Raw genomic sequence first — 55,907 nt, 5'->3', positions numbered from 1 at the left:
GGTCGAGCTCGACGTCAGGGCCTCGAAGGACGGCGAATACGTGGTCATGCATGATGACGGCCTCGATCGCACCACGTCGTGCCGAGGCGAGGTCAAGCAACGCACGCTTGCCGAACTCAAGACCTGCCGGCTGGTGATCGAAGGCACCGGCCAGGCGACCGGCGAGGTCGTGCCGACGCTGGCCGAGATGCTGGCGCTGACCAGGGGCGATGTGCTCGTCAACATCGACAACAAGCTCGGCCCCGACCACATCGCCGGCATGATCGCGGTGGCGCGCGGCCTGGGCATGGCCGACGAGGTGATCGTCAAGGAGAACGTCTGGAGCGCCGAACGGCTCGCGGCGATCAGGGCGGCGGTCGGTGCTGCCGGGCCGGATACCCGCTTCATGCCGATCATCGCCGACGACGCGGTGGAGGATCCGCGCTTCATCGAGACCGCGACCGCGGCCTTCGCCGCCGACATCGTCGAAATGGTTGCCTGGCGCGGCGAGCGGCGCCAGCTGTCGGAGAATGCCGGCCCGCTGTTCGGCGCCCGAGCCCGCGCGGTCGCGGTGCGCGGCGACTGGCACTTGTGGGTCAACACCTATCCGATCGTCAATCTACCGAGCGGCTTCGTCGCCCGCGGCCGCGGTGACGAGCTGGCCGTGCAGGCCGGGTTTCCCGAGGAGGTCTACGGCTACTGGGCCGAGCGCGGCGCCACTGTCATCCAGACCGACGAGCCCAAAGCAGCGATCGAGTGGCTGGAGAGCAACGGCTACCGCATTCCCTATGGCCTGACCAACTGAAGGGCGGGGCAGGGTTTTCGTTGCCGATCGCCGCATGCCCGCCGGCTCGCCGCAAATAGTGCTCGTAACCACGATGCGAAATTGCCGAGGGGCATGCCCGCATGCGTGCCCTGCATGGCCCGAGCCTTGCTTGTCGTCTCGATGCCGGGCGGCGCGCACCGGCCCTTGTGCAGGTATGGCACGGCGGAAGCAGGGTCTTGAATGTCCATTTGAAGGCATGGCCGCGCGATGCGGTCGCGACCTCGCCGGCCGGTGCGGGAGCGGTCCGCTTCGAGGCGCTCGACAGCTGGCGGGGTATCGCCGCCCTGCTGGTCGTGCTGTTCCACGGGCAGATCGTCAGCCATATCCGCGACTTTCCGCTGGTGCGGTCGGGCGAGGCGATGGTCGATTTCTTCTTCGTGCTGTCCGGCTTCGTCATCGCCCACGCCTATTGCGGCCGCATCCGCGACGGCGGCGATTTCGGCAAGTTCGTCTTTCTTCGCCTCGGCCGCCTCTATCCTCTGCATCTGTTCATGTTCGGCCTGTTTCTCGCCTTCGAGGGGATGAAGGCTTTCGTTCCCGGCCTGGGCAATCCGGTCGATCCCGCCTTTTCGGAAGGCAACGCGCCGTCGACCATCCCCGCCAACCTGCTGCTCCTGCACGCCCTCAGGCCGGACGGCCTGCTCACCTGGAACACGCCGTCCTGGAGCATCTCGGCGGAGTTCATCGCCTATATCGCCTTCGGCACCGGCGTTCTGCTGCTGCGCCGGCGCGCCGGCTGGATATTCGCGGCGTTGCTCGTCGCCGCCCCGCTGCTGCTTGCCGCCTTCTCCGATCTCGGCATGGGGACGACGGCGCGGATGGGCGCGGTCCGGGCGCTCTACGGCTTTTCGGCCGGGGCAGTGCTCTACGTGCTGGCAGGGCAACGGATCCTCGCCTTGCGGGCTTCCGCCGGCGGCGCCTCGCATCCGGACCCGCGCTGGACCTTTGTCGAGCTGGCACTCGCCGTGGCCGCCCTGTGGATCGCGGTGACGGTGTGGACCACCCCGTTCGCCTACGCCATGCCCGCCGTCTATTGCGGCATCGTCGCCGTCTTCGCCGTCGAGCGCGGCCTCGTCAGCCGACTGCTGAGAATCCGGCCGCTGCTCTTCCTCGGCCTGATCTCCTATTCGCTCTACATGACGCACATGTTCGTGCAGTTGCGCTTCACCAACCTTGCCCGGCTGCTCGACATCGCGGCCGGCACGCATCTGATCACGCAGGTCGGCAAAACCGCGCGCTACGGTGCCGGCATAGACGCCGGCAATCCTTACCTCGGCGACCTGCTGATGCTGGCGATGGTCGCCGCGGTGATCGGCATGAGCTGGATGACCTACCGGCTGATCGAGATGCCGGGGCAAAGGCTGTTCCGCCACTACGCCCGCAAGCGGCGATCCGGGACGGCAGCCGCCTGAGCCGGTTCAAGGCGCGGCGGTTGCGCAGCGAACGGGATCACCCGTTCGGCCAGCGACGCCTGACGGCCTATAAGCATGGAAAAAAATCGGCGTCGATGTCACACTGCCGCTTCCCGTCTCGTCATGGTGTCGTAACCACGAAAGGAACCCACCATGACTGCCAAACTCGATCCTTTTGCCGTAGCCCCTTCGCTGATGAAGAGCTGGATGGGCACCTCGCTCGGCGTCGCCTCCAGCCTGGAGACGAGCCTCGTCCACCTGGTGGAAATCCGTGCCTCGCAGATCAACGGCTGCGCCAACTGCCTCAACATGCACACGGCCGCCGCGCGCGAGAAGGGCGAGACCGAGCAGCGCATCTACCTGCTGTCGGCCTGGCGCGACGCGCCCTGCTACACCGATCGCGAGCGCGCCGCGCTCGGCTGGACCGAGGCACTGACGCGGCTGTCGGAAGGCCACACGCATGAAGCCGCCTACGAAGCGCTGAAGGCGCAGTTTTCGGAGGAGGAGCAGGTGAAGCTGACGCTGATGATCAACATCATCAACGGCTGGAACCGGCTCGCCATCGGCTTTGGCCTGTTCGTCGACCCGAAGGCGGTCAAGGCAATCCAGGCCAGGGTGGCCGCCTGATGGCGGAGATTGGGCACGCGGACGCGGCGGCGAGCTTCGACCCGCTGCGTCCGAAGCTCATACGCGTCGCCTACCGCATGCTCGGCTCGGTGGCCGACGCCGAGGACGTCGTGCAGGAGGCCTTCATCCGCTGGATGGGGGCCGAGCGCGGCGCGGTGCGCGAGCCGGAGGCGTTCCTGCGCCGCACGGTCACGCGGCTCTGCCTCGACCAGCTCAAGTCGGCGCGCCGCAAGCGCGAGACCTATGTCGGCCCCTGGCTTCCCGATCCCGTCGTCGAGGAGGAGGAAGAGGAGGACGTCACCTTGCCGTTGATGTTGGCGCTGGAACGCCTGTCTCCGCTCGAGCGGGCGGCCTTCCTGCTGCACGATGTCTTCGGCCTGGAGTTCGAGGAGGTCGCCAAGACCATCCGGCGCGACCCGGCCGCCTGCCGGCAACTCGCGACCCGCGCCCGCACCCATGTGCGCCAGGCGCGGCCGCGCTACCAGGTGGACCGGCAGCACGGGATCGAGCTTGCCGAGGCCTTCTTCGCCGCCTCCCGCAGCGGCGACATGAAGGCGCTCGGCGCCATGCTGACGGCCGACGTCAGCGTCCATGCCGACGGCGGCGGCAAGCGCGCGGCGGCCACGGCGCCGATCTTCGGCTTCGACGCGGTGATGAAGGTGCACGAAGGCCTGGCGGCTCTGTTCCGCGACAACGGCTCGAAGCTCGTTCGTGCGGGCTTCATCAACGGTCTGCCCGGTTTCGTCACGCTGGAAGCCGATGGCGAGCTCCAGACGACGGCGCTCGAAATCGAGGACGGAAAGGTCGCCGCCATCTATGTGGTGCGCAACCCTGACAAGCTGAGGCACCTGCATTAGGCACTGCCAGCGGGAGTGTGCAGCGGCTTGCATCCAGACCGTCTCGGGCCCACAACGGGCGCGACGCAGCCGAAAAGCTTTCAGTCGCCCGCGGCTTAGCCCCGCCATTCCATCTCCAGATAGGTCACGGTCGTGTCGATCACCGCGAAGCCGAGCCGGAAATAGAGCCGCATGGACGGGTCGTTGTCGGAGGCGACCTTGAGGCGCACCGGAATGTCGTTGCGCCGGGCCTCCTCCATCAGCGCCGTCATGATGCCGGTGCCGATGCCGCGGCTGCGCAGTTCCGGCACGATCGCCTGGTCGACGATATGGATGACGTCGCCGGGCCGGTTGACGACGATGCGGCCGACCGGCGCCCTGTCGAGCTCGACGATGTCGAAGCGCGCGTTCGGAAACTGGGCGCGGTAGCTAACCGTCTGCGCGTGGAACTGATGGCGCATGATCTGCTGGAACAGGTTTGGATCGAGTGCGACCAGCCGCCATTCCGGCAGTCGCGAGTTGCAGAACAGGTCGAAGCGGAAGGCCTGATCGTCCTCCCGCTCGGGCCGCAATTGCAGTCTGCCCAGCGGGGAGGCGACATCGACGACGTCATGCATCGGAAAATTCCTCAACGAAACCGGCCGCGGGCAGGCGGTCGTTTACAAGCGATCACACCTCCGATCATACTGCCCCCAAGCCGGGAGGAGGAGAGAAACGCGTCATGACAGAGCCGCTATCGCCCGCGGACATCACCGCCGACCACTTCCGGCCGCATATCGACAAGGATTTCCGCATTCCGGGCTGGCCTCACCCGATGACGCTGACCGCCGTCGAAGCCCGCCGGCTTGAGGAATGGGAGCGCAACATCGGACTGCGCGAGCCGTTCAGCCTGGTGTTCCGGGGACCGCCGGGCACCGTCATCGGTGAGGGTTTCTACACGATCGGGCTGGAGGGCGGACCGTCGTTCAACCTTCATTTGATGCCGGTCCATACCGTCCAGTCCGGTCAGCAGAACTATCAGGCGGCTTTCAATTGACGGACGCAGCCAGCTGCCGACAGCCGCGCCAAGACGGCCCGCAAGCAATTCCGGTCCGCCCGTTCGATCTTCGTAGAGCCGCATCCGCACCGCATGTCGAAGACACCGGTCGTGCCGCTCCTCCTTCCGGCCCGGACGGTCTTGCCCGGCAAACTCAGTTGCGTGATGGAAAGATGCCCTGCAGCGCGATGACGAAGTTGAGCACGAGGTAGGGCATCATGTTGGTGTGCGCCTGGCTGCCGCCGGCATTGCTGACGGCTTGCGGCGCCATCGCATTGAGCGAGGCAGGCGGCCCATAGAGGCTGACTGCGGCGGTCTGGCCGCTCTGCAGCGAGGCGTTCCCCTGGGCCAGCACCTTCGTGCCGCCCGGCGTGGCGTTGGCCGTCGTGGCGGCAGGCAGCTCGTTGCGGCCCATGAACGCGTGCGTGTGCGCCGGCATTTGCTGCGGCGTCACCGTGACGCTCGTCGAGCCCGCCGCCTCGCCGAGCGTGTGTCCGTCGCCCATGTGGATCGGCGACCGGCCCCTGAGATTCGGCAAGGCGAAAGTGACGCGTCCGTCGCCCCCATAGGTGGTGCCGAGCAGGGAGAACAGGGCCTGGTTCTGGTTGATCGGCAAGAGCTGACCGTTGCAGAACGCCCATCCCTTCGGCGGGAAGTTGAAGGAGACGATCTTGATCTCGGAGAGGAAGGGCTCGGCCATGACGCCTGGTTCCTTGGGTTGCGAGGCGGCGCGGCGCCTCGGTGCGATGTCACTAGGGCATTTCCGTTTTTCCTCGAATCAACGGATTTGCTCTATCTCCTTGTTTTTCCGCAATTCCGGACGCAAAACCGCTGCACGCTTTTGCTGGAATTGCCTTAGGGCCGCTGCGGGAAGATGCCTTGCAGGGCGATGCAGTAGTTCAGCGTCAGATAGGGCTGCATGTTCGGGTGCGGCAGGTTGCCCCCCGCGATGCTGAGCGCCTGGAACGCGAAGGTCGTATCCGGCGGATTGGTCGTGTAGGTCGCGATCCGTCCGCTTTCGCTGCCCGAATCCCAGGCGCCCTTGGCGAATTGCTGGCCGGCCGGAGTGCCCGACGCGGCGTCGTTGTTGCTCGTCATGAAATTATGCGAATGCGCCGGCATCTCCGACGACAGCAGGGTGATCGACTGGGTCCCGCCCTCTTCTCCCAGGAAGCGTTCGCTCAGGCCTGATCCCTGGCCCGGCTGCATCGCCGCGCAACCTTCCAGGTTCGGAAGCGCGAAAGTCGACTTGCCGTCGCCGCCATAGGTGGTGCCCAGCAGCGCGAACAGCGCCGTATTCTGCGAGATGGGCATCAGCTGCCCGTTGCAAAAGGCCCAGCCTTTCGGCGGAAAATTGAACGGAAAGATGCGGATTTCGGCGACGAACTGGTCTGACATTGCGGTCTCCGGAGAGAACAGGGATCGGATACGCAGGCCGCGCCGGCCCGCTATGTCTGGCTCGGAAACACCCCGTACATCGAGATGATGTAGTTGATGCACAGGTACGGTTGCATGTTCTCGTGCGGCTGGCTGCCTCCCGTCGGGGCGATGCTCGCCGGGCTCAGCGGCACCTGCGGGGGGTCGGTGCCGAACAGCAGCGGATTGACCACGCTCGGTGGAGCGGCCGGCAGCGCGATGACCTGGCCGGCGGGCGAGGGCGAGGTGGCGCTGCTCGTGCTGGCGACGGGCGGATGGGAATGGATCGGGATCTGCTGGGTTGTCAGGGTGACGCTTTCCACGCCGTCCATCTCGCCGAGTTGATAGGTGGTGCCGTCGGGACCTGTCCCCATGTGGATGGGCACCCGGCTCGCTAGGTTGGGCAGGTCGAAGGTTTCCTGGCCGTCGCCACCATAGGTCGTGCCGATCAGCTGGAACAGCGCCTCGTATTCGCTGATCGACACGGTCTGGCCCTGGCAGAACAGCCATCCGGCTGGCGCGAAGTTGCCCGCGAAAATGCGGATTTCACCAACGTATGGTGCCATGACATCCCCCCACAGGCGTTGCCGGCCGCACAAGCGAAGCTGTCGTCAACGTATAACAAGGCTCTTGCAGTGGTCAATCCACTCATTTCAGCGAAAGAAACATGCCGATAGATATAACTGAGGAGACAGGCCGAAACTTATCGGGATAAACTCTCGGTTTAGCTCGGTTGTTGATTGTCATTCGCAGGACGGTTTATCAAGCCATGGAAATCTCTGCCGATCTTGTGCCGCGTAAAGACTCGAATGGATCAATCCAAAAAAAAGAACGGCCCCGAGTAGATCGAACGCGATGCAAAATTACTCGAGCGAAAGCATTTCAGTGGATGTTTTACTTAATTGGATGTAGGCGCCGCGGAGCTGGGGCGACAACTTTTCCTTGTACACTCCTCCGGATGTGAATAGGATCGCTGTCGAATTGGCCGCCGGCGTCGCGCCGACATTGCATCATGGCCGAGACGACGCGGCAGGGGTAAGGGCGCCGCGCGCTCCCGCCGGCCTTTCAGGGGGGATACTCAGATGCCTGCTGGCGATATCGCCGTCATTGCCTATAACACCGGGCAGAGCGACGGCACGGGAAACCCGCCGACGGCCGACGCGTTGCGCTTCGTCGCGATGACCGACCTGGCGGCCGGCACCGTCATCCACTTCTCCGACCGCGCCTGGAACGGCTCTGCCTTCGTCGCCGGCGGCGGCGACGGCGTCGCCACCTACACCGTGCCCGCCGGCGGACTGGCCGCCGGCACGACGGTCAATCTGACCGGCGCGGCGCTCGGCTCGCTCAATCCCGAGGAGGCCGGCGACACGATCTATGCCTATCAGGGCACCGCCGACGCGCCGACCAGCTTCCTCTTCGCCATCGAGATCGGCGACGGCAACACCACCTTCAACGGCAACCTGACCGGCACCGGCCTGACGACTGGCCTCAACGCCGTGGCGGTCGGCCTCGACAGCGCCTCCTATCACGGCCCGACCACCGAGCCCTTCGCGCATTTCTTCAACGGCAAGTCGCTGATCCAGAACGTCGCCGATTTCAGCAATTGGGAGGGCGACAACCGGGGCGGCCAGAACCCGCTCGACCAGGTCGACAACACGGGGCCCTATTTCAAGGCGTCCGATCTCAGCATCTGGGGCACGGCCACGGGCGGCGGCGACGCGATCTGGAGCGTCCAGGGGGACTCGACCGTCAATTCGGGCACGACCGGCTTCAATCTCAACTTCCTGATGACGCTCGACAACGAGGACCTTGCCGACACCGTGGTCGCGCCGAGGGACATCCAGTTCGACACCGCCCGCGGCCTGTTCTTCATCATCGATTCCAACGTCAGCGGCACCAACCGCATCCTCCAGGGTAATATTTCCGACCTGCTCGGCAATCCCGGCACCGCGCCGGCGATGACCACGCTCTACACCAGCAACCAGGCGCCCGGGACCGAAGCGTTCATACGCGACATGGAGATCGACCCCGACAGCGGCATCATCTATTTCACCCACGGCCAGCGCTTCGAAAAGATCGTCTACAACACCGCCGGCCAGACCTCGACCGTCCTGGCGCAGCTCGGCGGCACCGGCAGCGGCAATCCCAACGGCACGGCCAACAGCGGCTTCGTCGACGACTTCGCCATCAACTTCGCCACCGGCGACGTCTACATGACCGTGCACCGGGTGGTGGCCGCCCAGGACGGCGACTCCGTCACGCGCAACTTCATCTACAAGATCAGCGGGCTCGATCCGTCCGACGGCACCAAGGCTTTTTCGTGGGGCGGGGGCAATATCACCACCCTGAACTTCAGCCCGGATGACGACGACGTCGTTCATCCGACGGACATTTTCGGCGAGGCGTTTCCGCAGGAGAAGGGCACGGTGGAGGGCGTGGCGCTCAGCGCCGACGGCAACACGCTCTACTTCGCCACCGCCAGCATTCTGTGGGACCATGACGGCGACGGCGGCTTCGCCGGCGACGGCGATCCCGGCACCACCGATCCGCTGCTGCAGATGGGCGGCATCTACAGCTATGCGCTGACCGGCAACCCCACGGGTACCTATACCCTCATCTACCAGCAGGTCGCCGGCAGTGGCCCGCAGGGCCTGCTCGACGACCTGGAGGTCGATTCCGTCACCGGCCATCTCTACTTCACCGACTTCACCGGCAAGCAGATGGGCGCCACCAACCCGCCGGGCGACGAGGGCATCTGGCGGATCGCCACCAATGGAACGGGCCTGACCTTCTTCCAGGGCGTCAATAACGTGAATTCACTGGCGCCGGGCAATATCGTCCTCAACCGCGCGCCGATCGTCCTCAGTTCGAGCGAAGCGACGCCGACGGCGACCGAGGCCGCCGGCGCCGGCTCGGGGCTGTCCGCCACCGTGCAGCCCTTCCTCTCGCTCAACGTCAGCGACTTCGAGACCGCCGACCAGACCAACCAGCTGAACGGCGCGGTGATCCGCGTCTCCGGCAATTTCCTGGCAGGCGACCGGCTGTCGATCAACGGCTTGACCAGCGGCACGCTGGATTTCGGCGCCCAGGACATCACCTACAGCTACAACGCCGCGACCGGCGCCATGGTGCTTAGCGGCGCCAGCACCTTCGACAACTACGAAGCCGCGATCGCGCTCGTCCGCTATCAGGCCAGCGGCGACAACCCCACCGATTACGGCACCAAGGGATCGCGCACCATCGCCTGGTCGGTTAGCGACGGCCTCAACCAGAGCGAGGAGGTCGACACCACCGTCACCGTGGTAGGCGTCAACGACGCCCCGGTGAACACGCTGCCGGGCGTGGTCCCCGCGGCCGACGAGGACACAGGACTGTCTATCACCGGCATTTCGGTGGCGGATGTCGACGCCGATCCGGCCAGCCACAACGTCACCGTGACGCTCGACGTCGACAACGGCACGCTCGACATTCTGACCGACGTGGTCGGCGGCGTGACGGCCGGCCAGGTCAGCGGCGACAACAGTTCGACCATCACCATCACTGCCACCCAGAACCAGATCAACACCACGCTCGCCGCCCTCAATGGACTGGTTTACAAGGGCAACCTCAATTTCAACGGCGCCGACACGCTGACCGTCACCACCAACGACAACGGCAGCAGCGGCACCGATCCCGGCCTCACCGGGACCGGAACGTCGGAGCAGGACGGCGACCAGCGCGGCATCACCGTCAACGCCGTGAACGATGCGCCCGCGCTGACCGGGCTCGGCGGCACCGTCGCCACGGACGAGCAGACCGCCATGTCGCTCGACACGGACGCGCTCATTGCCGACGTCGATCTCGACCCGCTCAACGGCGGCAATGGCAGCTATGCCGGGGCAAGCCTGGTGCTGGCGCGCCAGGGCGGCGCCAGCGGCGAGGACGATTTCGGCTTCGACACCGGCGGCGCGCTGTTCACCGTCAGCGGCAGCGACCTGCAGGCCGGCGGTCAGACCTTCGCCACCTTCGCCGTCAGCGGCGGCACGCTGACCGTCACCTTCACCGGTTCCGGCACCGCCGCCACCGGCGCGCTGGTGGACGACGTGCTGCGCCATATCACCTACACCAACACCAGCGACACGCCGCCGGCCAGCGTGGTGATCGACTACACCTTCAACGACGGCAGCCCGGGCAACGGCCAGGGCAGCGGCGCCACGGCGACCGCCACCGGCAGCACCACTGTCGACATCACGGCGGTCGACGACATCGGCGTCGCCCAGGACGACAGCTTCGCGACCGACGAAGCGACAGCGATCACCACCGGCAACGTGTTTTCCAGCAACGGCTCCGGCGCCGACACCGATCCGGATTCGACACTTGCGGTGGCCAAGGTGAACGGCGTCGCCCTCGATGTCGGCACGCAGATCACGCTGGCGTCCGGCGCGCTGCTGACGCTGAACGCCGACGGCACCTTCATCTACAATCCCAACGGCGCCTTCGACGACCTGCCGGCTTCCGGCTCGGGCGCCTCCAACCTCCTGCGCGACGACAGTTTCACCTATGAGCTGGCCGACGGCGACACCGCGACCGTCACCGTCACCGTCAGCGGGCTCGACAGTTCCGACACGCTGCTCGGCACGGCCGGCGCCGACAGTCTGTCCGGCGGCATTCTCGACGACATCCTCGACGGCGGGACGGGAGACGACGTGATGGACGGCGGCACCGGCGACGACCTGTTCAAGGTCGACAGCGCCGCCGACCAGGTGATCGAGCTTTCGGGCGGCGGCACCGACACCGTGCAGAGCACGGTCAGCTACGCGCTGGCCGCCGGCGGCGAGGTCGAGTTGCTGCAGACAGCCGACGCCGCCGGCATAACCGCCATCAACCTGCGCGGCAACGCACTGCAGCAAACCATCATCGGCAACGACGGCGCCAACATCCTGCATGACGGCGGCACCGGGCCGCTCCCCAACGACGGCGTGCCCGACACGCTGATCGGCAATGGCGGCAACGACACCTACATCGTCTATGCCGCCGCCGCCCTCATCGTCGAGATCGCCGGCGAGGGCCACGACCGCCTCGCCGCCGGCGTCGATTTCGTGCTGGCCGTCGGCGTCAGCGTCGAATACCTCACCACCACCTCGCTCACAGCCACCTCCGCCATCGACTTGACCGGCAACGAAATCCGCCAGTGGGTGCGCGGCAACAATGGCGACAACGTGCTCGACGGCGGCGGCGGCATCGACACGCTGTTCGGCATGGGCGGCGCCGACGCCTTCCGCTTCTCCACCGCGCTGGGAGCCGGCAATGTCGACCGCATAGCCGACTTCAGCGTTGCCGACGATTCCATCCATCTCGACGACGCCATCTTCACGGCGCTGACCACGCCGGGTACGCTCGACGCCTCGGCCTTCAAGGACATCGCGCTCGCAGCCCGGGACGCCGACGACCGAATCCTCTACAACTCGACCACCGGCTCGCTGTTCTACGACGCCGATGGCTCGGCCAGCGCCTTCGCCCCCGTGAAGTTCGCCGCGCTGTCGCCCGGTCTTGCGCTCTCGGCGGCCGACTTCGTGGTGGTCTGACGCGCATACCCCCATGGATCGATCCGCCTCGACGGATCGACGGCGGCTGGTCGATGGAGAGATAAACGTAAGTGCCGGTTCTGGTGAAGATTTCGGCTGATCAGGTTAGCCCACCCGTTCCGACCGCTCGGCGCGCGCCAGCCCGTGAGCGACCAGCCGGTCGATGACCTCGCAATAGCCAATGCCGCTCGCCGCCATCGCCTTGGCATACATGCTGATGTCGGTGAAGCCGGGGATGGTGTTGAGTTCGTTGATGAGGAAGCGCATGTCGGGCGTCAGGAAGAAGTCGACGCGTGCCATGCCGTCGCAGCCGACCGCCCGGAATGCCTGTGCAGCGGTGGCGCGGATCTCGCTTTCGACGTCTTCCGGCAGTTCGGCCGGCACCTTGAGGGCCGCGCCGTTCTCGTCGATATATTTGGCGTCGTAGCTGTAGAAGCCGTGGCTTTCCGCCGGCACGATCTCGCCGGGACGCGAGACGAACAGGCCGCCTTGCGGATCCTCCAGCACGCTGCATTCGATCTCGCGGCCGCGGATGAACTCTTCGGCCAGAAGCTTGCGGTCGTGCCGAAAACCCTCGGCAAGTGCTGCCTCGTACTCCGCTTCGGTCGAGACCTTGCTGACGCCGACGGAAGAGCCCTGCCGCGCCGGCTTCACGAACAGCGGCAGCCCGAGCGCGCGCTCCAGCTCCGCGAAGGCCGGCGCGGCGCCCCGGCCGATGGTGACCGACCGTGCGGAGGGCAGGCCGGCCTCGTTCAGCAGCCGCTTGGCGATGTCCTTGTCGAGCGCTGTCGCCGAGCCGAGTATGCCGCAGCCGGCCAGGGGCACCATCGCCACCTCGGCCAGGCCCTGCACGGCGCCGTCCTCGCCATGCAGGCCGTGCAACACGGGGAACAGGATGTCGATCTCGGGCAATTCGTAAGGCGCTCCGTCGGCCGGGATCGCCAGCGCACGTCCGCGGCCGCCCGGCACCAGGCAGATATCGGTTCCGGTCGAAGGTTGCGCAAGCGAGCCGTCCTCGAGGCTGCTCAGCAGCCATCGCCCGTCGCGAGTGACGAAGATCGGCACCGGATCGTATTTTCCGGGATCCAGTGCGCCCATGACATTGGTTGCCGAAAGCACCGAGACGTCATGCTCGGCGGAACGGCCGCCGAACAGCACGGCGATGCGCAGTCTGGTCGCAGAAGTGGTCATCGGAGCTCCGTGAATCGGCGGCGAAAGCGGGAAATTGCCTTCCATTTACAGCAAATGTCGCCGTAATCGTGTCTTCCAGCACGCGTTTCCAACAAAAAGCCCCGGCGAACCGGGGCTTTTTGCGCAGCCGAAACGGCGTGCGTTTGTACGAAAAAATCAGCGCTTCGAGAACTGGAAGCTGCGGCGGGCCTTCGCCTTGCCGTACTTCTTGCGCTCGACCACGCGGCTGTCGCGGGTGAGGAAGCCGCCCTTCTTGAGCACGGGGCGCAGGCCCGGCTCGTAATAGGTCAGCGCCTTGGAGATGCCGTGGCGCACCGCGCCCGCCTGGCCCGACAGGCCGCCGCCGGAAACGGTGGCGATGACATCGAACTGGCCGGCACGATTGGTGGCGACGATCGGCTGCTGCAGGATCATCTGCAGCACGGGCCGCGCGAAATAGGCGCCGAATTCCTTGTCGTTGACGGTGATCTTGCCGGAGCCGGGCTTCACCCAGACGCGGGCGATCGCGTCCTTGCGCTTGCCGGTGGCATAGGCGCGGCCCTGCTTGTCCAGCTTCTGGACGTGCACCGGAGCGGCGGGCTGCGGCGTTGCTGCCACCGTGCCGAGGTCTGCGAGCGAGTTGAGCTCAGCCATGATCAGGAAACCTTCTTGTTCTTGCTGTTCAGCGCGCCGACGTCGAGCGTCTCGGGCTGCTGGGCTGCGTGCGGATGCTCGGCGCCACCATAGACGCGGAGGTTCTTCATCTGGCGACGGCCGAGCGGGCCGCGCGGGATCATGCGCTCGACGGCCTTTTCCAGCACGCGCTCGGGGAAGCGGCCTTCCAGGAGCTGGCGCGCGGTGCGCTCCTTGACGCCGCCGGGATGGCCGGTGTGCCAGTAATAGACCTTGTCGGTGTATTTCTTGCCGGTGAGCGCGACCTTGTCGGCATTGATGATGATGACGTTGTCGCCGTCATCGACATGCGGGGTGAAGGTCGGCTTGTGCTTGCCGCGCAGGCGGTTGGCGACGATGGAGGCGAGACGGCCGACGACGAGACCCTCGGCGTCGATCAGCACCCACTTCTTCACCACTTCCGCGGGCTTCTGCGAAAAGGTTTTCATTGTGTCTGCTTTCGTTGGGACCTTCCGGAGAAGGCGTTTCTTGTTGCTTGCTTTGGCGGCTTGCCGCCAAAAATGAAACGGCGGCCGCAAGGCCGCTGCTTTCGCCGTGGTCTATAGGCGAGGGACATCGCGCCGTCAAGCGATGCGATGCCGGCAATGGCGGGAAATAGCCAAGGAAATCAGAGCGATGGGCATATGGTATTATTTTACCGCGCCGCCTTCGGGTAAGCGGTTGCCGCTGGAAGCGCCGCCGCCAGGCTCGACCGCCTCGACGACATCCCTGGCGGCTTGCTCGCCGCTTGCCTCGATGGCTGCGACCAGTTCGGCGCTCTCCATCGGCTTCGGGTCGCTGGAGACGAGCCATTCGGCGAAGGACAAAGGCGACCAGCCGCCTGCCAGGACGGGGGGTGTCAGCGGCCGTGGCGGCGCCACCGGCTTCGGCGGCCGCACCGGGCTGACGGCACGCACAACGTTGACGGGCCGGAGCGGACGGCCGAACCCGCGCAGCGGCTCGGCCGGGTTCCAGGCGACGGGCCTGCCGTCGACGTCGAAGACATGCGCCCCGATCACCGGGCCGATCCAGCGGCCGGAGCGCGCCGACCAGGCATGGCCGCCGGCGATGAAGGCGGCATAGCTCATCTCGGCATCGAACAGGAATTTCCGCGGCTGCATCCAGCCGACGAGATCGCAGCCGGGGGAGAAGAGGGGCGTGAGCATGTCGGGTTTTCGCGATAGCGTCGGCCTGTCGTCCGGAACGGACCTTACCAGAAAAGTCACCGCTTCGGCGGAATCGAGTACGTTCCCGTCGCATGAGCCACCGTCTGGCCGCCGGCGACGATGTCGATGTCGAACACCATAAGGCTTTTTCCCAGCTTCAGGATGCGGCAGTGGCCGTCGACCGGACCGGCCGGCGCCTTGCGCATGAAGTTGATATTGAGGCTGGTCGTCACCGACAGGGCGTCCGGTCCGGCATGCGACAGCACGCAGACATAGCCGCCTATGTCGGCCAGCGTGAACAGCGACGGTCCCGACACCGTGTTGCCCGGCCGCAGATGCCGCTCGTCGGCATTGAGTCGGACCGTGCAGCCGCCCGGAAAGACCTCGACCGCCTCGTAGAAGCGGTAGTCCCGGTTGAGCTGCGGATAGGCCGAGGCGAGAAGGGCGTTCACGTCCTCCGTCGTCATCACCGGCTTGAGATCGTCCTGGGCCGGCATTTTTCCTCCCTCGTCCGACGTTTCCGCATCTGCCGTTTGGCCGCGGCGCCGCCAGAAAACACCGTCCACCCCTGTCATTCAACCCGCCACATGCTATCTGATGGCTGAGGCAGGTTGTTCGCCGAGGAGTGGAAAGCGCATGGCCGAGATCGTCGCCATCCGGCAGACCGTGGCAGAAGGCCCGGTGGCCGTGCATCTGGAGCAGGGCATCCTGCGGCTGACGCTTTCCAACCCGCCGGCCAACGCCCTGTCGATCGCCCTGATGGCGGCGCTGCAGGCCGGGATCGACCGGGTCCGCGACGACGCTTCGGTCCGCGTGGTGGTGATCGCGGCGGGCGGAAAGGTGTTTTGCGCCGGCCACGACCTCAAGGAGATGACGGCGCACCGCACCGATCCGGACCGGGGCAGGGCGTTCTTCGAAAAAACCATGGCCGCCTGCGCGACGCTGATGCAGTCGATCGTGCGCTGCCCCAAGCCGGTGATCGCCGAGGTCGACGGCGTCGCCACCGCCGCCGGCTGCCAGCTCGTCGCTTCCTGCGACCTGGCGATCGCCACCGACCATGCGACCTTCGCCACGCCGGGCGTCAACATCGGCCTGTTCTGCTCCACCCCCATGGTGGCGCTGTCGCGCAACGTGTCGCGCAAGCAGGCGATGGAGATGCTTCTGACCGGCGAGACGATCGATGCGGCGACCGCAAGGGAGTTCGGCCTGGTCAACCGGGTGGTGCCGCGTGAATACCTGACTCAGGTTGTGACCAAATACGCGCAAACCATTGCTTCCAAATCGCCTTTGACGCTGAAAATCGGCAAGGAGGCGTTTTACCAGCAGGCCGAGATGGGCCTGGCCGAAGCCTATGACCACACGGCCCGCGTCATGGTGGAGAACATGATGGCGCGCGACGCCGAGGAGGGCATCGGCGCCTTCATCGGCAAGCGCGAGCCGAAATGGACGGGGGAGTAGGATGGAACCCCGCATCTCGATCATCACCATCGCCGTCGAGGATCTCGACCGCGAGGCCGCCTTCTACGAGGCGATGGGGCTGACGCGGCATCGCATCCAGGACGGCGTCGCGTTCTTCCAGATGGGTGGAGCGATCCTCGGGCTGTTCCCACGGACCAGTGCCGAAGATGACGCGGGCATCCACTTCGGCAGCGGCGTCCCAAAAGTCTATCTCGCCTACAACACGCGCTCCGACGCGGAGGTGGATGCGGTGCTTGCCGAGGCCGAGAAGGCCGGCGGCAAAATCGTCAAGCCGGCCGGCCGCGCCTTCTGGGGCGGCTGGTACGGCTACTTCGCCGATCCGGAGGGCAATCTGTGGGAAGTCGCGCACAATCCCGACTTCCCGATCGACGCCGATGGGCGCATCTCGCTGCCGCAATAACGGAGCGCGCCGGTCGCATGGCCTACCGCAAGCAACTGACGCGGCTGAAGGCACCTTACCTCAAACGCATCCTGCTGGAGCCGGAGCGGATCGGCGACAGGGAACGCTACCCGTTCGACCTGCCGATCTTCCGCGACGGCTTCGAACTGGAGTTCACCACCCCCATCACTATCATCGTCGGCGAGAACGGCACCGGGAAATCGACGCTGCTCGAGGCGATCGGCGCGCTCGCCGGCTATGACGAGGCGGGTGGCGGCAAGGGTTACATGCCCGTCGATCATTCGCACGCCATCGACCGCAGCGGCACGGCGCTGGCGGATGCGCTGCGCGCCCATTGGCTGCCGAAGGTGACGGCCGGCTGGTTTTTTCGCGCCGAATCCTTCTACGCGGTGGCGCGCTACCTCGACCGGGTTGCGCAGGAGCCGTTGGGCGGCCCGCCGCCCGACTATCTGTCATGGTCGCATGGCGAGGGTTTCATGCGCTTCTTCGAGGAACGCCTGTCGCGCCAGGGTCTCTACATCCTCGACGAGCCGGAGAGCGCGCTGTCGCCGTCGCGCCAGATCGAGCTCTTGAAGCTGCTGCGAAGGATGGATGGGACCGGCTTCGCCCAGGTCGTCATGGCGACGCATTCGCCGCTGCTGATGGCCTGCCCCGGCGCGCGCCTGCTCAGGATCAACCGCTTCGGTCTCGACGAGGCCGATTTCCGCCAGACCGATCACTTCCGTATGATGCGCGAATTCTGCGGTGACCCGGATGCGTTTCTGGCCGAGGCGCTGTATGAGGACGATCGATGAACCACGATTCCTATTCCAACGACTACATCGCCGGCATCTTGAACGCGGTGAAGACGATCGCCATCGTCGGCGCATCCGCCAACGACGTACGGCCGAGCTTCTTCGTCACCAAATACCTGATCGACAAGGGTTATGCCGTCTTTCCGATCAATCCGGGCCATGCCGGCAAGGAGATCTGCGGCCGCATGACCTATGCGAAGCTGGCCGACGTGCCGGAGCCGATCGACATGGTCGACATTTTCCGCGCCTCCGCCGCCGTGCCGCCGATCGTCGACGAGGCGCTGGCGCTGAACCCGCTGCCCAAGGTGATCTGGATGCAGCTTACCGTGCGCAACGACGAGGCGGCCGCCAAGGCCGAGGCCGCCGGCATCCAGGTGGTCATGAACCGCTGCCCGAAGATCGAATACGGCCGGCTCTCCGGCGAGATCGGCTGGAACGGCGTCAACAGCCGGGTGCTGTCGTCGAAGCGGCCGCTGATGCGGCAGGGGTTTCAGAGCTTTGGCGTCAGGGCGAAGTAGTGAATGGTGAATAGTGAATGGTGAATAGAAGGATTTTCTAAGGCGGCGGTCGGGTCGGCATGGAAGCCGCTTGCAAAGCCGGCGGGACTGTCCAACTCTGCCATTCACCATTCACCATTCACCATTCACCACACGCCACACGCCACACGCCACCACGATAGACCAATGACCCGAGGGAGGTCTCGATGAACCAGCGCGCACCGGGCTTCAATACGCTTGCCGTCCATGCCGGCGCCAAGCCCGATCCGGCGACCGGCGCCCGCGCCACGCCCATCTATCAGACCACCTCCTACGTTTTCGACGATGCCGACCACGCCGCATCGCTGTTCGGGCTGAAGGCGTTCGGCAACATCTACACCCGCATCATGAACCCGACCCAGGCGGTGCTGGAGGAGCGCGTCGCCGCGCTGGAGGGCGGCACGGCGGGGCTCGCGGTGGCCTCCGGCCATGCCGCGCAGATGCTGGTCTTCCACACCATCATGCGCCCGGGCGACAATTTCGTTGCGGCGCGCCGGCTCTATGGCGGCTCGATCAACCAGTTCGGCCATGCCTTCCGCAATTTCGGCTGGGAGGTGCGCTGGGCCGACACCCGCGAGGTGCCGAGCTTCGAGACCCAGATCGACGGCAGGACCCGCGCCATCTTCGTGGAAAGCCTCGCCAATCCCAACGGCGAGTTCGTCGATCTCGAGGCGATCTCGGCGATCGCGCGCAAGCACGGCCTGCCGCTCATCGTTGACAACACGCTGGCGACCCCCTACCTGGTGCGGCCGATCGAGCACGGCGCCGACATCGTCGTGCATTCGCTGACCAAGTTCATCGGCGGCCACGGCAATTCGATCGGCGGCATGCTGGTCGACGGCGGCACCTTCGACTGGTCGAAGTCGGGCAACTATCCGATGCTGTCGGAGCCGCGCCCCGAATATGGCGGCATCATTCTGCACGAGACCTTCGGCAATTTCGCCTTCGCCATCGCCGCGCGCGTGCTCGGCCTGCGCGACTTCGGCCCGGCGATCTCGCCCTTCAACGCCTTCCTGATCCTCACCGGCCTGGAGACGCTGCCGCTCAGGATGCAGCGCCATTGCGACAACGCCCAGGCGGTCGCCGAATGGCTGTCGAGGCATCCCAAGATCGGCTGGGTATCCTATCCCGGCCTGCCGGACGACCCCAATGGGGCGTTGGCCAAACAATACTCGCCGAAGGGAGCGGGAGCGGTTTTCACCTTCGGCCTCAAGGGTGGCTACGACGCCGGCGTGAAGTTCGTGGAAGGGCTGGAACTGTTCTCGCACCTCGCCAATATCGGCGACACCAAGTCGCTGGTGATCCACCCCGCCTCCACGACCCATCGCCAGCTTACCGACGAGCAGAAGACGGCGGCCGGCGCCGGGCCGGACACGGTGCGCCTGTCGATCGGCATCGAGGACGTCGCCGACATCATCGCCGATCTGGAGCAGTCGCTGGCGAAGGTGTAGCCTGGCCGGCAGGAGAGGTCGCCGCGCAGGCGGCGGGTTGGAGCTACGGGCGATGCCTTCCAGATATGTCGAAATCTCGGTGAAGGGCGTTGCGGCCGAGGACGGCGCGCCGGCGCCGGACCGCATCATCTCGGGCGACCCGAAGTTCCGCACCTGGAACGTCGACGAGCAGCCGAACGGGCTCTATTCCGGCATCTGGGAATCGACGCCGGGAAAGTGGCGGATATTCTACGACGAATGGGAGTTCTGCCACATCCTGTCGGGCGTCTCGGTGATAACAGAGGACGGCGGGGCGAAGCGCACCGTCTCCGCCGGCGACAGCTTTGTCCTGCAGCCCGGCTTCAGCGGCACCTGGGAAGTGGTCGAGACCACGCGCAAGGCCTATGTGATCAGGGTTTGAGGCATGGGATGCTGGCGACCGAAGTACGTGTGACCGAGCACGCCCTGCACGTGATCCTTCAGGACGGCCGCGAAATATCGGCGCCGCTGGCCTGGTATCCTCGGCTGCGGGATGGGGCGGCGGCCGAACGCAAGAACTGGCGCCTCATCGGGCATGGCGAGGGAATTCACTGGCCGGACGTGGACGAGGACATTTCCGTGATCGGCCTTTTGTCCGGCCGCTAGTTGTTACGTGGCCGTCTGCAACGGCCCGCGTTCCCCGCCTCGCAAAATCCGCTCGACATCCGCATCGGCAAAGCCGTAGCGGCCCATCATCTCATGATGCCATGAAGTGCCAAGGACTTCGCCGAGGCAGGCATCGATGTCCCGGCGCGAGGCGGCATCGGATTTGGCCAGCGCGAACGCGCCGAAGGCCGGCCCTTTCTCCGCAGGCGGGACCTCGACGACCGCAAGGGCGGCGCCGGGATGCCGGGCGATGTAGCCGCGATGGGCCATGGCTACGCTCGCATAGGCGTGGACAGCACCGGCGAGGGCGGCGTCCGCCGCTTCGGCCTGGGTCGCGAATATTCTGATACGGTCCGACGGGACGCCGTTCTCCAGCGCCGTTCGGTGCTGGATCTGGTCGGTGATGACGCCGAGCAGGGCGTTCGGGTCCGTAGCGACAGAGCGATAGCCGGTAAGGCCACGCGGGTTACCCACGGCGACCAGCAGCCCGTCGCTCAACGACCAGATCGGCCGCGTGAAATCAACCAGTTTTCGCCGCTCGTCCGACACGAACAGCCCGGTAGTCATGCTCCACCGCCCTTCGGCCAGTCCTGGCAGCAGATCGGCGAACTCCGTCTCGATAGGATCGAACGGCCGGCCGAGCCGGTCGCATACCACGCGCGCAAGCTCGACGTCGCAGCCCTCGACCGCGCCGGCAGCGTTGGTGAAGCAGAAAGGCGGCTCCTGGAGGAAGGCGAACTTCATCGGGTTACGCTCCCCGGCCCGAACGCCACGTCCAGTCGCCGAAGCCCGTGGAAATGGTAGATGTCGCTGTAGGCGGGCGTCTCCGCGAGCCGCAGGTCGGGCAGGCGGTCGAACAGCGTTTTCAGCGCGATCTGCAGCTCCAGCCGCGCCAGCGGCGCGCCGATGCAGAAATGGATGCCGGCGCCGAAGGACACGTTCTTCTGGTCGGGGCGGCCGGGGCGGAACGCGTCCGGTTCGGCAAAAACGAGGGGATCGCGGTTGGCCGCGCCGAGCAGCAGCCCGACCTGCTCGCCGGGCCTCAGCACGACGCCTTCGGCGATCTCCGCCTCCTGATAGACGTAACGCGTGAACATGTGCAGCGGCGCGTCGAAACGCAGGCATTCCTCGACCGTCGCGGCGGTCGCCTCCGGCGTCTCGAAGAAGCGGCCGGGATCGCCGCCCTGCGCAAGAATCGTGCGCACGGCATTGCCGGTCTGGTGCACCGTCGCCTCGTGGCCGGCGTTGAGCAGCAGGATCGCCGAGGAGACGAGCTCGTCCTCGGTGAGCTTCTGGCCGTCCTCGGCTGCAGCCGTCAGCAGGCTGAGCAGGTCGTCGCCGGGGCTTTTGCGCTTCTCGGCGGCGTGACGGCGGATGAAGTCGGCGAAGGCACGGGCCGAGGCATTGGCCTGATGTTCCTCGGCCGGGCCGGGCTTGTGCATGTACATGCGCACCATGTCGTTCGACCAGGCGACGAGCTGCAGCCCGCTTGCCGTCGGCAGGCCCATCATCTCGGCGATGACGGCGGCAGGCAGCGGCGTGGCGAAGTCGCGGATCGCCTCGGCCCGGCCGGAATTCCCGAAGCCGTCGATCAGCCGGTGGGCCAGCGCCTCGACTTTCGGCCTGAGCCGTTCCACCTGGCGCGAGACGAAGGCGCGGTTGACCAGCGTGCGCAGCCGCGTGTGTGCGGGCGGCTCCAGCTCCAGCAGCGACCCCGCCTCGACCGCGTCGAAATCGGCGAGATGACGACGCTCGCCGGTGGCCGCGACCGCCGCGCGATAGCCGCCGGGCCGCTCGCGTCCGAACCGCTTGTCACGGAACAGCCGGTTGACGTCGTCATAGCCAGCCAGGCACCACAGCCCGAAGTCCTCCCAGAAGACGCAGCGCGCCTTTGCCTGCATCCAGCGATAGGCGGGGTAGGGGTCCTGCACGAACGCGGGCTCGTGCGGATCGAGACGGAGCCGCCGGGTAGCGGCATCGAAGGCGAGGTAGGCGGGCGGCGCGTCCATCGTGAACCAATAGACCGGCTTGCCCGCCGCTTGCCAGTCCCCGGTGTGCGCTCCTCGCCGCACGTGACGTATTTTGTCGGGAGTGGCGCGTGAGCGGCCGCCCTGTTAGTCAGGGCGGTCCCGCCTGGCCGGGCCTGAGGTCAATAAGCCGCGAGGTGCTGCTTTCCCGCCCGTCAGCAGTGCCGCCGGATCTTCACGCGCCGCCAGCCGGCCTCGCCTTCGCTGACCAGCACCTGGCGCGCCACCGTCTGGTAGCTCGCCGGCACGACGACGACGCGCCGCTGCTCCGGCTGGATGACGACCTGCTCGACCTCGTAGCCGTATTCGGCCGGAATGACGACGCGTCGTTTGTATTCCGGCTGCACCACCACGGTTTCCGCGATCTGCCCGTAGCGCGGCTTGTGCTTGACCTTGCACAGCACCTTGCGACCGTTGATCCAGCGCCATTCCCAGGAATAGCCGCCGTCCGAAACCTGCACGGTGCGGTATTGCGTCCGCACGACGGCCGGGATGATCTCGTAGCTCACCCGTTCCGGCGCAACCAGGACGGGCCGCTTGCGCGTGCCGTAGATCGGCGGGACGTATTCCACCCGCTCCGTCGCCGGGTGCACCATCACGTTTTCGTAGACGGTGTCGTAGATCGGCGCGGTCTGGTACCGCTCGTAGCATTCGACCGGCTTGCCGCCGGCTGTCGTCGGTGAAGCCGCGGCGAGCAGGAACGAAGACGCCACCGCGGCGCAGACTATTGGCTTCACGGCCATCACTTACCCCCGATACGCTGGACCGCACCCGATGCTACCATAGCGGGTGCCGCGGCCGGGGAAAGCGGAATCGTTAAGCTTCGTTAACGCCGGTCCTTGCTCAGGCCGGCCTTGCGCAAGGCGAAGCCGGCATCCTATTTACAGAGGCAACGAAGCAACGCACGATTCCGCCGTCGCAGGCGCCGGATCCCCAACCAAGGGACTGTCGATGAAGAACCCCGTCGAAACCTACATGAATCTCGTGCCGATGGTGGTCGAGCAGACCAACCGCGGCGAGCGGGCCTACGACATCTTCTCGCGGCTCCTCAAGGAACGCATCATCTTCATCACCGGGCCGGTCGAGGACGGCATGGCGACGCTGGTCTGCGCGCAGCTTCTGTTCCTCGAAGCCGAGAACCCGAAGAAGGAGATCTCGCTCTACATCAATTCGCCCGGCGGCGTCGTCACGTCCGGCATGGCGATCTACGACACCATGCAGTTCATCAAGCCGGCGGTGTCGACGCTGTGCGTCGGCCAGGCGGCCTCCATGGGCTCGCTGCTCTTGTGCGCCGGCCACAAGGACATGCGCTTCGCCACGCCCAACGCGCGCATCATGGTCCACCAGCCGTCCGGCGGCTTCCAGGGCCAGGCCTCCGACATCGAGCGTCACGCCCAGGACATCATCAAGCTGAAGCGCCGCCTCAACGAGGTCTATGTCAAGCACACCGGCAAGAGCTACGACGAGATCGAGCGCACGCTCGACCGCGACCACTTCATGACGTCGGACGAGGCCAGGGAGTTCGGCCTGATCGACAAGGTCATCTCGAGCCGCGAGGCGATCGAGGCAGCCGCGCAGCAGGGATGATGGCGGAGAATCCGAAGCTTGCCTTTGTTGACGCGTTTTTGACGTGGTCTGCGGCATTTCGGACACAATTTGCTGTTTCCTCGGCCGACCGGGCGACCTACGTTAAGCCTATCTTGATTTTCGACGGCTTAGCTTCGCAAGGGATCATCGGGATTGCAGCCGCGCTTTCTGGTCGTGTTATTGCGTGCGGAAAACGTCGTTGTGCCAAATCGCTGGCATCGCAGCGTGTCCGCGGCTAAATAGTGGGTGCCGACGTCTCGTCGCCGTGCCGGTGAGGCGCACTAAAAGGACTTGGATACTATGAGCAAGGTCAGTTCCGGCGGCGGCGACTCCAAGAACACGCTGTACTGCTCGTTCTGCGGCAAGAGCCAGCATGAAGTACGCAAGCTGATCGCCGGCCCGACGGTCTTCATCTGCGACGAGTGCGTCGAACTGTGCATGGACATCATCCGCGAGGAGAACAAGACCTCGATGGTGAAGTCGCGCGAGGGCGTGCCGACACCGCAGGAGATCCTGAAGGTTCTCGACGACTACGTGATCGGCCAGCCCTACGCCAAGCGCGTGCTGTCGGTCGCCGTCCACAACCACTACAAGCGGCTGGCCCACGCCACCAAGAACAACGACGTGGAGCTGTCCAAGTCGAACATCCTGCTGATCGGCCCGACCGGCTGCGGCAAGACGCTGCTCGCCCAGACGCTGGCGCGCATCATCGACGTGCCCTTCACCATGGCCGACGCGACCACCCTCACCGAGGCCGGCTATGTCGGCGAGGACGTCGAGAACATCATCCTCAAGCTCCTGCAGGCGGCCGACTACAATGTCGAGCGGGCGCAGCGCGGCATCGTCTACATCGACGAGATCGACAAGATCAGCCGCAAGTCCGACAATCCGTCGATCACCCGCGACGTGTCGGGCGAGGGCGTGCAGCAGGCGCTGCTGAAGATCATGGAAGGCACCGTCGCCTCGGTGCCGCCGCAGGGCGGCAGAAAGCATCCGCAGCAGGAGTTCCTGCAGGTCGACACCGCCAACATCCTGTTCATCTGCGGCGGCGCCTTCGCCGGGCTGGACAAGATCATCTCGGACCGCGGCCGCAAGACGTCGATCGGGTTCGGCGCCACGGTGGCCTCGCCGGAGGACCGCCGCACCGGCGACGTGTTCCGCCTGGTCGAGCCGGAGGATCTGCTGAAGTTCGGCCTGATCCCGGAGTTCGTCGGCCGTCTGCCGATCCTGGCGACGCTGGAGGATCTCGACGAAGCCGCGCTGATCCAGATTCTGACGGAGCCGAAGAACGCGCTGGTCAAGCAGTACCAGCGCCTGTTCGAGATGGAGAATGTGGAGCTCACCTTCCACGAGAACGCGCTGTCGGCCATCGCCAGGCGCGCCATCGAGCGCAAGACCGGCGCGCGCGGGCTGCGCTCCATCATGGAGGCGATCCTGCTCGACACCATGTTCGAGCTGCCGGCGCTGGAAGGCGTGCAGGAAGTCGTGATCTCGGAGGAAGTGGTCACCGGCAGCGCCCGGCCGCTCTACATCTACTCCGAGCAGAAGGAAAAGAAGGGTGTCAGCGCCTGAGGCGGCGCCGCTCTGACGATCGCAACGGCGCCCTCGTGGCGCCGTTTTGCTGTCTGGCCGTTGGCAGGCGCGAGCAGTCCAGGCTGCGGTGACGGTCACATGATGGCGTTGCGCCGCCATCGTCCCGAAACAATCGCCATCGAGACTTCCGGCATTCGATGACCGAGTTCCAGATCGTGGGGCCGGGCTCGCCGTCCGCCGCCACGACGATTGGAAGGTCTGAGCCGCGCTCCCCTGACCGCACTCACAAAGCCGGAGGAAAGCATGGCCGTCGTCGTTCAAGCAGCCGATTCCGACACCCTTGGCCTCGGCGGAAAACTCAGTTTCCAACTTACCCAGGCCGCTCAGATCGAGGAAAACAGCGAAATCCTGTTCAAGACCGCGACCGGCTTCGTCTGGGGCGTCGCCGACCCCGTGTCCGGGTCGCCGGGCGAATTCACGCTGCGCCCAGGCGCCATCGTCGTCACCGGAAACAACCTGACCTACGGGGCTGACGGCAAGCCCAATGGCGGGACCGTCACCGGCGTCCGCATCGCGCTGGAAGGAACCGTGGCCGAGCAGGGCGCCGGCTTCGATATCGACAGCACGCCGATGCTCGACATCACCGGCCTTGCCATAGGCGGCACCGCGTTCACCCAGGCCTTCATACTCGCCTTCGAAACCGGCAACTCGGTGCCGATCGAAAACATCTTCTTCGGTCTGCCGTGGAACTACAACGGCAGCGCTTTCAGCGATTTCTTCCATGGCTTTTCAAAGAACGACACGCTGTTCGGCAATGACGATCGCGACGAGCTTTTCGGCGGCGGCGGCGACAACAAGCTCTATGGCGGCGCCGGCGACGACTTTCTCCGGGGCGGCGGCCCGGGCAAGGACTATCTGAGCGGCGGCACGGGACGCGACGTCGCCGACTACTCGGACTCCGGAACCGGGCTGACCGTCAGCCTGAACAATCCGGCGCTCAATACAGGCAACGCCGCCGGCGACACCTACAATTCGATCGAGAACCTGCGCGGCTCCACGTTGAACGACACGGTGGAAGGCAACGCCGGCGCCAACGTCCTCGACGGCAATCTCGGCAACGACACGCTGCGCGGCCTCGCCGGCGGCGACCGGCTTGCCGGAAGCTCCGGCAACGACACTCTGATCGGCGGGACCGGCGGCGACGAGTTGCAAGGCTCGGCCGGCATCGACACCGCCTCCTACAAGGACGCGACCACCGGCGTGACGGCGAGCCTGGCAAATGCCTCCCTGAACAAGGGCGAGGCGGCGGGTGACAGCTATGCAGAGGTCGAGAACCTGATCGGCTCGGCGTTCGATGACCTGCTTTTTGCCGACAATGGCGTCAACGTGGTCAGCGCCGGCAACGGCGACGATCAGATCAGGGGCTATCGCGGCAACGACACCCTGGCCGGCGGCAGCGGCAAGGACACCTTCGTCTTCAACTCCAGCCTCAGCGCCGCCACCAATGTCGACACGATCGTCGACTATCTCGCGGCGGCCGACACGATCCACCTCGACAACGCCGTGTTCACCGCGCTGACGACAGTCGGGCCGCTCTCGGCGGCCGCTTTCCGGGCCAACACCACCGGCCTGGCCGGCGATGCCACGGACCGCATCATCTACGAGACGGACACGGGAAAGCTGTTCTACGACTTCAACGGCAACGCCGTCGGCGGCGGCGTCCATTTCGCGACGCTCTCCGGCGCGCCGACCATCACGGCCGCCGATTTCGTGGTGGTCTGAGGAGATGCCGCGGCTGCTCCCCCAGTCGAGAGCAGGGTAATCGGATAGGGGATTTCAGGACTGCCGGCCCTGTACCCCCGCCCCTGACCCTTCCCCACAAGGGGGAGGGGAACTTTGCGGCCGCTTTGCAACGCAAGACCGTCGACGATTAGTGCTCGGCCGAGACGCCACCCGGTCCCCCTCCCCCTTGTGGGAGGGGTTAGGGTGGGGGTGAACCCCCATATGCAATTGCCCCACGCAGCCGCAGGCTTCTGGCTGCGCGGCCAGCGCTTACTCGTGTGAGCGCGAGCCTATGCCGACGTGATGTGGCTGTGGCCGAAGAACAGGGGATAACGGCAGAGCTCGCGCACCAGCCGATGCGAGCCGCGCTCGAACACGAACATGTTCTCCCAGTAGCCGGTCACGGCATAGTGCCGGCCGTCCGGCAGCATCGCGATCCCGCAGGGATAGCGCAGCCCCTGCGAGCGCGTGTCGAGGCGCTTGACCATGCCGCCGCTCGCCCCGTCGAACACCATGAGCTGGTGCGAGCTCGGATAGCTGGCCAGCACCTGGTCGTGGCGCTCGTCGTAGCGGATCGACAGCCCGTGCTGCATCAGCCTGGTGGCCTGCCGATCGCCCATCCTCGACAGCTTCTTCCTGAGCGCGTCGTATTTCAGCGTCGCGGCGCCGAGATAGTTGTGGCCGGGCTCACTGCTCTGGTCGGAATCGTAAGCCACTCCGTCGGCGCTGCGCTGGCGGGCATCCTCGCTGGCGCTGCCGTAGGTCGACTGGATCGCGAAGATGCGGTCGAGGCTACCGGCGGCGAGATGGCGCAGCTCCGTGCGTCCGGCCCCGGTCTTCCTCTTGTCGACCAGCTTGCCGCTCGACACCTCGACCACGGTGATCGAAGCCTCCACCACCGTGCGCGGCACGGTATGTTCGCCGGTCTTCGGCGAAATGACCGACCCGTAATTGGCGGCCACGATGTATCGGTCGTTGTTGATCAGCCGGATGTCGTGCGGATCGACCCCGTAGGTGGAATAGCTCTCGCGGATCTTCAGCGTCTCGGGGTCGCGGATGGTGAGCCGGCCGTGGAGATGCTCCAGCCCGCCCCGTGCCTGCTGCTTGGGCGAACGCTCGGAGATGATGACGGTCTTGCCGCCGTCGAGGTAGACGGCGTGGCCGCCGCCGCGCCAGCCCTCGCGGAAGGAGGGCGCCATGCCAGTCATTTCCAGCGTCTCGGGGTCGAAGGAGCAGTGCTCGGCGCCCTCGAAGCCGCACAATACGCCGATGGACCGGTCCGGCGCGACCTCGACGTCATGGGCGTTGACCGGCAGCAGGGTCTGGCGGATCGAACCGTCCATGCCGACGCGGGTGATCATGCGCTTGATGCCGTCAGCCTGCCGGATCGAGCGGGTGAAGCGGCGGTTCTGGTCGACCGGCTTGCCGTTGGCGAAGGCGTATTCCGGCATGTAGCCCGGCACGTAGACGGCCGCTTTTTTAAGCGCCGCCGACGGCGTTCGCGGCGGCTGGGCGGCCGGCGCCGCCTCGGCCGGCACCGTCGCCGCGGCGAGGCCGAGCAGGGCGCCGCCGGTCAGCAGGTTACGGCGATCTATCTTCATGCTGGAACCGTTTCGGCGCGACGAAGGCTGCGCGCGGCACGGGAGAAGGACATGTCTTCGAACTCGAAGGTACTTTGTGGCTGCGCGGAGTGTCGCGGAAGTCGTCGCGTCGATCAAGCCGAATCGCCGCGAATTGTCGACGGCACGGGACAGCCGCCGTCGCTGCCCTTGACCTTTGGCCGGTGCGACGCCAACTAACAGCTTAGGTCAGGGGCTTCCTTCCGTGCTAACCAAGCCGCACCTTTCGGCAATAGGCGGAGAGGCTTGTGCCCGCTAAGATGAGATTCGCGGTTGGCTGAGGCGACTGCGGAAGAAAGGTACTGAAATGGCCAGACTCCCCCGTACATCCGGCAACGGCACCTACGCGGTCCTCCCGCTGCGTGACATCGTGGTGTTCCCCCACATGATCGTGCCGCTCTTCGTCGGCCGCGAGAAGTCGATCAAGGCGCTGGAAGACGTGATGGGTGCGGAAAAGCAGATCCTGCTCGCCACCCAGATGAATGCGGCCGACGACGATCCGGAGGCCGACGCGATCTACGACGTCGGCACGCTCGCCAACGTCCTGCAACTGCTGAAGCTGCCCGACGGCACCGTCAAGGTGCTGGTCGAAGGCACGGCGCGCGCCCGGATCGAGAGCTTCACCGATCGCGCCGACTTCCACGAGGCCAAGGCGGTCGTGCTAACCGAGCCGGCGGAAGAGGAGATCGAGATCGAGGCGCTGTCGCGCTCCGTCGTCTCCGACTTCGAGAACTATGTGAAGCTGAACAAGAAGATATCGCCCGAAGTGGTCGGCGCCGCCAGCCAGATCGACGATTTCTCCAAGCTCGCCGACACCGTCGCTTCGCATCTCGCCATCAAGATCCCCGAGAAGCAGGAAATGCTCGCCACGCTCTCCGTCAAGGAGCGGCTGGAGAAGGCGATGGGCTTCATGGAAGCCGAGATCTCGGTCCTCCAGGTCGAGAAGCGCATCCGCTCGCGCGTCAAGCGCCAGATGGAGAAGACGCAGCGCGAGTACTACCTCAACGAGCAGATGAAGGCGATCCAGAAGGAGCTCGGCGAGGGCGAGGACGGCCGCGACGAGGCCGCCGAGATCGAGGCGCGTATCAAGAAGACGAAGCTCTCCAAGGAGGCCCGCGAGAAGGCGGAAGCCGAATTGAAGAAGCTGCGCTCGATGTCGCCGATGTCGGCCGAATCGACGGTGGTTCGCAACTACCTCGACTGGCTGCTGTCGATCCCGTGGCAGAAGAACTCCAAGGTCAAGCAGGACCTGAACTTCGCCCAGGAGGTGCTCGACGCCGACCATTTCGGCCTGGACAAGGTCAAGGACCGCATCGTCGAGTACCTGGCCGTGCAGAGCCGCCAGAAGAAGCTGAAGGGGCCGATCCTGTGCCTCGTCGGCCCTCCCGGCGTCGGCAAGACCTCGCTCGGCAAGTCGATCGCCAAGGCGACCGGCCGCGAGTTCGTGCGCATGGCGCTGGGCGGCGTGCGTGACGAGGCCGAGATCCGCGGCCACCGCCGCACCTATATTGGCTCGATGCCTGGCAAGGTCATCCAGTCGATGAAGAAGGCAAAGAAGTCCAATCCGCTCTTCCTGCTCGATGAGATCGACAAGATGGGCCAGGATTTCCGCGGCGACCCCTCGTCGGCCCTGCTGGAGGTCTTGGATCCCGAGCAGAACGCGACGTTCATGGACCACTATCTGGAGGTCGAGTACGACCTGTCGAGCGTGATGTTCGTGACCACGGCCAATACGCTCAACATCCCTGCGCCCCTGATGGACCGCATGGAGATCATCCGTATCGCCGGCTACACCGAGGACGAGAAGGTCGAGATCGCCAAGCGGCACCTGATGCCGAAGGTGGTGCGCGACCACGCGCTCCAGCCGAAGGAGTTTTCGGTCGCCGACGAGGCCATCCGCGGCATCATCCAGACCTACACCCGGGAAGCCGGCGTGCGCAGCCTCGAGCGCGAGCTGATGAAGCTCGGCCGCAAGGCGGTGACCGAGATCATCAAGACCAAGAAGAAGTCTGTGAAGATCACGGCGAAGAACCTCGAGGACTATCTCGGCGTGCCGCGTTTCCGCTTCGGCTCGGCCGAGACGGACGATCAGGTCGGCGTCGTCACCGGCCTGGCCTGGACCGAGGTCGGCGGCGAGCTGCTGACGATCGAGGGTGTCATGATGCCCGGCAAGGGCAGGATGACCGTCACCGGCAACCTGAAGGACGTGATGAAGGAATCGATCTCCGCGGCGGCGTCCTACGTCCGCTCAAGGGCGCTCGATTTTGGCGTGGAGCCGCCGCTCTTCGACAAGCGCGACATCCACGTGCACGTGCCGGAAGGCGCCACGCCCAAGGACGGTCCGTCGGCCGGCGTGGCCATGGCCACCTCGATCGTCTCGATCCTCACCGGCATCCCGGTGCGGGCTGATGTCGCCATGACCGGCGAGATCACGCTGCGCGGCCGCGTGCTGCCGATCGGCGGGTTGAAGGAGAAGCTCCTGGCGGCGCTCAGGGGCGGCATCAAGAAGGTGCTGATCCCCGAGGAGAACGCCAAGGATCTGGCCGAGATCCCCGACAACGTGAAGAGCGGCATGGAGATCGTGCCGGTCTCGAGGGTGGGCGAAGTGCTGCGGCACGCGCTGGTGCGCATGCCCGAGCCGATCGAGTGGACGGAGCCGGCGCAGCCGGTTCCAGCCGCCGCCGACGCCGGCGACGAGGCCGGCAAGGGGCTTGCCCACTGATTTTGGGTGGAATGCGCCATTATCGACGAAGCCGGGCCTTGCGCCCGGCTTTTTCATGTGACAAACGGCGGAACTCCGGGATTTTTCGTCGCGTCTGCGTGACACCCCGGCAGGGAGAGTTGGAACTGTAGACTCCGAAAAAGTCCGTTATCCGGCGGTTGCGTCCCTGGTCCCGGATTTCTCAAGGAAGGAAATATTGATGAACAAGAATGAACTGGTTTCTGCGGTTGCAGATTCTGCCAAGCTCTCGAAGGCCGACGCCCAGTCCGCCGTCGAGGCGGTGTTCTCGGTGATCACCGGCGAGCTGAAGAAGGGCGGAGACGTTCGCCTGGTCGGCTTCGGCAATTTCAGCGTGTCGAAGCGCGCCGCCTCGACCGGCCGCAACCCGCAGACCGGCGCGGAAGTGAAGATCCCGGCCCGCACGGTGCCCAAGTTCAGCGCCGGCAAGGGCCTCAAGGACGCCGTGAACTGATTGTTCGATCGACGGAGCCGGCTCCCCCGCGCCGGCCCCGGACTTCCCGAACCCCGCCACTCGCTGGCGGGGTTTTTGTTTGCGCATATGTCCGCCGGCGGTCGGGCAGCACCGACGCCCTGACGCGTCGATCTTGACCAGGACGTCGCCCGACCCGTCAGATCCCACGGCAGTGCGGCTTGTGATGATTCCGCAACAGTTTCAGTAGAAGGATTGGGCTAGGAATGGGGGCGGCGGATTTGCCAACTTCCCGCCATAAACCCGGCGCACGCCGGATACGTCCAAGGCGGGACCAGAATACGATCGCTGCGGAACAACGCAGCAAGGAAGCGAATGCGCGGTTTTCTACCCTCTCGATCCGACCGGAACGGCGGTGCCGCGGCAGCGGCCCGCGGTCGTGCGACGCACCCGTCGGGGCCGCGGCCGCTTGCCGCCAAACGCCCCACTTTGGTCCAAATGGACCGGCATCATCAGCGGACAGGTCGGGTCGAGGCCCGTTTTTCATGCGCGACGGCTATCCGCGCGGGGCATTCGCCACAAGGCGGACGCGACTTTTCCGGGGACCATGGCATGCAGCCGAAGGCTGCCGGGCGTTCGATCGCTCGCGCGGGCGGCATCTCGTGGTCTCGTGAAATCGGCCCTGCGGCCGGGTTGAAGCAAGCGCAGGCGGCAGCCGGGCATCGGTTGGCGGCCGTAATGTGGAACAAAATGCCGGTGATGAACACTTTCTTCGTGAAAATCACGAATACTCTCGCCGGGAGTGCAGAAAAAGACTGCGATGCGTAGCGTTTCGTTTGTCAAGAAGTCGGGAGTTGCCTCGGCGTTGTTCGCCGCTTCGCTGGCTGTTGCCGGCCCGGCGCGCGCCTTCGATCAGCACATCTTCGACGACAAGGGCGAGGTCAAGGAGCAGTCCAATCCCTGGGCGGTGTTCCAGTTCGGCTTCAGCGCCTACAAGAGCGGCCACAAGGAGCAGGCGGTCGAGGCCTATCGCTACGCCGCCGAGAAGGGGCAGATCGGCGCGACCTGGAAGCTGGCGCGCATGTATGCCGAAGGCGACGGCGTCGACCGCAACGATTACGAGGCCTTCAAGTTCTTCAACGAGATCGCCGCGCAGGACGTGGAGCCGGGCAGTCCCGAGGAAAGCTACATGTCCGACGCGCTGGTGGCGCTCGGGACCTACCTGAAGACCGGCATCCCCGGCAGCCCGGTCCAGGCCAATCCGGCCGCGGCCCAGCAGTACTACATGCGCGCGGCCGCCAACTACCGCAATCCCAGCGCCCAGTTCGAGATGGGCAAGATGTTCCTCAACGGCGACGGCGTGAAGCGAAGCGTCCGCCAGGCCGGCCGCTGGCTGCAGCTTGCCGCCGAGAAGGGCCATGCCGGCGCGCAGGCGACGCTGGGCAACCTTCTGTTCGAGAGCGGCAAGGTCGTTCGCGGGCTGGCGATGATGACGGCCGCGCTGGAGCGCGCCGCGCCCGGCGACAAGAGCTGGATCCGCAGCATGCAGGAGGAGGCCTTCGCGCTCGCGCCCGAAGCCGACCGCCGCACCGCGATCGCGCTCGCCGAGGACTACCTGACCAAGGGCGCGCAGTAAGGATAGCCCGTTCGGGCTGTTGTCCGGGTGAGCCTCGAAGGACGCACCCCTGGATCCAAGCCCTACGCCGCCAGCTCGATCGCCACCGGCACATGGTCCGACGGCTTTTCCCACGCGCGTACATGTTTCTCGACCGACGCTGACGTGAGCAGGTTCGCCGCCTCCGGCGACAGCATCTGGAAATCGATGCGGATGCCATTGTTCTTCTGCCAGGCGCCCGCCTGGTAGTCCCAGAAGGTGAAGACGTCCTTTGCATCGGTCGAGGCGCGGGTGGCATCTGTGAAGCCGAGATTGACCAGCCGGCGCAGCGCCTGCCGGCTCTCCGGCTGGAACAGCGCGTCGTTCACCCAGACTTCCGGGTTCCTGGCGTCGCCGTTCTCCGGAATGACGTTGTAGTCGCCGCCCATCACCAGCGGCTCCTCCAGGGCCAGCCGCTCCGTCGCCCAGCGCTCCAGCCGCGCCATCCATCCGAGCTTGTACGAAAATTTCTCGGTGCCGATCGGATTGCCGTTGGGCAGGTAGAGTGAGACGACACGCAGCGCGCCGCGCGGCGTGGAGAACACCCCTTCGATGAAGCGGGCATGCTCGTCGGCGTCGTCGCCCGGCAGGCCCCTGTGGACCTCGTCGAACTTCAGTTTCGACAGGATGGCGACGCCGTTGAAGCCCTTCTGGCCGTTGGTCTCGACATGGTAGCCGAGCGCCTCGATCTCCAGCCGCGGAAACTGCTCGTTGGCCGACTTGATCTCCTGCAGGCAGACGATGTCGGGATCGCTCTCCTTCAGCCAGGCAATCAGGTTGCCGATGCGGGCGCGCACGCCGTTGATGTTCCAGGTAGCGATCTTCATGAAAATCACGCAAGAATTTCAAATTATTCTGCATGGCGCCGTGGACCATGCGAGTCGATCCTGCACCATCCTTCAGCGGAAGGAAACCGGTCCTCTTCGGCATTTCTCAGGACTGGTGACAACAGGGGAACGAATGCCATGTCTTCAACTCCGCATCCCGTGGACGAGGTGCTGCCGGCACCGCGTCTGTTCGCTCTCGGCATTCAGCATGTGCTGGTCATGTATGCCGGCGCCATCGCCGTCCCGCTCATCATCGGCCGGGCCCTGAAGCTCGATCCGGAGCAGGTCGCCTTCCTGATCTCGGCGGACCTGTTCGTCTGCGGCCTGGTCACGCTGATCCAGTCGCTCGGCGCGACCCAGTGGTTCGGCATCAAGCTGCCGGTGATGATGGGCGTCACCTTCGCCTCGGTCGGACCGATGGTGGCGATGGCCGCCGCCAATCCGGGGCCGGACGGCGCGCGCATGATCTTCGGCGCCATCATCGGCGCCGGCGTGATCGGCATCCTGATCGCGCCGCTGGTCAGCCGCATGCTGCGCTTCTTCCCGCCGGTGGTGACGGGCACCATCATCGTGGTGATAGGCGCCTCGCTGATGCGCATCGGCATCAACTGGATTTTCGGCAACCCGGTCGGGCCGACGGCGCCGCGGCTGGTCGCGCCCGAGCATGCCGACTGGCTGAAGTCGGTCGCCGACATCGCCGGCACGCCGGGTTCGCCGTTGCCGGCGGTGCCGGACAAGCTGGCGCTTGCCGCGACGATGCCCAATCCGGCCTATGCGCCGATCTCCGGCATCGTCGTCTCGGCGGTCGTGCTCGCCTCGATCCTGCTGATCGCCCGCTTCGGCAAGGGATTTTTGGCCAATATCGCCGTGCTGCTCGGCATCGTCGTCGGCGGCGTCCTGACTGCGTCGCTAGGCATGATGCATTTCGACAAGGTGGCCGACGCGCACTGGTTCGCGCTGATCACGCCGTTCCGCTTCGGCATGCCGATCTTCGATCCGGTGCTGATCCTCACCATGACGCTGGTGATGATCGTGGTGATGATCGAATCGACCGGCATGTTCCTGGCGCTGGGCGACATGACCGGCAGGAGGGTGAGCCAGCCCATGCTGTCGGCCGGCCTGCGCACCGACGGCCTCGGCACCGTCATCGGCGGCATCTTCAACACCTTTCCCTACACAAGCTTCTCGCAGAATGTCGGCCTGGTCGGCGTCACCGGCGTGAAGAGCCGCTTCGTGTGCGTGGCCGGCGGCGTGATGCTGATGGTGCTGGGGCTGGTGCCGAAGATGGGCGCGCTGGTCGAGGCGCTGCCGACCGTGGTGCTGGGCGGGGCCGGGCTGGTGATGTTCGGCATGGTCGCCGCCACCGGCATCCGCATCCTGTCGCAGGTCGATTTCAAGACCAACCGCAACAATTTGTTCGTGGTCGCCGTGTCGATCGGCTTCGGCATCATCCCGCTGGTGGCGCCGGATTTCAAGCTGTGGCTGCCGCACGGCATCCATCCGCTGATCGAGTCCGGCATCCTGCTCGCCTCGGTCTCGGCGGTCGTGCTCAACGCCTTCTTCAACGGCACCTCCGCGGCGACGGAGGACGAGGCCCGCGAAGCGGCGATGGCGGCGGAGGCGTGAACGATTGGGGGTGCCGCCATCCGGCGCGGCACCCATGCCGTCGCTGCGGCAAGGAAAAAGGGGCGGCGAGGGGCCAAACCCGCCGCCCTTTCCTGTGACCTCAGGCCGGCTTCGGCAGGGCCCCGCTGCGCGCCGTGCGCAGCCCGTAATAGATCACGCCGGCGATGGCGACACCGAAGAACCAGCCATAGACGCCCCACCAGGACGGCAGCAGGTTGGTGAAGTTGGGCAGGATCGACGAGAACAGGATGCCGATGCCGGCCGCGATCAGAGCATTGACGTGCCAGCCGTTCTGGAAGCGGTACTCGCCGTTCTCGTGGTAGAGCGCGTCGACGTTCAGCCAGCCTTTGCGGATCAGGTAGTAGTCGACCATCATCACGCCGAAGATCGGACCCATGGTGGCGCCGACCATGTTGACGAAATGCGCCGCCCCGCCTTCCCACGGCGCGAAGGGATAGAGCACCAGCGCGATCAGGGCCGCGATGTAGCCGCCCCGCTTGAAGGTGATGTGTTTCGGGAAGACGTTGGCGAAGTCGAAGGCGGGCGACACGAAGTTGGCGACCACGTTGATGCCGAGCGTCGCAACCGCGAAGGTCAAGGCCGCCAGCAGCGCCAGGAACCAGCTGTCGAACTTCGCCGAGATCTGGTCGGGGTGCAGCAGCACCTCGCCATAGACCTGGAAGGCGGCGATGGTGGTGATGCCGGCGACCAGCGAGAACAGGATGAGGTTGACCGGCAGGCCCCAGATATTTCCGATCCGCAGCGACCGCTCGTCCGGCGAATAGCGCGAGAAATCGCAGAAGTTGAGGTAGAGCGCGGCGAAATAGGTCACCCAGATCGCGGCGACCGCCATCAGCGCCTCGAACGAGCCGGGCACGCCCGGAACGCCGGCGTCCTTGGTCTTTTCGAGCAGCACGTCCATCGGGATGTCGCCGGTAAGCGATATGCCACCGGCCTTGACGACCAGGTAGATCGCCAGGATCAGCATCATCACCCACACCGCGGGCCCGGCCCAGTCCTGAAATTTCCGCACCGTCTCCATGCCGCGCTGGATGATCAGCAGTTGCAGCGCCCAGATGACGACGTAGCAGATCACCTCCAGCGTCGAATGGCCGAGCATGTGGCTCGACTGGTGGAAGGCGAGCATGCCCTCGTCGCGGATGAGCAGCGCGACGATGGCGCCGGAAGCGGCCGCCGTCTGCGCGCCGTACCAGAAGCAGGCGACGATCGCCCGCACGATGGCCGGGAAGTTGGCGCCCCAGATGCCGAAGGAGGCGCGGGCCAGCACAGGGAAGGGCACGCCGGTGCGCACGCCGGCGATGCCGACCATGTTCATCAGGACGTAGATGATCAGCGAGCCGATGCCGATGGCGATCAGGAAATTGACGAAGCTGCCGCAGAACAGGAACAGGCTGGCGGCGAGATAGTAGCCCCACAGGCTGTGGACGTCGGAGGTCCACACGTTGAAGATCGAGAACGGGCCCCAGTTGCGTTCTTTGGCTGGAGCGAGATCCTCGTTGTAGAGCAAGGGCGATGCGTTGGGTGGCAGGTTCATGTCGTAGTTCCCCATGACGGCGTGCGAGAGTCCCTCCCGGTTTACGCAGCGTGAGACCGATCACGAGGATGTGTCAACGAAGGTGGCGCGGCGTCGCGGAACGGCGGCGGTCAAGCGGCCCCGGCACGGCCAAGAGGGCGTCGCCCGACGCCATCAACTCATGAATGAAAACAGTTCATTGCGGCGATTCGCTGCGGCCGCGCATCGCGCCGAACCGCAGAAAAACAGACAAGTCATTCAAGATAATCTTGAAAATAGGCGGGCGTCTTCTCTGCCGGTTTGAGGGCGATACCCGAGACTCGCCCTCGGGCAGTCGTCGTCGCCGCCATTTCGTGGCGACGATTCCGGCACGGGCCGCTTGCCGTCAGATCGAAAAACTGGTGCCACAGCCGCAGGAGGCGACGGCGTTGGGGTTCCTGATCTGGAAGGACTGGCCCATCAGATCGTCGACGAAGTCGATCACCGAGCCGCCCATATAGACCAGCGACAGGTCGTCGATGAGCACTGTCGCGCCGTTTCTCTCGACGGCGACGTCGTCGTCGTTGCGGGCTTCGGTCAGGTCGAACTTGTAGGAGAAGCCGGAGCAGCCGCCGCCTTCGACGGTGACGCGCAGCGCCGTCTTGCCCGGCTCCTTCGCCACGATCGCGGCGATGCGCTTGGCGGCGGCGTCGGTCATCTCGACTTTCATGGCAGACTTGGCATCCGCGTTCATGGGCGTCACCTTGCGTTCGCTCTCGCACAATAGGTATGAAGCGGACGGGGGCAAGTCAACCGGCGGCGGTGCCATGAGCGGGGCAGGAGAACTGGGCGACATCGGCTTCGGCTACCGGCCGCGCGCGCCTTATGCCTGCGATCCGGCGAAAAGCCGCGGCCGGCTGTTCGACGAGGTGGAAAGCCCGACCCGCACGCCGTTCCAGCGCGACCGCGACCGCATCATCCATTCCACCGCCTTCCGCCGGCTGAAGCACAAGACGCAGGTATTCGTCGCCCACGAGGGCGATCATTTCCGTACCCGGCTTACCCACACCATCGAGGTGGCGCAGATCGCCCGCGCGCTGGCGCGGGCGCTGCGGCTCGACGAGGATCTGGCCGAGGCGCTGGCGCTGGTCCACGATTTCGGCCACACGCCCTTCGGCCACACCGGCGAGGAGGCGCTGAACGACAAGATGGCGGCGTGGGGTGGCTTCGACCACAACGCCCAGTCGCTGCGCGTGGTGACGCGGCTGGAGAGCCGCTACGCGGAGTTCGACGGGCTGAACCTCGCCTGGGAGACGCTGGAGGGGCTGGTCAAGCACAATGGCCCGCTGATCGGTCCTGATGGACAGGGGCTGAAGGGTCCGGTGCCGCGCACGATCCTCGACTACAACGAGCTGCACGACCTCGAGCTCGGCCGCTACGCCAGCCTGGAGGCGCAGTGCGCGGCGATCGCCGACGACATCGCCTACAACACCCATGACATCGACGACGGGCTGCGCGCCGGGCTGCTCACCATCGGCACGCTGTCCGAGGCGACGCTGCCGGCGCGGCTGCTGGAGGAGGTGAGGGCGCTCTATCCGGCGCTCGATCCGGTCCGCACCGGGCACGAGCTGATGCGGCGCCAGATCACCCGCATGGTCGAGGACGTGATCGCCACCGCCGGCCGCAACCTGGACGGCGTGCGGCCGCAAAGCGTCGACGACGTGCGCGCGGCCGGCCGGCCGATCGTCACCTTCTCCGCCGGAATGGCGGCCGAGGAGAAGCAGCTGAAGGCCTTCCTGTTCGCCCATATCTACCGCCACGAGGAGGTGATGCGCGTGCGCGCCGAGGCCGACCGCATCGTGCGCGAGCTGTTCGACGCCTATTACGCCGATCCGCGCGCCATGCCGGACGGCTGGCGCGAGGGGCTGGACCGGGCCGAACCGCGCATCAAGGCGCGGCATGTCGCCGATTTCCTGGCGGGGATGACCGACACCTACGCCATCAAGGAATATGCGCGTCTGTTTGACCGGACGCCGGATTTGCGTTAGGCAACGGGCGCATTTCCGGCCGCAGCAGCATGCCCCGAGCCGCAATTCCAGGAACAGCATCATGAACGTGTTCGCCGACTTCAACGAGCGGATCAGGAAAGTCGTTGAAGGCCTTGAACTGAAGACCGTAACCGGAGCGCCGCTCGATCTCGGCCGCGTCTCCGTCGAGCCGCCGCGCGACGCCAGCCACGGCGACCTGGCGACCAATGCGGCCATGGTTCTGGCCAAGGCGGTCGGGCAGAACCCGCGGGCGCTGGCCGAGACGATCGCCGCCGCGCTCGAGGCCGATCCCGACGTCGCCGAGACGGCGGTGGCCGGCCCCGGCTTCGTCAATCTGCGCCTCAAGGACGCCTACTGGCAGGCCTATCTCGTTCGCCTCGTCCATCTCGGCCCGGACTTCGGCCGCTCGCGGATGGGCAGGGGCGCCAAGGTGAATGTCGAGTATGTCTCGGCCAACCCGACCGGGCCGATGCATGTCGGCCACTGCCGCGGCGCCGTGGTCGGCGACACGCTCGCCAACCTGCTCGCCTTCACCGGCCACGACGTTACCAAGGAATATCTGATCAACGACGCCGGCGCGCAGATCGACGTGCTCGCGCGCTCCGTGCTGCTGCGCTACCGCGAGGCGCTGGGCGAGGACATCGGCGAGATCCCCGCCGGCCTCTATCCCGGCGACTATCTCGTCCCGCTCGGCAAGCAGCTCGCCGCCGACTATGGCGACGGCCTGCTGAAGATGCCGGACGAGGTGGCGATGGCCATCCTCAAGGATCGCTCGATCGACGCCATGATGGCGATGATCCGCGAGGATCTGGCGCTGCTCAACGTGCATCACGAGGTGTTCTTCTCGGAACGCTCGCTGCATGCCGACAATGCCAAGGCGATCCGCGCGGCGGTCGCCGAGCTGACGCTGGCCGGCCACATCTACAAGGGCAAGCTGCCGCCGCCCAAGGGCGAGAAGCCGGACGACTGGGAGGACCGCGAGCAGACGCTGTTCCGCTCCACCGCCGTCGGCGACGACATCGACCGGCCGCTGGTGAAGTCCGACGGCCAGTTCACCTATTTCGCCGCCGACGTCGCCTATCTGAAGGACAAGGTGCGGCGCGGCTTCGAGCACACCGTCTTCGTGCTCGGCGCCGACCATGGCGGCTACGTCAAGCGCATGGAGGCGCTGGCGCGCGCCGTCGGCGGCAACAGCCTGAAGCTCACCGTGCTGCTGTGCCAGCTCGTAAAGCTCTACCGCAACGGCGAGCCGGTGCGCATGTCCAAGCGGTCGGGCGACTTCGTCACGCTGCGCGAGGTGGTGGAGGAGGTCGGGCGGGACCCGATCCGCTTCATGATGCTCTACCGCAAGAACGACGCGCCGCTCGACTTCGACTTCGCCAAGGTGACGGAGCAGTCGAAGGACAATCCGGTGTTCTACGTGCAGTACGCCTCGGCGCGCTGCCATTCGGTGTTCCGGCAGGCGAGGGAGCAACTCGGCGATGTCGCGGCCGACCGCGCGGCGCTCACCGCGGATGCCGCGCTGCTGACGGAGGAGAGCGAGATCGCGCTGATCCGCAAGCTCGCCGAATACCCGCGCCTGATCGAATCCGCAGCCCAGTCGCTGGAGCCGCACAGGCTCGCCTTCTACCTCTACGACCTCGCCAGCGCCTTCCATGCGCAGTGGAACCGCGGCACCGAAAATCCGGACTTACGGTTTGTTAAGGTTACCGACCGACAATTGACGCATGCCAGGCTCGGCTTGGTCCAGGCGGTTTTGGACGTGATCACGTCCGGGCTCGGACTGATCGGAGCTGAAGCGCCAAGCGAGATGCGCTAGGCCGAAGCGACCTTAGCCGGTCACCTTTTGCCCACATTGCGCTGGTACGGCGCGGCCCATGCGTGGCGCTGTTCGCGTCGAATTGTGTCCAGGTTCGGAAAAGCACAATGGCAGAAAAAGCAAACCTCAAGATTGCCGACCAGGCCGCGGTCGCGGAAGACGATCCGTTCGCGGAACTGACTCGGATCATGGGTTTCGACCCGCGCCAGCCGGTGAAGCCGGCGGCTGCCGTGGCGAAGCCGGCGGAGGTGAAGCCTGCCGAGCCGCAGATCGACGAGGCCGATTTCGGCATCGATCTCGAGCGTGAGCTGATGGGTGACTTCGCCGCGGAAGAGGCGCCTGTCGCAGCCTATTCCCCGCCCGCGGCTGCCGAGGAGCCGGTTCAGGCCTACGCTCCCAAAACCGCCGATACGACGGTTGCGGAAGTCGCGCCGCAGGCCGAAGCCGTGGCCGAAGAGCCCGGGCAGCAGTGGTCTGCTCCGGCCGAGGAAGCGCCGGCGGTCGAAGCCGAGGGCGTCGCGGAAGCTGCCGCCGAGGCCGAGGAAATCCGGGTCGAGGACGATGCGCCGGTCGAGGCGCCCATCGGCTTTCAGGCTGAAGGCCATGAGGCTGACTCAGCGGACCAGCCTGCCGTGCAGTGGCCTGCGGTCGAGGAGCTGCCTTTGGCGGAAGCCGAGATGACGGCACCCGAGCCGGAGCTTCATGCGGCCGCCCCGGCAGAGGCCGACGAGCCGGCCGCGGAGGCCGCTGGCGAGCCGGTGGCCGAAGCGGATCATGCCCCGCTGGCGTTCGCGGATGAAGGCGAGCCGGAGGCGGTCGAGGATGCGGCCGCCGAGCCCGGCATTGTCGAGACGGCCGCCGCCGAGCGTCGCGACGAGTCCGTCGCGCGGCCGGAAATCGACGAGCCTGTCGCACGGGCGGAAATCCCGGAGCAGGACGGTACGCGAGCGGAAGCACCGGGGTCCTCGGAGTGGGAACTCGACCAGCATTTCGACATGGCGTTCGCCGACCAACCCGAGCACCAGCCGCTTGCGGCGGTCCATCACGCGGACGAGGCCGACGCCAGTCGTTCGCCCGTGACCGACGATGTCGCCGAAGCGGCGGAAGAGACGGCTTACAGGCTGCCGCTGGGTGCCGCCTTCTCGCCGCAGCCCTGGGACGACGGACAGGTCGATCGTCAGCCGGAAACGGTTGTCCCCGAAGCGTCATTGGAGACGAGCCTCGAAGAGGAGCTGAACGCGTTGCTCGGCAACGAGCCGGTGGCGGCGGCTGACCATCATGTGTCCGGCGGACATGACCATGCGGAGCCCGTCCAGGCGGCTGCACCGGTGGCCGAGCCGCAGCCGCACTGGCACGACGAACCCGCGATGCAGGCATATGACGACGGCAATGCCGCCGCCGTCGACGAGGAGTGGCTCGAGCCCGTTGACGTGGCGGAAGTCGCCCGGCAGGATCAGGCGTGGAGTTCCGTCGCGGCCCCGCGCCATGCGGAGGCGGACGACGAGCTCGACGGGCTATTCGACGACCAGGCTTTTGATGCGGCGATTTCCGACGCGGTAGCTCAGGCGGGCGACGATACGGGGCAAGGCGAGCCTGCCGCCGCGCAGACATGGGAACCGGAGGAATCCATGCCTCGGGACGGACATGACCCTTATGCGGCGCTGGCAGCCATGTCTGCCGACCTGCAGGTGAGCCGCTCGTGGCAGCATGCGCCCGAGCCGGAGCAGACGTTCGAGCCGCCGGCGCCGGCAGCCGCCGTCGCGGCGGCGCGCCAGGAGGTGCCGGACATCGAGACCGTCGAGGTTCCCGAGCAGGCCGTGGCGCTGGCCGACGACCTCGACCTGCCGGTGCTCGCCTATGAGGACGAGCCTGCGCCGGTGCGGCCCTACGACGATCTCGACGCCGAGTTCTCGAACCTTCTCCAGGGCATGAACGCCGGCGTGGCCGAGCAGGCGGTGCAGTCGCAGCAGCCTGCGGATCGCCGCGAGATCCGCATCGAGCAGCCGGCGAGTGTCGGCTATTTCGACGATCCGGCCGTACCGGCCGTTGCCGGAGCGGCCGTCGCGGGAGCGATTGCCGCGCGCGCCGCCGCGGGCGGCGACTACGGCTATGCGTATCAGGAGGCGCCCCGTGCCGCGGCAGCCGGCGGCCGGCAGGATGCCGGGTCGGACGCGCAGTTCGCCTACGATCCCGACTTTGACGAGGAGATCGCCGGGCCTGCCTACACCCAGCTTGCGGAGCGGCCGTCGCGTCGCCGCGGGCTGGTGATCGCCGCGGTGGTCGGCGGCGTGGCGCTGCTTGGCGGTGTCGCCGCCTTCGCCCTGTCCTACGGCGAGGGCCCGGGATCTGGCGAGCTTGCGCTGGTCAAGGCCGATCCGTCGCCGGTGAAGATAAAGCCGGAGAATCCGGGTGGCGCGACCATCCCGAACCAGGATGCCAAGGTCTACGATTCCGTGGCGGGTGCCGGCGGTTCCGGCGAGCCGACGCAGGAGAAGCTGCTGAACAGCGCCGAAGAGCCGGTCCAAATGCCGACGCCGGATGACGAGCCGGTCGATCTGGCGATGCAGGACGACGAGGCGGCCGCCGGACAGCCGGCCGAGACTGCCGCGGCAGGCCCGCAGGCGCCGGCCGGGCAGCCGATGCCCAAGGGCGCGGATCGGATCGAGCAGGTCATCCAGGATCCGGGCGTCGACGACAGCGTCGAGGTCGCCGCCGTGGCGCCGCGCAAGGTCCGTACCATGATCGTCAAGGCCGACGGCACGCTGGTCGCCCGCGAGGAGCCGGCGCCGGCCGCCGCGCCGGCGCTGGATTCGGCCTCCGAGGGCATCGTCGATCCCGTCGCATCGTCGCCGACGCCGGCCGGCGAGGGTGCCGAGACCACGGCGACGGTGCCGAGTGCTCCGCAGCCGGCGGCCGCTGCCGCGCCGCAGCAGCCCGCGGCCACGGCACCGCAGCAGCCGGCGGCCGCCGCACCGCAGGCGCGCGCCGCAGGAACGACGCCGGACCGGGTGCCCGTGGCGCCGGCCCGTCCGTCCGACCAGCCGGTGGATATCGTCGGCGAGGTCAAGGCCGAACGCGTCGCCGCGCTCGATCCCGCCGCTGCCCCGGCTCCGGGTTCGTGGTCGATGCAGATCGCGTCCCAGCCGACCGAAGCCGCCGCGCAGTCGAGCTACCAGGATCTGCAGCGCCGCTACGGCAGCGTGCTCGAAGGCAAGCAGGCGACCATCGTCAAGGCCGAGATCGCCGGCAAGGGCACCTTCTGGCGCGTCCGCGTGCCGGCCGGCAGCCGCAACGATGCCGTCAAGCTGTGCGAGACCTACAAGGCCGCCGGCGGCAGCTGCTTCGTATCGAGATAGTTCCCTGCCCAACAATCCAGTGGGTTCGAACCGGCGCGGGACCATCCCGCGCCGGTTTTTCGTTCAATCCCGGCCTTGCACGGGGTAAAACGCTGACATGACCGAATCAAAAGCCATGATCCTGGGTTGCGCCGGCAAGGCGCTCAACGAGGACGAGATCCGCTTCTATCGCGACGAGCGGCCCTGGGGGTTCATCCTTTTCGCGCGCAACATCGGTGAGCCCTCGCAGATATCCGATCTGGTCGCCTCGATGCGCGACGCGGTCGGCCGCCCCGAGGCCCCGGTCTTCATCGACCAGGAGGGCGGGCGGGTGCAGCGCCTGCGCCCGCCGATCGCGCCGAACTATCCGGCCGGCGCCGCCGTCGGCGCGCTCTACCGCGAGGATCGCGAGGCAGGCCTGCGCGCCGCGTGGCTGCTCGCCAGGCTGCATGCCTTCGACCTGCTGAAGTTCGGCATCACCGCCGACTGCCTGCCCGTGCTCGACGTGCCCATCGAGGGCGCCAGCGACGTGATTGGCAGCCGCGCCTACGGCAAGGATCCGGCGACCGTCACCGCGCTCGGCCGTGCGGCCGCCGAGGGACTGCTGTCGGGCGGCGTGCTGCCGGTGATGAAGCACATGCCGGGCCACGGCCGCGCCTTCTCCGATACGCATTTCGAGCTGCCGACGGTGGACACCCCGCTGGACGATCTGCGCCGCCACGACTTCGCCCCCTTCAGGGCGCTCAGCCACCTGCCGATCGGCATGACCGCGCATGTCGTCTACGCCGCCGTCGACCCCTCCGCCCCGGCGACCACGTCGGAAAAGGTGGTGCGCGAGATCATCCGCGGCGAGATCGGCTTCGACGGGCTGCTGGTCAGCGACGACACCTCGATGAAGGCGCTTTCTGGGGATTTCCCTGAGAAGGCCGCCGCCATCCTTGCGGCCGGCGTCGACATCGTTCTTCACTGCAACGGCGTCATGGACGAGATGGCGGGCATCGCCTCGCGCACGCTGCCGCTCGCCGGCAGGTCGCTGCAGCGGGCCGAGCGGGCGCTGGCCGCCGTCAAGGGCAGGGACGCGACCGCCGAGGTGCAAGCGCGAGCCGAGTTCGCGCGGTATTTCGAGGCGGTGGCGTAAGGCATGATCCCGGAAAAGTGCAGGCTTTCGGATAAGATCATGCGATAAAACAAAGAGTTGGAACGGGATGATGACTCTTTTCATCCGGTTTTGACACGGAAGGGACGGCATTGGCCGCGACCGGAGAGCAGAAAGCCGCGAAGGCCATTCCGATGGACCGCCTGTGGGCGGACCAGCCGGAGGAGCGCGCGACCACCGATCCGGCGCTGGTCGTCGACGTCGACGGCTTCGAAGGGCCGCTCGACCTGTTGCTGCATCTGGCGCGCAACCAGCGGGTCGATCTGGCCCGCATCTCCATCCTGGCGCTCGCCGAGCAGTATCTCGCCTTCATCGACAAGGCGCGCACCGTCCGGCTGGAGCTCGCCGCCGACTATCTCGTCATGGCGGCGTGGCTGGCCTATCTGAAGTCGCGGCTCCTCATCCCCAAGCAGCCGGACGACGCCGGCGACAGCGGTGAGGAGATGGCGGCGGTGCTGCAGTTCCGCCTGAAGCGGCTGGAGGCGATGCGCGACGCCGCCGCCCGTCTGGTCAACCGCAACCGGCTCGGCCGCGACGTGTTCGCGCGCGGCGCGCCGGAGCTCGTCATCGTCGAGAAGCGCAACCGGTACACGGCGAGCCTCTACGACCTGCTCACCGCCTATGCCATCCAGCGCCAGCGCCAGGCGGTGACCAATGTACGCATCGCCAAGCGCGGCGTCTGGTCGCTGAAGGAGGCGCGCGACATCCTCGCCCGGCTGATCGGCGTGGCGAAGGACTGGACCGCGCTCGACCGCTTCCTCGTCGACTATCTCGCCGGGCCGGAGGAACGCGCCACCGCCATCGCCAGCTCCTTCGCCGCCACGCTCGAAATGGTCCGCGAGGGCCAGCTCGAGATGCGGCAGGACGGCGCCTTCTCCCCGCTCTACCTGCGCGGCCGCCAGGCGGCCGCATCAACCGCCGGGACAGCATCATGAGCGAAGCCGCCAACGCCCGCGTGATCCCCTTCGCCGCCGACGGCGAGCCGGCCCGCAACCCGGCCGAGCGCCTGCATCTGGCCGAGGCCGCGCGCATGGCCGAGGCCATCGTCTTCGCCAGCGCCGAGCCGGTCAGCGAGGCGCAGCTCGCCCAGCGCCTGCCGGACGGCATCGCCGTGCCCGAGGTCATGGCCGAGCTGCAGGCGATCTATTCGCGGCGCGGCGTCAACCTGGTTCGGGTCGGAGCCGGCTGGGCTTTCCGTACCGCGCCCGACCTCGCCTTCATGATGACGCGCGACGCCGTGCAGCAGAAGAAGCTGTCGCGCGCCGCCCTCGAAGTGCTCGCCATCATCGCCTATCACCAGCCGGTGACGCGCGCCGAGATCGAGGACATCCGCGGCGTCGAGACCTCGAAGGGCACGCTCGACACGCTGCTGGAGACCGAATGGGTGCGCCTGCGCGGCCGCCGCCGCACGCCGGGACGTCCGGTCACCTACGGCACCACCGAAGGGTTCCTCGACCATTTCGGCCTGGAGGAGATCCGCGACCTGCCCGGCATCGAGGAGTTGAAGGGCGCCGGCCTGCTGGCCGCGCGCATGCCGGCCAATTTCGCGGTGCCGCTGCCGCCGGCCAGCACAGACGAGCTCACCGAGGACGAGGATCCGCTGACCGACGTCGACCTGGAGGAGCTCGGCCTGTTGACACCGCGCGTGGCGGATGATTGAGCCTCCGCGCGTAAACGCGGAAGGCCGGACGCATTGACCATCGACGAGGCGAGCACGGGCAAGCGCACGACGGCGGGCGTGACCTTCGCCGCGCGGCTTGTCTTCGACGACATCAGCCATTCCTTCGCGCCGGGCACCGAGACGCTGCGCAACGTATCGCTCGCGGCCGAACCCGGCGAGGTGCTGTGCCTGCTCGGCCCCTCCGGCTCGGGCAAGACCACGCTGCTCAGGATCGCCGCCGGCATCGAGCCGCAGAGCACCGGCCGCGTCCTGCTCAACGGCCGCGAGATCGCCGGTCCGTCCGTGTTCCTGCCGCCGGAGAAGCGCTCCATCGGCCTGGTCTTCCAGGATTTCGCGCTGTTCCCGCACATGACCATCCTCGACAATGTGCGCTTCGGCCTGACCGAGCTGTCGCGCGAGGAGGCCCGCCGCGAGGCGATGATCGCGCTCTCCAGGGTCGGGCTCGAGGCTTACGCCGCCGCCTATCCGCATGTGCTCTCGGGCGGCGAGCAGCAGCGCGTCGCGCTCGCCCGGGCGCTGGCGCCGCGGCCGGCGGTGCTGTTGATGGACGAGCCGTTTTCCGGGCTGGACTCGCGGCTGAAGGATTCGGTGCGCGCCGAGACGCTGGCGATCCTGCGCGAGAGCCGCGCCACCGCGATCGTGGTGACCCACGACGCGGAAGAGGCGATGCGCATGGGCGACCGCATCGCGCTCCTGAAGGACGGAAGGCTGGTACAGGCGGGCAGGGCCGAGGACCTCTATCTCAGCCCGAACGACCTGTTCGTCGCCGGCTTCTTCTCCGAGCTCAACATTTTCGGCGGGCGGGTGCGCGGCGGCTTCGTCGAGACGTCGGTCGGCCGGATCGCCGCGCCGGGGCTCGCCGATGGCACTGAGACCACCGTCGCCGTGCGCACCACCGGCTTCGACGTGAGCGAGACCGAGGGGCAGGTGGAGGCGCGAATCCTGTCGCGACGCTATCTCGGCGTCATCGAATTGCTGGAGCTGGCGGTTCCCGGGGCCGAAACTCCGGTGCGGGCGCGGGTCCGCTGCGGCATCTTGTCCGCCCGTTCACGCGATATTTGGTTCTCGTTGCGCGAATCGGACGTTCTTCTGTTTGAAACGCGGCGCGAAAACGCATAGATCAGTCACGAGAAACGATCTCTGAGAGAGTTTGGATATGGGTTCCTTTTCGATATGGCACTGGCTGATCGTGCTGGTGGTCGTGCTGCTGCTGTTCGGTCGCGGCAAGATCCCCGAGCTGATGGGCGACATGGCCAAGGGCATCAAGAGCTTCAAGAAGGGCATGTCGGACGAGGACGCCGAGGAGGCGAAGGCGGCCGCCGACGCCAAGACGGTCGAGCATCGCGCCGACGAAACCATGGCGGCCCGCGAGAAGGCCAGCAAGAGCTGAGCCTTTTCCTCGGCAAAGCCGGATTGATGCAGCATGTTTGAGATCGGCTGGACCGAAATGCTCGTGATCGCGGTCGTCATGATCGTGGTCGTGGGACCGAAGGATTTGCCGAAGATGCTGCGCACCATCGGCAAGATGACCGCCAAGATGCGGTCGATGGCGGGCGACTTCCAGAAGCAGTTCAACGAGGCCTTGAAGGAGGCCGAACTGGACGAGGTCAAGAAGTCGGTCGATTCGCTGCGCAGCATGAACCCGGCTTCCGAGATCAAGAAGCAGCTCAACCCGTTCGAGAAGGCCGCGGCCGATGTTCGTGCGGGATTGCAGTCGCTCAATCCGGGCGCGCAGCCGGCCCAGCCGGCCGACGAGCAGAAGCCGGCCGAGCCCGATGCGCACGCGGCCGAGCCGCTGAAGAACGGCGCGACCGCCATGCCGGGCGTGGCCGGGCTGGAGGCCATGCCGTCGCCGCCCGCGGCGCTCGCCACGCCGGCGCCTTCGCCGGAGCCGGCGAAGCCTGCTGCGGCCCCGGCGCCCATGGCTGCCCCGCAGGCGGCCAAGGCGAATGGCACGGCCGCGCCCGAGGCGAAGCCGAAGAAGACCGCGCCAGCCAGGAAGGCGAAGCCTGCGCCGGCCGGCAAGGCGGCTCCGGCCGAGGCGTCCGCCGCCAAGGCGCCGGCCAAGCCGAAGTCCACCGGCAAGGGCAAGGCGACGGCCGCGAAGGCCAGGGAACGAGCAGGAAGCGATACGTGAGCGCCAAACGGGACGAAGACGACATCGAGGCCTCGTCGGCGCCGCTGATGGAGCATCTCATCGAGCTGCGGTCGCGCCTGATGTGGGCGATCGGCGGCTTCTTCGTCGCTTTCCTCGTCTGCTTCTTCTTCGCCAAGCAGCTGTTCAACCTGCTGGTGATCCCGTTCAAATGGGCGGTGCACTGGGCCGGCCTCGCCAACGAGCAGGTGGAGCTCATCTACACGGCGCCGCAGGAATTCTTCTTCACCCAGATCAAGCTCGCCATGTTCGGCGGGCTGGTCATCGCCTTCCCGCTGATCGCCGCCCAGATCTACAAGTTCGTGGCGCCCGGCCTCTACAAGACCGAACGCGCCGCCTTCCTGCCGTTCCTCGTTGCTTCGCCCATCCTGTTCCTGATGGGCGGTGCACTCGTCTATTTCTTCTTCACGCCGATGGTGATGTGGTTCTTCCTGTCGATGCAGCAGGTCGGGCCCGGGCAGGAGGTGCAGATCTCGCTGCTGCCGAGGGTGTCGGAATATCTCAGCCTGATCATGACGCTGATCTTCTCCTTCGGCCTGGTGTTCCAGCTTCCGGTCGTCACCACGCTAATGGCGCGCGTCGGCCTGCTGACGTCGCAGGGGCTGAAGGACAAGCGCAAATGGGCGATCGTGATCGCCTTCGTCGTCGCCGCCGTGCTGACGCCGCCCGACCCGGTGAGCCAGATCGGCCTGGCCGTGCCCACCATCCTGCTCTACGAGGTCTCGATCTGGTGCGCCCGCATGGTCGAGCGGAAGCGCGAGGAGGAGAAGCTGGCGGCCGAGAAGGACGAGAGCGATTCCGCCTCGAGCGCGGCGACCTGAGGCGGGCGCAGGGGACAGTTTACTTTGTTTCCGCCCGCGCCAGCCTTGAAGCGGCAGTGCCCTTCTGCGGAAAAAAGTAAACTGTTCCCGGCACTTACCCGGAACTTGCCCGGCTCGCGCCAAGCTGAAGAAAACAACGGGCGTCGCTCAGGGGCAAAATTTTATCCCCTCCTTTCCGCCTCACCTATACTTCGCCGTGAAAGCCGCTCCCTGCGGGAACTTGGTGCGCACCGGGTATCAGGAGGGAGCGTCGGCGCCGGGTCGGCCGCGCAAACGGTAGCGCGGCTGGCGTGAGCTGGAGGCCCGGGCCCCAGCCGCGACACCTGCGGAAATGCAGCGCTAGCGGACGGGCAAGAACGCCGGCGGGGCGCGGGTCACCGCGCCACGTACTTAATTTGAGAGGCTCGGCCCCGCGCCCCGCTTCCCGCACTTTCCTTCAATGGCCAGACTGCAAAGCAGGGCGTGGCGAGGATGAAGCGCGCGGCTTTCCCTCCCCCTCGAGGGGAGGGTGGCCGCGCAGCGGCCGGGTGGGGTCGCCGCGGCAGTGCTCGACCCCCTGCCGCCTCGCCGGGCCAGCCGTGATTTGACACCGCCGCGGCCGTCCGGCATGAGCGGCAGCGGAATTTCCCCAGGAAGGACGTTCGATACCGACCATGTTTGACATTCGATGGATTCGCGAAAAGCCGCAGGCCCTGATCGACGCGCTGGTGAAGCGCCAGTGGTCGGAGCAGGACGCGCGTTCGACCGTCGAAGGCGTGCTGCTGCTGGACGAGACGCGCCGCGCCCATCTCGGCGAGTTGCAGGTCAAGCAGGAGCGCCGCAACGCCGCCTCGCGCGAGATCGGCAACGCCATGCGCAACAAGGACATGGCGCTGGCCGAGCAGCTCAAGCTCGAGGTCAACGCCATCAAGGCCTTTCTCGGCGCCGCCGAGCAGACCGAGCGCGACAACGACAAGGCGCTTGAGGATGCGCTGGCCGTCATTCCCAACGTGCCGCTGGACGACGTGCCGGTCGGCGCCGACGAGAGCGGCAATGTCGAGATCCGCAAGGTCGGCGAGGTAAGACCGCGCCCGAACTGGGCCAGGGAGCATTTCGAGATCGGCGAGGCGCTCGGCCTGATGGATTTCGAGCGCGCCGCAAAACTGTCGGGCGCGCGCTTCACCGTGCTCAAGGGTCATCTGGCGCGGCTCGAGCGCGCGCTCGGCCAGTTCATGCTCGACCTGCATACGACCGAGCATGGCTATACCGAGGTGCAGGTTCCGCTGCTTGTGCGGGATGACGCACTTTACGGCACCGGCCAACTGCCGAAGTTCGAGGAGGACCTGTTCTTCACTGATCCACGTGGGCCTGAATGGGCACCGGGACTTGAGAAGCGCATTGAGCGCGTCGCCGAAACGACGATCGCACAGTATCGAGACTCCTATAGCCAACCACAGGTGCAGGAAATCGCGACTATTATCGCTCAGAATGCGCGGTTTGAGTTTTGGTGGTCAGACTTCACCGAGACGCATGAGCACGGACGAGACATTCGGACTAAGCGGCTGGGGCTCATCCCCACCGCCGAAGTCCCCCTGACCAACCTCGTGCGCCAGGAAATCCTCAAGCACGATCAACTGCCGCTGCGCTACACCGCGCTCACCCCCTGCTTCCGCTCCGAGGCCGGCTCGGCCGGCCGCGACACGCGCGGCATGCTGCGCCAGCACCAGTTTTACAAGGTCGAGATGGTTTCCATCACCGACCAGGAGAATTCGCTGGCCGAGCACGAGCGCATGACCGAATGCGCGGAAACGGTGCTGAAAAGACTCGGCCTGCCGTTCCGCACCGTGGTGCTGTGCACCGGCGACATGGGTTTTGGCGCGCGCAAGACCTACGACATCGAGGTGTGGCTGCCCGGCCAGAACGCCTATCGCGAGATCTCGTCCTGCTCGGTCTGCGGCGATTTCCAGGCGCGCCGCATGGACGCCCGCTACAGGGACAAGGGCGGCAAGGGCAACCTGTTCGTCCACACCCTCAATGGCTCGGGCGTCGCCGTCGGCCGCGCGCTGATCGCGGTTTTGGAGAATTACCAGAACCAGGACGGCTCCGTTAGCATTCCTGAAGCATTGCGCCCCTATATGGGCGGGCTGGAAAAGATCGGGGCCTGATTGTGCGTATCCTCCTGACCAATGACGACGGCATCCATGCCGAGGGCCTGCAATGCCTGGAGCGGATCGCCAGGACGCTCAGCGACGACGTCTGGGTGGTGGCGCCCGAAACCGACCAGTCCGGCTTCGCCCATTCGCTGTCGCTGTCGGAGCCGCTGCGCCTGCGCAAGCTCGACGACCGCCATTTCGCCGTGCGCGGCACCCCGACCGACTGCGTCATCATGGGCGTGAAGAAGATCCTGCCGGAGCCGCCGGACCTGGTTCTCTCCGGCGTCAATGCCGGCTCGAACGTCGCCGACGACGTGACCTATTCCGGTACGGTGGCCGGCGCCATGGAGGGCACGCTTCTCGGCATCCGCGCCGTCGCGCTCAGCCAGGCCTACCGCGTGCAGGAGGGGATCGGGCGGGAGGTCGCGTGGGAGACGACCGAGGCGCATGCGCCGGCCCTGCTGGAAAAGCTGCTGCGTGTCGACCTGCCGGCCGGCGTCTTCCTCAACGTCAACTTTCCCAATTGTGCGCCCGACGAGGTCGAGGGTGTCGCCGTCACCGCCCAGGGCAAGCTCGCCTACGGCATGTGGATCGACGAGCGCACCGACGGCCGCGGTTTCCCTTATTACTGGCTGCGTTTCGGCCGCGAGGCGGCGGAAACGCGCAGCGGCACCGACCTGCATGCGCTCGGCAACCGCATGGTCTCGGTGACGCCGCTGAAGATGGATCTGACCGCGCATGAGCTGCGCGACCAGCTGGCCAAGGCGCTTGCATGACAGGCGACCGGGAGGGGTTCGCCGCCTTCATGCTGCGGCTGCGCGGGCGCGGCGTTCCGCGCGAGGTGATCGCCGCCTTCGAGGCGACGCCGCGCGCCGACTTCCTGTCGGGGCAGTTCCATGACCTCGCCTGGTCCGACCGCATGCTGCCGATCGACTGCGGCGAGGCGATCGAAGGCGTCGACCTGCAGGCGCTGGTCATTGCCGCGCTGCGCATCGAGCCGGGCAACCGCATTCTCGAGATCGGCACCGGCACCGGCTATACCGCCGCCGTCATGTCCCGCTTCGCCGGCCGGGTGACGACGCTCGACCGCTATAAGACGCTCGTCGACCAGGCGCGTCAGCGTTTCGAGCTATTCGGCATCCAGAACGTGCATGCACGGCAGGCCGACGGCATCAACGGCCTGATGGGGGAGGGGCCGTTCGACCGGATCGTCGTCTGGGCTGCGTTCGACAGCCATCCGCGCATCTTCGTCGACCAGCTTTCCACGGGCGGCACCATGGTGGCGGCGATCGGGCCGGAGGAGGGACGGCAGGCGCTGGTCCGCCTGGGCAAGGTCGGCAGCCGCTTCGAGCGCGAGGACCTCGGCGAGGTCCGTTTGCAACCGATCGCCAAGGGCCTGGCGGCCGTCCTGTGATCGCGCCGGCGGCTAAAAATGAGGCATGGCGGCCGCCCGCTTTAACCGCCCAGTAACATTAACGCGCTTTAATCATAGCCGGTTGTACCGGGTAAAAGCGGGTTAGTACGATGCTGGTGAGTGTATTGCGGTCGAACAAGCGCAAGCTGTGGCGCGGTGCGGCTCTTCTGCTGGTCACGGGGATGGCCGCGGGGTGCAGCTCGCAGTCGGCGCGCTTCGGCGGTGTCGACGACATCTTCACCGGCTCCACGGCGAATCAGCGCCAGATCATCAACGACGGAGGCCAGGCCTATCCGGGTGATGCCGCGCCGGTCGCGGCAGCACCGGTGGATGCCGTCTCCACCGGTTCGGTGAGCCGGGGCTCCCTGGCGCCGGTCTCCGCCCAGCCGACTATGGCGGCCGCAACTCCCGCGCCTGTCGCCCCCGCACCTGCCGTTTCCGCGCCCAGGCCGCAGGCGGCCCCGACGCTCGCTTCCGCTGCTTCGACGCCTGCCCGTCCGGCCGAGCCGCAGATGGCGTCCGAGGCGGCCGATCCGGCCGGCTGGTCGCGCGCCGGCGGCACCCAGGTGACCGTTCGGGAAGGCGAGACCGTCTACAACCTGTCGCGCCGCTTCGGCGTGCCGGCCAACGTGATCGCCAGGGTCAACGGCCTGCCGGAGGGCGGTGGCCTGCAGACCGGCCAGAAGATCGTCATCCCGACCTACGTCTATTCCAACAAGGCCCCCGTTTCGGCGCCCGACAATCACCCGGCCGTCGCCGATGCGAAGTCCTCCACCGGGACCCGCTACGACGTTCCTGCCGACAAGGTGCCGGTGCCGAGCAGGGCGCCGCAGCAGACCCTTGCCGTGCTGCCGCAGCCGCCCAAGGTGAAGGAGGCCGCGGTGCCGGCGGCGACCGATCCGAACGCCGCCAGCAGTTCCGGCCAGCCCAAGCCGAAGTCCGTCGCCGGTGCCTATACCGTGCAGGACGGCGACACGCTGACCCGCGTCGCCAAAAAGACCGGTGTGAGCGTCGCGGCGCTGAAGGCCGCCAACGGCATGCAGGACGGCGTGCTGCGCATCGGCCAGACGCTCAAGGTGCCGGCCGCCGGTCAGGCGCCGGCCGTCGCGCAGGCCGCGCCCGGCATCGACAAGACGGCCACCGGCGCCGTGCCGCCGGTTGCCAAGCCGACGCAGCAGGAGGCGGTCGCCGCCTACACCCCGCCCAGGAAGACCGACAAGGTGATCGAGCAGGCCGAGAGCGCCGCCGTTGCCGCGCCCAGCTCGACCGGCATCGACCGCATGCGCTGGCCGGTGCGCGGAAAGGTCATCTCCTCCTACGGCAAGGGCGCCGGACGCGACGGCATCGACATCGCCGTGCCCGAAGGGACGCCGGTGAAGGCGGCGGAGAACGGCGTGGTCATCTATGCCGGCGACGGGCTGAAGGAGTTCGGCAACACCGTGCTGGTGCGCCACGACAACGGGCTGGTGACCGTCTACGGCCACGCCAGCGAGCTCAAGGTGCAGCGCGGCCAGAAGGTCAAGCGCGGCGACGACATCGCGGTGTCCGGCATGAGCGGCAGCGCCAACGCGCCGAAACTGCATTTCGAGGTGCGCAAGAACTCGGCCCCGGTCGATCCCACCACCTATCTGGAGTAGGCGCGCCGGCATTTTTTTTCGCCGGCGGCGTCTCTCAGGTCGCCTCGAGCACCATGTTGAGCGGCGTCGCCGCGGCGCGTCGGACCTTGCTGAAGCCGCCGGAGCGGATCACTTCGGTCAGCCGCTTCTCGCCCGCCTGGGCACCGAGCGCCCGCCCGGTTTCCTGCGCCAGCGAGGTGGGCACGCAGATCATCGTCGAGGCCGAGTAATAGAGCCGCCCGACCGGGTTGACATTGTCCTCCAGCGTGTCGCCGGCCATCGGCTCGACCACCATCCACGTGCCGCCGTGCCCGAGCGCCTGGCGGATGTGCGCCGCCGCGGCTTCGGGATCGCCCATGTCGTGCAGGCAGTCGAAGCAGGTGACGAGATCGAAGCCGCCGCCCGGGAAATCCTGGGCCCGC

At 66.6% G+C, this 55,907-nt stretch carries 53 protein-coding genes (2 of these 53 running past the window's edge); 36 read left to right on the top strand and 17 right to left on the bottom strand.

Annotation, left to right across the window (positions count from 1 at the left end; translation table 11 throughout):
* From C7I84_RS00860 to C7I84_RS00845, 4 genes are all read left to right on the top strand, one after another.
* Positions 1-784 carry the 3' portion of a glycerophosphodiester phosphodiesterase family protein gene (locus C7I84_RS00860; protein WP_106770249.1) on the top strand. The gene continues 236 nt to the left of window position 1, outside the view, so the window shows 784 of its 1,020 coding nt (coding positions 237-1,020); its start codon lies off the left edge, out of view; its stop codon occupies positions 782-784.
* Positions 785-981: 197 nt separating this feature from the next.
* Entirely contained in the window at positions 982-2,217 is a 1,236-nt protein-coding gene (locus C7I84_RS00855; protein ID WP_165815937.1) for an acyltransferase family protein, read from the top strand.
* Between the two features lie 153 nt (positions 2,218-2,370).
* Positions 2,371-2,844 (top strand): carboxymuconolactone decarboxylase family protein, encoded by a 474-nt coding sequence (locus C7I84_RS00850; protein WP_106770247.1) that lies wholly within the window; start codon positions 2,371-2,373, stop codon positions 2,842-2,844.
* Positions 2,844-3,701: a sigma-70 family RNA polymerase sigma factor gene (locus tag C7I84_RS00845; protein WP_106770246.1), complete on the top strand. Its 858-nt coding sequence runs from the start codon at positions 2,844-2,846 to the stop codon at positions 3,699-3,701. The genes C7I84_RS00850 and C7I84_RS00845 overlap by 1 nt, the downstream gene beginning before the upstream one ends.
* Positions 3,702-3,796: 95 nt before the next feature.
* On the opposite strand, the gene C7I84_RS00840 is transcribed toward C7I84_RS00845, so the two are convergent.
* A complete protein-coding gene (locus tag C7I84_RS00840) occupies positions 3,797-4,297 on the bottom strand; it encodes a GNAT family N-acetyltransferase (RefSeq protein WP_106770245.1) in 501 nt (166 codons plus the stop codon).
* 104 nt (positions 4,298-4,401) lie between these two features.
* Here C7I84_RS00840 and C7I84_RS00835 point away from each other — a divergent pair, with 104 nt between their 5' ends.
* Entirely contained in the window at positions 4,402-4,716 is a 315-nt protein-coding gene (locus tag C7I84_RS00835; protein ID WP_106770244.1) for a DUF6916 family protein, read from the top strand.
* Between the two features lie 154 nt (positions 4,717-4,870).
* Here C7I84_RS00835 and C7I84_RS00830 read toward each other — a convergent pair whose 3' ends face one another.
* From C7I84_RS00830 to C7I84_RS00820, 3 genes are all read right to left on the bottom strand, one after another.
* Positions 4,871-5,416, bottom strand: coding sequence for a phage tail protein (locus C7I84_RS00830; RefSeq protein ID WP_106770243.1), 546 nt, complete (start codon positions 5,414-5,416; stop codon positions 4,871-4,873).
* Between the two features lie 155 nt (positions 5,417-5,571).
* Positions 5,572-6,114: a phage tail protein gene (locus C7I84_RS00825; protein WP_106770242.1), complete on the bottom strand. Its 543-nt coding sequence runs from the start codon at positions 6,112-6,114 to the stop codon at positions 5,572-5,574.
* A 50-nt stretch (positions 6,115-6,164) separates the two neighbouring features.
* Complete coding sequence (locus C7I84_RS00820) at positions 6,165-6,698, bottom strand: phage tail protein (RefSeq protein ID WP_106770241.1); 534 nt, start codon at positions 6,696-6,698, stop codon at positions 6,165-6,167.
* A gap of 516 nt (positions 6,699-7,214) precedes the next feature.
* On the opposite strand from C7I84_RS00820, the gene C7I84_RS00815 reads away from it, so the two are divergent.
* Entirely contained in the window at positions 7,215-11,696 is a 4,482-nt protein-coding gene (locus tag C7I84_RS00815) for a beta strand repeat-containing protein (protein WP_106770240.1), read from the top strand.
* Positions 11,697-11,801: 105 nt separating this feature from the next.
* On the opposite strand, the gene C7I84_RS00810 is transcribed toward C7I84_RS00815, so the two are convergent.
* The 5 genes from C7I84_RS00810 to C7I84_RS00790 form a co-directional block, all read right to left on the bottom strand.
* Positions 11,802-12,887, bottom strand: coding sequence for a D-alanine--D-alanine ligase family protein (locus C7I84_RS00810; protein WP_106770429.1), 1,086 nt, complete (start codon positions 12,885-12,887; stop codon positions 11,802-11,804).
* A 156-nt stretch (positions 12,888-13,043) separates the two neighbouring features.
* Positions 13,044-13,520 carry a 30S ribosomal protein S9 gene (gene rpsI / locus C7I84_RS00805; protein WP_106770239.1) on the bottom strand — a complete coding sequence of 159 codons (477 nt, stop codon included), beginning with the start codon at positions 13,518-13,520 and terminating at the stop codon, positions 13,044-13,046.
* A gap of 2 nt (positions 13,521-13,522) precedes the next feature.
* Positions 13,523-13,987, bottom strand: coding sequence for a 50S ribosomal protein L13 (gene rplM, locus C7I84_RS00800; RefSeq protein ID WP_106770238.1), 465 nt, complete (start codon positions 13,985-13,987; stop codon positions 13,523-13,525).
* A gap of 201 nt (positions 13,988-14,188) precedes the next feature.
* On the bottom strand, positions 14,189-14,704 hold the full coding sequence (locus C7I84_RS00795) for a 4-fold beta flower protein (protein ID WP_106770237.1): 516 nt from the start codon (positions 14,702-14,704) through the stop codon (positions 14,189-14,191).
* Positions 14,705-14,760: 56 nt separating this feature from the next.
* Complete coding sequence (locus C7I84_RS00790; RefSeq protein ID WP_106770236.1) at positions 14,761-15,201, bottom strand: PaaI family thioesterase; 441 nt, start codon at positions 15,199-15,201, stop codon at positions 14,761-14,763.
* A gap of 139 nt (positions 15,202-15,340) precedes the next feature.
* On the opposite strand from C7I84_RS00790, the gene C7I84_RS00785 reads away from it, so the two are divergent.
* The 7 genes from C7I84_RS00785 to C7I84_RS00755 all read left to right on the top strand — a co-directional run bounded on the left by C7I84_RS00785 (position 15,341) and on the right by C7I84_RS00755 (position 19,988).
* Positions 15,341-16,162 (top strand): enoyl-CoA hydratase, encoded by an 822-nt coding sequence (locus C7I84_RS00785; protein WP_106770235.1) that lies wholly within the window; start codon positions 15,341-15,343, stop codon positions 16,160-16,162.
* Position 16,163: 1 nt separating this feature from the next.
* Complete coding sequence (locus C7I84_RS00780) at positions 16,164-16,583, top strand: VOC family protein (RefSeq protein ID WP_106770234.1); 420 nt, start codon at positions 16,164-16,166, stop codon at positions 16,581-16,583.
* Positions 16,584-16,600: 17 nt separating this feature from the next.
* Positions 16,601-17,377 carry an AAA family ATPase gene (locus C7I84_RS00775; protein ID WP_106770233.1) on the top strand — a complete coding sequence of 259 codons (777 nt, stop codon included), beginning with the start codon at positions 16,601-16,603 and terminating at the stop codon, positions 17,375-17,377.
* Positions 17,374-17,895 carry a CoA-binding protein gene (locus C7I84_RS00770; RefSeq protein WP_106770232.1) on the top strand — a complete coding sequence of 174 codons (522 nt, stop codon included), beginning with the start codon at positions 17,374-17,376 and terminating at the stop codon, positions 17,893-17,895. The genes C7I84_RS00775 and C7I84_RS00770 overlap by 4 nt, the downstream gene beginning before the upstream one ends.
* A 185-nt stretch (positions 17,896-18,080) precedes the next feature.
* On the top strand, positions 18,081-19,364 hold the full coding sequence (locus tag C7I84_RS00765) for an O-acetylhomoserine aminocarboxypropyltransferase (protein ID WP_106770231.1): 1,284 nt from the start codon (positions 18,081-18,083) through the stop codon (positions 19,362-19,364).
* 52 nt (positions 19,365-19,416) lie between these two features.
* A complete protein-coding gene (locus C7I84_RS00760) occupies positions 19,417-19,764 on the top strand; it encodes a cupin domain-containing protein (protein WP_106770230.1) in 348 nt (115 codons plus the stop codon).
* 8 nt (positions 19,765-19,772) lie between these two features.
* Entirely contained in the window at positions 19,773-19,988 is a 216-nt protein-coding gene (locus C7I84_RS00755; RefSeq protein ID WP_106770229.1) for a DUF2442 domain-containing protein, read from the top strand.
* A 3-nt stretch (positions 19,989-19,991) separates the two neighbouring features.
* Here the strand turns inward: C7I84_RS00755 and C7I84_RS00750 are convergent, their stop codons facing one another.
* The 3 genes from C7I84_RS00750 to C7I84_RS00740 all read right to left on the bottom strand — a co-directional run bounded on the left by C7I84_RS00750 (position 19,992) and on the right by C7I84_RS00740 (position 22,758).
* Positions 19,992-20,732 (bottom strand): transporter substrate-binding domain-containing protein, encoded by a 741-nt coding sequence (locus tag C7I84_RS00750; RefSeq protein ID WP_106770228.1) that lies wholly within the window; start codon positions 20,730-20,732, stop codon positions 19,992-19,994.
* Positions 20,729-21,997 carry a cytochrome P450 gene (locus C7I84_RS00745; RefSeq protein ID WP_106770227.1) on the bottom strand — a complete coding sequence of 423 codons (1,269 nt, stop codon included), beginning with the start codon at positions 21,995-21,997 and terminating at the stop codon, positions 20,729-20,731. The genes C7I84_RS00750 and C7I84_RS00745 overlap by 4 nt, the downstream gene beginning before the upstream one ends.
* A gap of 173 nt (positions 21,998-22,170) precedes the next feature.
* On the bottom strand, positions 22,171-22,758 hold the full coding sequence (locus tag C7I84_RS00740) for a hypothetical protein (protein ID WP_106770226.1): 588 nt from the start codon (positions 22,756-22,758) through the stop codon (positions 22,171-22,173).
* Between the two features lie 208 nt (positions 22,759-22,966).
* Between C7I84_RS00740 and C7I84_RS00735 the strand changes: the two genes are divergently transcribed.
* The 4 genes from C7I84_RS00735 to C7I84_RS29490 all read left to right on the top strand — a co-directional run bounded on the left by C7I84_RS00735 (position 22,967) and on the right by C7I84_RS29490 (position 26,917).
* A complete protein-coding gene (locus C7I84_RS00735) occupies positions 22,967-23,602 on the top strand; it encodes an ATP-dependent Clp protease proteolytic subunit (protein WP_106770225.1) in 636 nt (211 codons plus the stop codon).
* Positions 23,602-23,841 (top strand): hypothetical protein, encoded by a 240-nt coding sequence (locus C7I84_RS29600; protein WP_133170041.1) that lies wholly within the window; start codon positions 23,602-23,604, stop codon positions 23,839-23,841. The genes C7I84_RS00735 and C7I84_RS29600 overlap by 1 nt, the downstream gene beginning before the upstream one ends.
* A 61-nt stretch (positions 23,842-23,902) precedes the next feature.
* Complete coding sequence (gene clpX / locus C7I84_RS00730; RefSeq protein ID WP_106770224.1) at positions 23,903-25,174, top strand: ATP-dependent Clp protease ATP-binding subunit ClpX; 1,272 nt, start codon at positions 23,903-23,905, stop codon at positions 25,172-25,174.
* A 264-nt stretch (positions 25,175-25,438) separates the two neighbouring features.
* Positions 25,439-26,917 (top strand): calcium-binding protein, encoded by a 1,479-nt coding sequence (locus C7I84_RS29490; RefSeq protein WP_120785106.1) that lies wholly within the window; start codon positions 25,439-25,441, stop codon positions 26,915-26,917.
* 290 nt (positions 26,918-27,207) lie between these two features.
* Here the strand turns inward: C7I84_RS29490 and C7I84_RS00720 are convergent, their stop codons facing one another.
* Positions 27,208-28,518, bottom strand: a complete 1,311-nt coding sequence (locus C7I84_RS00720) for a DUF1513 domain-containing protein (protein ID WP_106770223.1) — start codon at positions 28,516-28,518, stop codon at positions 27,208-27,210.
* A gap of 325 nt (positions 28,519-28,843) precedes the next feature.
* On the opposite strand from C7I84_RS00720, the gene lon reads away from it, so the two are divergent.
* From lon to C7I84_RS00700, 4 genes are all read left to right on the top strand, one after another.
* Entirely contained in the window at positions 28,844-31,258 is a 2,415-nt protein-coding gene (gene lon / locus C7I84_RS00715; RefSeq protein ID WP_106770222.1) for an endopeptidase La, read from the top strand.
* 199 nt (positions 31,259-31,457) lie between these two features.
* The gene (gene hupB / locus C7I84_RS00710) at positions 31,458-31,730 is read left to right on the top strand and encodes a DNA-binding protein HupB (RefSeq protein ID WP_106770221.1); all 273 of its coding nucleotides are present in this window, start codon (positions 31,458-31,460) and stop codon (positions 31,728-31,730) included.
* 570 nt (positions 31,731-32,300) lie between these two features.
* Positions 32,301-32,516 carry a hypothetical protein gene (locus C7I84_RS00705; RefSeq protein ID WP_106770220.1) on the top strand — a complete coding sequence of 72 codons (216 nt, stop codon included), beginning with the start codon at positions 32,301-32,303 and terminating at the stop codon, positions 32,514-32,516.
* Positions 32,509-33,324, top strand: coding sequence for a tetratricopeptide repeat protein (locus tag C7I84_RS00700; protein WP_106770219.1), 816 nt, complete (start codon positions 32,509-32,511; stop codon positions 33,322-33,324). Before C7I84_RS00705 ends, C7I84_RS00700 begins: the two co-directional genes overlap by 8 nt.
* A 62-nt stretch (positions 33,325-33,386) precedes the next feature.
* Here the strand turns inward: C7I84_RS00700 and xth are convergent, their stop codons facing one another.
* The gene (gene xth / locus C7I84_RS00695) at positions 33,387-34,169 is read right to left on the bottom strand and encodes an exodeoxyribonuclease III (protein ID WP_106770218.1); all 783 of its coding nucleotides are present in this window, start codon (positions 34,167-34,169) and stop codon (positions 33,387-33,389) included.
* A 138-nt stretch (positions 34,170-34,307) separates the two neighbouring features.
* Here xth and C7I84_RS00690 point away from each other — a divergent pair, with 138 nt between their 5' ends.
* On the top strand, positions 34,308-35,795 hold the full coding sequence (locus C7I84_RS00690) for a nucleobase:cation symporter-2 family protein (protein ID WP_106770217.1): 1,488 nt from the start codon (positions 34,308-34,310) through the stop codon (positions 35,793-35,795).
* Positions 35,796-35,895: 100 nt separating this feature from the next.
* On the opposite strand, the gene C7I84_RS00685 is transcribed toward C7I84_RS00690, so the two are convergent.
* On the bottom strand, positions 35,896-37,350 hold the full coding sequence (locus tag C7I84_RS00685; protein ID WP_106770427.1) for an NCS1 family nucleobase:cation symporter-1: 1,455 nt from the start codon (positions 37,348-37,350) through the stop codon (positions 35,896-35,898).
* Between the two features lie 364 nt (positions 37,351-37,714).
* Entirely contained in the window at positions 37,715-38,062 is a 348-nt protein-coding gene (erpA, locus tag C7I84_RS00680; RefSeq protein WP_106770216.1) for an iron-sulfur cluster insertion protein ErpA, read from the bottom strand.
* 73 nt (positions 38,063-38,135) lie between these two features.
* Here erpA and C7I84_RS00675 point away from each other — a divergent pair, with 73 nt between their 5' ends.
* From C7I84_RS00675 to C7I84_RS00605, 14 genes are all read left to right on the top strand, one after another.
* On the top strand, positions 38,136-39,356 hold the full coding sequence (locus tag C7I84_RS00675) for a deoxyguanosinetriphosphate triphosphohydrolase (protein ID WP_106770426.1): 1,221 nt from the start codon (positions 38,136-38,138) through the stop codon (positions 39,354-39,356).
* A gap of 61 nt (positions 39,357-39,417) precedes the next feature.
* Positions 39,418-41,175, top strand: coding sequence for an arginine--tRNA ligase (argS, locus tag C7I84_RS00670; protein WP_106770215.1), 1,758 nt, complete (start codon positions 39,418-39,420; stop codon positions 41,173-41,175).
* Between the two features lie 107 nt (positions 41,176-41,282).
* Entirely contained in the window at positions 41,283-44,531 is a 3,249-nt protein-coding gene (locus C7I84_RS00665) for an SPOR domain-containing protein (RefSeq protein ID WP_106770214.1), read from the top strand.
* 97 nt (positions 44,532-44,628) lie between these two features.
* Complete coding sequence (nagZ, locus tag C7I84_RS00660) at positions 44,629-45,648, top strand: beta-N-acetylhexosaminidase (RefSeq protein ID WP_106770213.1); 1,020 nt, start codon at positions 44,629-44,631, stop codon at positions 45,646-45,648.
* A gap of 152 nt (positions 45,649-45,800) precedes the next feature.
* Entirely contained in the window at positions 45,801-46,601 is an 801-nt protein-coding gene (locus C7I84_RS00655) for a segregation and condensation protein A (protein ID WP_106770425.1), read from the top strand.
* A complete protein-coding gene (gene scpB / locus C7I84_RS00650) occupies positions 46,598-47,326 on the top strand; it encodes an SMC-Scp complex subunit ScpB (RefSeq protein WP_106770212.1) in 729 nt (242 codons plus the stop codon). Before C7I84_RS00655 ends, scpB begins: the two co-directional genes overlap by 4 nt.
* A 33-nt stretch (positions 47,327-47,359) precedes the next feature.
* A complete protein-coding gene (locus C7I84_RS00645; protein ID WP_106770211.1) occupies positions 47,360-48,466 on the top strand; it encodes an ABC transporter ATP-binding protein in 1,107 nt (368 codons plus the stop codon).
* Positions 48,467-48,503: 37 nt separating this feature from the next.
* Complete coding sequence (locus C7I84_RS00640; protein WP_106770210.1) at positions 48,504-48,737, top strand: twin-arginine translocase TatA/TatE family subunit; 234 nt, start codon at positions 48,504-48,506, stop codon at positions 48,735-48,737.
* 33 nt (positions 48,738-48,770) lie between these two features.
* On the top strand, positions 48,771-49,484 hold the full coding sequence (gene tatB / locus C7I84_RS00635) for a Sec-independent protein translocase protein TatB (protein ID WP_106770209.1): 714 nt from the start codon (positions 48,771-48,773) through the stop codon (positions 49,482-49,484).
* 47 nt (positions 49,485-49,531) lie between these two features.
* Positions 49,532-50,323, top strand: a complete 792-nt coding sequence (tatC, locus tag C7I84_RS00630; protein ID WP_106770424.1) for a twin-arginine translocase subunit TatC — start codon at positions 49,532-49,534, stop codon at positions 50,321-50,323.
* Positions 50,324-50,976: 653 nt separating this feature from the next.
* Positions 50,977-52,467, top strand: a complete 1,491-nt coding sequence (gene serS / locus C7I84_RS00620; protein ID WP_106770207.1) for a serine--tRNA ligase — start codon at positions 50,977-50,979, stop codon at positions 52,465-52,467.
* 2 nt (positions 52,468-52,469) lie between these two features.
* The gene (gene surE, locus C7I84_RS00615) at positions 52,470-53,231 is read left to right on the top strand and encodes a 5'/3'-nucleotidase SurE (protein WP_106770206.1); all 762 of its coding nucleotides are present in this window, start codon (positions 52,470-52,472) and stop codon (positions 53,229-53,231) included.
* Positions 53,228-53,869, top strand: a complete 642-nt coding sequence (locus tag C7I84_RS00610) for a protein-L-isoaspartate(D-aspartate) O-methyltransferase (protein ID WP_106770205.1) — start codon at positions 53,228-53,230, stop codon at positions 53,867-53,869. The genes surE and C7I84_RS00610 overlap by 4 nt, the downstream gene beginning before the upstream one ends.
* Before the next feature lie 110 nt (positions 53,870-53,979).
* Positions 53,980-55,506 (top strand): peptidoglycan DD-metalloendopeptidase family protein, encoded by a 1,527-nt coding sequence (locus tag C7I84_RS00605; protein WP_106770204.1) that lies wholly within the window; start codon positions 53,980-53,982, stop codon positions 55,504-55,506.
* Positions 55,507-55,540: 34 nt separating this feature from the next.
* On the opposite strand, the gene C7I84_RS00600 is transcribed toward C7I84_RS00605, so the two are convergent.
* Positions 55,541-55,907 carry the final stretch of a class I SAM-dependent methyltransferase gene (locus C7I84_RS00600; RefSeq protein WP_106770203.1) on the bottom strand. It continues 683 nt past the right edge of the window, so only the last 367 of its 1,050 coding nucleotides appear in the window; its start codon lies beyond the right edge, outside the window — the gene reads right to left on this strand; it ends in the stop codon at positions 55,541-55,543.

The organism is Kumtagia ephedrae, from assembly GCF_003012745.1.
GTDB lineage: Bacteria > Pseudomonadota > Alphaproteobacteria > Rhizobiales > Rhizobiaceae > Kumtagia > Kumtagia ephedrae.
Note: the sequence above shows the minus strand (reverse complement) of the source record. Positions and strands in the feature narration are given on the sequence as shown.

What these genes read in the sequence shown, in the direction of transcription:
- C7I84_RS00850 (WP_106770247.1), top strand. Translation starts at nt 2,371, where the DNA reads ATGACTGCCAAACTCGATCCTTTTGCCGTAGCCCCTTCGCTGATGAAG.
- C7I84_RS00845 (WP_106770246.1), top strand. Translation starts at nt 2,844, where the DNA reads ATGGCGGAGATTGGGCACGCGGACGCGGCGGCGAGCTTCGACCCGCTG.
- C7I84_RS00840 (WP_106770245.1), bottom strand. Translation starts at nt 4,297, where the DNA reads ATGCATGACGTCGTCGATGTCGCCTCCCCGCTGGGCAGACTGCAATTG.
- C7I84_RS00835 (WP_106770244.1), top strand. Translation starts at nt 4,402, where the DNA reads ATGACAGAGCCGCTATCGCCCGCGGACATCACCGCCGACCACTTCCGG.
- C7I84_RS00830 (WP_106770243.1), bottom strand. Translation starts at nt 5,416, where the DNA reads ATGGCCGAGCCCTTCCTCTCCGAGATCAAGATCGTCTCCTTCAACTTC.
- C7I84_RS00825 (WP_106770242.1), bottom strand. Translation starts at nt 6,114, where the DNA reads ATGTCAGACCAGTTCGTCGCCGAAATCCGCATCTTTCCGTTCAATTTT.
- C7I84_RS00820 (WP_106770241.1), bottom strand. Translation starts at nt 6,698, where the DNA reads ATGGCACCATACGTTGGTGAAATCCGCATTTTCGCGGGCAACTTCGCG.
- C7I84_RS00815 (WP_106770240.1), top strand. Translation starts at nt 7,215, where the DNA reads ATGCCTGCTGGCGATATCGCCGTCATTGCCTATAACACCGGGCAGAGC.
- C7I84_RS00810 (WP_106770429.1), bottom strand. Translation starts at nt 12,887, where the DNA reads ATGACCACTTCTGCGACCAGACTGCGCATCGCCGTGCTGTTCGGCGGC.
- rpsI (WP_106770239.1), bottom strand. Translation starts at nt 13,520, where the DNA reads ATGGCTGAGCTCAACTCGCTCGCAGACCTCGGCACGGTGGCAGCAACG.
- rplM (WP_106770238.1), bottom strand. Translation starts at nt 13,987, where the DNA reads ATGAAAACCTTTTCGCAGAAGCCCGCGGAAGTGGTGAAGAAGTGGGTG.
- C7I84_RS00795 (WP_106770237.1), bottom strand. Translation starts at nt 14,704, where the DNA reads ATGCTCACGCCCCTCTTCTCCCCCGGCTGCGATCTCGTCGGCTGGATG.
- C7I84_RS00790 (WP_106770236.1), bottom strand. Translation starts at nt 15,201, where the DNA reads ATGCCGGCCCAGGACGATCTCAAGCCGGTGATGACGACGGAGGACGTG.
- C7I84_RS00785 (WP_106770235.1), top strand. Translation starts at nt 15,341, where the DNA reads ATGGCCGAGATCGTCGCCATCCGGCAGACCGTGGCAGAAGGCCCGGTG.
- C7I84_RS00780 (WP_106770234.1), top strand. Translation starts at nt 16,164, where the DNA reads ATGGAACCCCGCATCTCGATCATCACCATCGCCGTCGAGGATCTCGAC.
- C7I84_RS00775 (WP_106770233.1), top strand. Translation starts at nt 16,601, where the DNA reads ATGGCCTACCGCAAGCAACTGACGCGGCTGAAGGCACCTTACCTCAAA.
- C7I84_RS00770 (WP_106770232.1), top strand. Translation starts at nt 17,374, where the DNA reads ATGAACCACGATTCCTATTCCAACGACTACATCGCCGGCATCTTGAAC.
- C7I84_RS00765 (WP_106770231.1), top strand. Translation starts at nt 18,081, where the DNA reads ATGAACCAGCGCGCACCGGGCTTCAATACGCTTGCCGTCCATGCCGGC.
- C7I84_RS00760 (WP_106770230.1), top strand. Translation starts at nt 19,417, where the DNA reads ATGCCTTCCAGATATGTCGAAATCTCGGTGAAGGGCGTTGCGGCCGAG.
- C7I84_RS00755 (WP_106770229.1), top strand. Translation starts at nt 19,773, where the DNA reads ATGCTGGCGACCGAAGTACGTGTGACCGAGCACGCCCTGCACGTGATC.
- C7I84_RS00750 (WP_106770228.1), bottom strand. Translation starts at nt 20,732, where the DNA reads ATGAAGTTCGCCTTCCTCCAGGAGCCGCCTTTCTGCTTCACCAACGCT.
- C7I84_RS00745 (WP_106770227.1), bottom strand. Translation starts at nt 21,997, where the DNA reads ATGGACGCGCCGCCCGCCTACCTCGCCTTCGATGCCGCTACCCGGCGG.
- C7I84_RS00740 (WP_106770226.1), bottom strand. Translation starts at nt 22,758, where the DNA reads ATGGCCGTGAAGCCAATAGTCTGCGCCGCGGTGGCGTCTTCGTTCCTG.
- C7I84_RS00735 (WP_106770225.1), top strand. Translation starts at nt 22,967, where the DNA reads ATGAAGAACCCCGTCGAAACCTACATGAATCTCGTGCCGATGGTGGTC.
- C7I84_RS29600 (WP_133170041.1), top strand. Translation starts at nt 23,602, where the DNA reads ATGGCGGAGAATCCGAAGCTTGCCTTTGTTGACGCGTTTTTGACGTGG.
- clpX (WP_106770224.1), top strand. Translation starts at nt 23,903, where the DNA reads ATGAGCAAGGTCAGTTCCGGCGGCGGCGACTCCAAGAACACGCTGTAC.
- C7I84_RS29490 (WP_120785106.1), top strand. Translation starts at nt 25,439, where the DNA reads ATGGCCGTCGTCGTTCAAGCAGCCGATTCCGACACCCTTGGCCTCGGC.
- C7I84_RS00720 (WP_106770223.1), bottom strand. Translation starts at nt 28,518, where the DNA reads ATGAAGATAGATCGCCGTAACCTGCTGACCGGCGGCGCCCTGCTCGGC.
- lon (WP_106770222.1), top strand. Translation starts at nt 28,844, where the DNA reads ATGGCCAGACTCCCCCGTACATCCGGCAACGGCACCTACGCGGTCCTC.
- hupB (WP_106770221.1), top strand. Translation starts at nt 31,458, where the DNA reads ATGAACAAGAATGAACTGGTTTCTGCGGTTGCAGATTCTGCCAAGCTC.
- C7I84_RS00705 (WP_106770220.1), top strand. Translation starts at nt 32,301, where the DNA reads ATGCAGCCGAAGGCTGCCGGGCGTTCGATCGCTCGCGCGGGCGGCATC.
- C7I84_RS00700 (WP_106770219.1), top strand. Translation starts at nt 32,509, where the DNA reads ATGCGTAGCGTTTCGTTTGTCAAGAAGTCGGGAGTTGCCTCGGCGTTG.
- xth (WP_106770218.1), bottom strand. Translation starts at nt 34,169, where the DNA reads ATGAAGATCGCTACCTGGAACATCAACGGCGTGCGCGCCCGCATCGGC.
- C7I84_RS00690 (WP_106770217.1), top strand. Translation starts at nt 34,308, where the DNA reads ATGTCTTCAACTCCGCATCCCGTGGACGAGGTGCTGCCGGCACCGCGT.
- C7I84_RS00685 (WP_106770427.1), bottom strand. Translation starts at nt 37,350, where the DNA reads ATGAACCTGCCACCCAACGCATCGCCCTTGCTCTACAACGAGGATCTC.
- erpA (WP_106770216.1), bottom strand. Translation starts at nt 38,062, where the DNA reads ATGAACGCGGATGCCAAGTCTGCCATGAAAGTCGAGATGACCGACGCC.
- C7I84_RS00675 (WP_106770426.1), top strand. Translation starts at nt 38,136, where the DNA reads ATGAGCGGGGCAGGAGAACTGGGCGACATCGGCTTCGGCTACCGGCCG.
- argS (WP_106770215.1), top strand. Translation starts at nt 39,418, where the DNA reads ATGAACGTGTTCGCCGACTTCAACGAGCGGATCAGGAAAGTCGTTGAA.
- C7I84_RS00665 (WP_106770214.1), top strand. Translation starts at nt 41,283, where the DNA reads ATGGCAGAAAAAGCAAACCTCAAGATTGCCGACCAGGCCGCGGTCGCG.
- nagZ (WP_106770213.1), top strand. Translation starts at nt 44,629, where the DNA reads ATGACCGAATCAAAAGCCATGATCCTGGGTTGCGCCGGCAAGGCGCTC.
- C7I84_RS00655 (WP_106770425.1), top strand. Translation starts at nt 45,801, where the DNA reads ATGGACCGCCTGTGGGCGGACCAGCCGGAGGAGCGCGCGACCACCGAT.
- scpB (WP_106770212.1), top strand. Translation starts at nt 46,598, where the DNA reads ATGAGCGAAGCCGCCAACGCCCGCGTGATCCCCTTCGCCGCCGACGGC.
- C7I84_RS00640 (WP_106770210.1), top strand. Translation starts at nt 48,504, where the DNA reads ATGGGTTCCTTTTCGATATGGCACTGGCTGATCGTGCTGGTGGTCGTG.
- tatB (WP_106770209.1), top strand. Translation starts at nt 48,771, where the DNA reads ATGTTTGAGATCGGCTGGACCGAAATGCTCGTGATCGCGGTCGTCATG.
- tatC (WP_106770424.1), top strand. Translation starts at nt 49,532, where the DNA reads ATGGAGCATCTCATCGAGCTGCGGTCGCGCCTGATGTGGGCGATCGGC.
- serS (WP_106770207.1), top strand. Translation starts at nt 50,977, where the DNA reads ATGTTTGACATTCGATGGATTCGCGAAAAGCCGCAGGCCCTGATCGAC.
- C7I84_RS00610 (WP_106770205.1), top strand. Translation starts at nt 53,228, where the DNA reads ATGACAGGCGACCGGGAGGGGTTCGCCGCCTTCATGCTGCGGCTGCGC.
- C7I84_RS00605 (WP_106770204.1), top strand. Translation starts at nt 53,980, where the DNA reads ATGCTGGTGAGTGTATTGCGGTCGAACAAGCGCAAGCTGTGGCGCGGT.